The organism is Micromonospora maritima (genome assembly GCF_902825405.1).
Taxonomy (GTDB): domain Bacteria; phylum Actinomycetota; class Actinomycetes; order Mycobacteriales; family Micromonosporaceae; genus Micromonospora; species Micromonospora maritima.
In genome coordinates this window covers 1-48063 of sequence record NZ_CADEAU010000004.1, presented here as the reverse complement: position 1 = coordinate 48063, position 48063 = coordinate 1, and the positions used below count along the sequence as shown (strand labels likewise).

Sequence of the window (48063 nt, the reverse complement as noted above, 5' to 3'; positions counted from 1 at the left end):
AGCCGTCGGCGGTCGCACCGGCCGGCTCGTCGGCCGGCCGACGCGGGGCCGGCGGCGCGGCCTCCGGCTCGGTCGGTCCGGCCCGGAGGAAGCCCTCCGCCCACCGTCCGACCTCCGCGAACACCTTCTCGCGTACGGCCGGACTGGACAGCGTGAGGTCGTGCAGCCCGCCGTCGAAGCGGGCCAGGGTGACGTGCCGCCCGAGGCGGGGCGCCCAGCGCACCATGTGCTCGACGTCGAGCACCGCGTCGGCGAGCGTGGCGTTGTCGTGCCACTTCGCGCCCCGGTAGCTGCGGGTGGAGCAGGCCAGCAGCACCGGCACCGGGATGTCGAGGCCGGCCCGCAGCCGGCGCTGGCCGGCCCGGATGGCGTTGATCCAGCCGGCCCGGACCGGGAATCCGGCGAGTGGCTTCCAGGCCAGGTCGTAGCGCCACTCGCCCCGGTGGTCGGCGTGCAGGCTCTCGCCGTACACCGTGCCCAGGCCGAACGGCAGGACGCGCTGCGGCGCCCGGCGGCCCAGGCGGGAGACGGCGGCCGCGAGGGGGCGGCGGACCAGCCAGGGGGCGTTGATGTCGAAGAAGGGGCTGTTGAGCACGATGCCGTCGACCAGGCCGGCGTCGCGCCGGGCGTCCGCCCACAACGAGATGATCAGGCCGCCGGTGGAGTGGCCCATGGCGAGCAGGGTGTCGTGCCCCTCCTCGGCCCGGATGATCTCGGCCGCGGCGTCCAGCTCGGGGAAGTAGTCGGCCAGGTCGTGGCAGAAGTTCGGGGTCTGGTGCGGGAGCAGGCTGCGGCCGTACTTGCGCAGGTCGAGCGCGTAGAAGTCCCACCCGCGTTCGGCGAAGAAGTCGGCCACGTGGGTCTGGAAGAAGTAGTCGACGAAGCCGTGCACGTAGAGCACGGCGCGGCCGGTCGGGCGGTCGGCCCGCCGGCGGACCAGGGTGGCGACCACCGGTCCCTCGTCGTCGGTGCCCAGGTCGATGGTCCGCCGCTCGTAGGGCGCTCCCAGCACGTCCGGTTCCACGACCGCGACGGTACGCCGCCTCGCTACCCGGCGGTAGCCCCCGCCCGCCGGCACCGTGCGGGCGGGGGCGTACGAGGCTCAGGCGGTCTCGGCGTCCTCGCGCGCGGCGGCCTGCACCGGGATGTCCTCGGGCTGGTCGACCGCGCGCAGGTGCTTGTTGCTGCGCGGCTCCTGCCGGGTCTTCGCGTCGTTGAGCTTGCGGCGCAGGTCGTCCCGGACGTCGTTGAGCGCGGCGTGCAGGTCCTCCTCGGTCGAGGTGGTGACGATCTTCTGCCGGCCGGCGACCCAGCACTCCAGGGTCACCTTCTGACCCCGGGCCTCGCGGTCCTTGACCGACACCTCCAGCTCGGTGGCGTCGGCGTGGAAGCCGGCGAGCCGGGCGTCAAGCGTCGCGAACTGCTCGGCGATCCAGTTGCGGTCGCCCTGGGAGAACCCGGCACCGACCCGCAGGCACTCGGCCACGGTCGCGGGGTTCGCCACGGCGCTCATCGCCCTGCCTCGCGGACGTCTCGGAGAAGCATCGGCGCTCCCTTTCTCTCGGTTGATCAAGTACTTACCCAGCCGGCGTGGTTCCGGAACGCCCTCCGCCGGTCACGTTCCGATCATGTGTCGCCGCAGGTCGCCGACCGTAGGGTCCGTGGTCCTAGCAGATCGGGACCTTGATCAGGGGGTTGTCCACAAGGCGGTCCGTCGTCCACAGGCCGTGCGGCGGCGGTGTCCCGGACCGGGCGGACCGGCCACGCTCTGCCGGACAAGCCGATCCCTGGAGGGGCGATGTTCGATACGTACGTCACGATCCTCACAGATCACTAACCGCTACCACCGGAACGCGACCTGAACTCGCTGGTCCTCCGGTTGCCGCCACGACGCCGCCGGCTGCACCACCACCCGCGACACCACGGCGCGCAGTGCCTTCCCCCGTTCAGCCGCCGTCATCTGCGGCCACAACCGCAGCAGCGTCTCCACCGCCCCCGCGGCCTCCACCGCCTCGCGCGGCTCCTCCGCCGGCCCCAGCCGGGACAACTCCGCCAACGCCGCCCGCTCCGTCTCCCGAAGCTCCGCCATCACCTGCCGGTACACCTCCTCCGGCAGAGGATCCATAGCGTTGTCCCGCGCCAACCGCACCATCCCCGCGCGGGCCTTCCGCAACTGCTGCTCCAACGCGTCCCGGTCCGCCCGACCCGCCGCCATCCGCGCCAGCCGCGCCGCCCGCGCCCCGTGATCCGTGCGCAGCTCGGCCACGTACGCGGTCACCTGCCGCAGCACCTCCGCCTCCACGCGCGCCAGCAACGGCCTGCCCACACCCGGGCAGGCGCCGCCCTTCACGTCCCCGCGGCCCTGCCCACACACCAGCCGCTCACCCTGCCGCTGCAACGCGTGCCCCTGCGGGCACACTGCCAAGCCCACCAGCGACCACGTCGGGGCCAGGTGCCGGGGCGGCGTGCCCGCGTCGGCGGCCAGGCGCCGCTGCACCCGCTGCCACGTCATCTCATCCACCAGCGGCTCGTGCACGCCGGGCAGGACTTCGCCGTCGGTGACGACCTTCCCCAGGTACGCCGGGTTGCGGAACAGCTTCTTCACGTTCGCCGAGTGCATCGCCCGGCCACGAACCGCGGCCAGGTAGCGGGTGATGTCGCCGATCGGCTCCCCGGCGGCGTACCGGCGGAACGCCTCTGTCACGGCCGGGCCGAGCAGCGGGTCCGGCACCATCTGCTTGTCGACCCGCGCGTACCCGAGGGGGCGGCCGTGGTGCTGGCCGCGCTCGGCACGCCGGGCGATCGTGTTCGACCAGCTCCGGCCGATCTCCCGCGCCCGGTACTGCGCGATGTTCAGCATGTTGATCAGCATCATCTCGCCCGAGGGCGTGGACGTGTCGATGTGCTCTGTGGCGGAGATGATCCGCACGCCCGATGTGGCGAGTTCCCGCAGCACCAGCAGCGACTCCAGCACGTCCCGGCCGAAGCGGGACACGTCGTAGACGGCGAGCGCGTCAAGGTGCCCTGCGCGGGCCATGCGTCGGATGCGGTCGATGCCCTCGCGGGCGAAGTCGGTGCCGGAGCGGTCGATGTCTTCGACGACGGCGACTTCGGTCATGCCGGTGGTGGCGCGGCGCATCGCGGCGACCTGCACCTGAGGGCTGTGGAAGTCGTCGCCGCCGCGCCCCATCAGCGCGGATACACGCACGTAGAGCACAACACGGCCGGACCCGGTGGGCGCGGCCCGGGGTCGGCGGGGCATCAGCTGGTGGCGCGGTCCTGGTTGCGGCCGGCGCCGCGCTCTTGCTGCTCGGCGAGCTGCGCCAGGTAGCGCAGGGTGGCGCGGATGGTGTTCTTCTCGGGCTCGCTGACGTTCGGGTCGGTGAGCCTTCGCATGATGACCTTCAGGTCGGGGTCGAGGGGGACGTCGCGGGTGGGTCGGGCTGTGGGGGTGGCGTTCGGTCGTAGGCCGGCGGCGGCGAGGGCTTCGTCGGCGTCCAGGCCGAACAGGTCGGCGAAGCGGGCGACGACTTCGGCGTCTTCGGGGCGGCTCTTGCCGGACTCCCACCGGATGACGGTGCCGCGGTCGACTTCGAGGCGGCGGGCGAGTTCCGCCTTGCTCATGCCGATGTGCTCGCGGGTGGCGGTCACGTACGTGGCCCAGTTGCCACGCTCGGGTGTTGGAGTGTTGCCCACGTGCACACGGTAGAGCACTCCGTGGGACGTATCCGCAGGTCGTGAGGGGTCTGGGTGCGTGGTGCGGCGCTCTTGCCGCAGTCTGAGTTGCCGTCTCGACCAGACACGGACGGCCTTTTCTCCACGTTGCATGGCTGCAACGGTAGGGGACTTTAGGGCTCGTCTCAAATCATCCGAACAGATGATGTGTTGCACCCTTGCAACACCGCGCGGTGCGGGCGTACGGTCTGTTGCATGAGCGCCGCAGAGCAACGTAGCGACAGTGCAACACCTCCGGCGGTCCGGATGCGCGCCGACGTCTTCGACAAGCTCGCCGAGACCCACGGTGCCACGAACGACGCCGAGCGGGCCCGCCTCGTCGGGATCGAGCGCACCACCCTCTACCGGATCCGCGAGGGCAAGGTCGTCCCGAAGTTGGAGACGGCCATGCAGATCGCGCAGCGGCTCGACGTCACCGTCGAGGACCTGTTCGAGGTGACGGCATGACGCACCCGCCGTCCGGTCCGCACACCCCGTCTCCGCCCTCCGGGCCGCGCGGCGAGGTGGCCCCGCTCGACGCCGACTCTGACGCCGGCCGCGAGGCAGCCGAGGCGCTGACGCAGGCCCTCGCCGAAATCCAGGTCGCCATCTGGCAGCGCGCCGACGCCGCCACCCCGGCGGCCGACGCCGCCTGAACCACCCCGGCGCCCACCCGGGCCCGGAAAGCCGAAGCCCCCCGCATCCCGGCAAGGACAAAGCGGAGGGCCGACCCGAAAGAAGGTACCCCGATGGACGGGACCAGCAACACCGAGCAGCTTCCCGAGCCGCTCGCCTACGCCCTCGACGAGATCCTCACCGCCGTCAACGGCGTCGACCCGATCGAGCGGGACGCCGACTACGACGACTGCTCCGAGCAGGAGCTGCGCATCCACCGGGAGCTGAACAAGCTCCGCAACCTGATCACCGAGATCCGGGTCCGCAACGACATCCCGGTGGTGACCGAGTGACCGCCCCGACGATGCGGCCGGCGCACGTCACCCAGCCGGAGATGACCGCCGCCCAGATCCGCGCGGAGCGGACCGTCCTCGCGCACCTCGTCGCCGCGCTCCCCACGATGACCGACACCGAGCTGGACGCGACCGCCGCCGAGCACGCCTACGAGACCGGCCACTACCCGGCCGAGGCCCGTGCGCTGATCACCGCCGAGTACGACCGGCGGGCGGCGCTGGCGCACGCGGAGCTGGTCGCGTCGATGGCCCCGAACGTCCGCTGGACCGCCACCGGAGGTGCGAAGTGAGCTGCATCCGCTGCAAGACCACCGAAGCCGCACCGGGCACGTGCTGCTCCTCGCACGACAAGAAGCTGTGCCACCTGTGCTACCGGCGCACGCACTTCGTGGAGGTGTGCGTCGAGGGGTGCCGTGACTGCGCCGCCGAGAGCCTGCCGGTGAAGCTGCGCGACTTGGCGGTGGCCCGATGACCGTCGACCTCGGCGACTTCGCCTCCCGCACCCAGTGGGTCCACCCCGCCCCCACCGCCGGCCCCGGCGACCCGAAGATCCCGACCGGCCCGTGGGCGCCCACCGTCACCGACAAGCCCACCGTCGACGAGCTGATCGCCCACTCCCGGGACGTCGTCGCCGACGTGTACGCGACCATCGCCCGTCACCGCAGGGTGGTCAGGGGCACCGACCGCGACGACCTCGGGCAGGTGGCCTGATGACCGCCGTGCCGATGCCGCGCGCACTGCGCCGCCAACCGAAGCCCCGCAACCACAGCGCCTACACCTGCCCCACCTGCGACGCCCCGCCGTTCGCCGACCACACCGGCGACTGCGCCCGCACCACCACCGACGGCAACGCCTACCGGGGCGTGCTCATCGGCGTCGCCCTCGTGATCCCCGGCTGGCTGCTGGCCGCCATCGCCCTGATCTGGAGCTGAACGACATGACCACCGACATCGACGCCATCCGCAAGCTGGCCGACGCCGCCACCGACGGACCCTGGCGAACCTGGACCGTCGACCCGCGCCCCAGGTTCCAGGTCGGACCGACCTCGCCGTTCCGGCCGGTCGCGGAGGTGTACGAGCGCGACGAGCACGGCAACGACTCGACGTTCATCGCCGCCGCCCGGACCTTCGTCCCGCAGCTCTGCGACGAGATCGAGCAGCTCACGGCCTACAACCGCGCTGTCAAGGGAGCCAACGAAGATCTCCGCGCCCGGGTCGCCGAACTCACCGCCGACGCCGCCCGCGCCGACCGCCTCGACCAGGAACTCGCCACCCTCCGCGACGACAACGCCGACCTCAACCGCCGGCTCCGCGCCGCCAACGCCGAGATCGCCAGCCACAACAAGGCCGTCACCCACTGGGCCGAGCAGGTCGAGCAGCTGAAGAAGCAGCTGGCCGTCGCCCAGGGCGCCCTCGCCGTCATCCACGCCAACGAACTCGACGACATCGAGGACGGCTTCTGATGCCCGCCCACATCCTCGCCGTCACCGTCATCCCCGCCGCCCTCTGCCTGACCATCGCGATCGCACTGCGCGGCCAGGGCGGACGCCGCACCACCGGCATGGTCCGCCCCGACGCCCCCTACATGAACCCCCTCACCCCCCGGGAGCGGGCCGCGATCCGCCACTACGCCCTGCTCGACCTGAAGGGCCGCACCCTGTACGTGAACACCGTCAACAGCGAGGTGACCCAGTGACCACCTCCACCCTCGCCCGCCCCGGCCGCCGACCCGGCGCCCTCGTCCCCGTCGCCCTCGACCCCCGCCCCTGCGTCGTCAACCCGCCGCAGTGGTGGGACGTCGGCAACGACGGCAACGCCGCCGCCATGTGGCTGTGCAAGAAGCGCTGCCCCCTCGCCGGCACCTGCACCCCCGAGTCCGGCGTCATCCGCCAGGGCATCGCCTGGGGCGGCAGCCAGTACGCCAAGACACCCACCGCGCTGAAGGTCTGCCCCCACTGCAAGCACCCGAAGGTCCGGCACAGCAACCGCGGCGCCACCACCTGCAAGTGCGACGACACCGGACGCACCCGCGAGCAAGTCATCCAGGCCTGGATGAGTGCCGGCGGCGACACCCGACCCATCGCCCACATCGCCCCCGAGATCGGCATGAGCTACCACGCCCTGCGCGACGCCCTGCGCCGCGCCCGCAAGGCCGGGGACCGCCGCGTCCCCCTGCTCAAGCAGGAGGCGGCGTGAACACGCAGGAACTCGTCACCGCCGCCCAGAACGGCAACCCCGACGCCTTCGCCGAACTGTGGCGGATGTACCGACCCGAGATCGCCCGCATGATCTACCGCCGCACCAGCGACCCCGACCTCACCGACGACCTCACCAGCGAAGTGTTCCTCCGCGCCTGGCGCCGCCTACCCACCTTCACCTGGCGGGGAAACGGCTTCGCCGGATGGCTCACCACCATCGCCCGCAACCTCGTCATCGACCACTACATCACCGCCGCGCGCCGACCCGTCAACAGCCAGCCCATCGACGACACCGACCACTGGCACCCGCCCGCCACCGACCGGCGCACCAACCCCGAAGCCGTCGCCGAACAGGCCGACCTCGCCGAAGCCCTCGACCGCGCCATCGCCCGCCTCACCCCCTACCAGCAGCAGGTCATCCGCCTTCGCTTCGGCGCCGGGCTTCCCCTCGCCGACACCGCCAAGCACCTGAAGCGCCGGGCCGTCGCCGTCCAGTCGGCACAGTTCCTCGCCACCCGCGCCCTCGCCGCCGACAGCGACCTCGCCGGGCAGGTGGCGGCGTGAAGAAGCGAACCGACCTGCCGCTGGGCTGCGACCGCTGCGGCGTGCGCCGGCAACTCCACGACGACCCCACGCACGGCTGGCTGGAGCCGTCCATGCGGACCGTCCTGCGGCGGGCCAAGGCACTGAAGGGACCGACCAAGTGAGCGACCCGTTCGACACCCCCAACGCCGCGGCGCCCGCCGCCGGCGGCGTGCAGCCGGACCCCAAGCGGGACCGGTGGGGCCGCTACCTGCTCCCCGACCCCGGCGAGCCCGGCGCCACCAGCACCCTCCCGTGGACCCGCGCCACCACCTTCGCCAAGTCCATCAGCGACACCTTCGGCCTCACCAAGTGGCAGCTGCGGATGGCGCTCAAGGGCATCACCATGCGGCCCGACCTGTACGCCCGCGCCTCCGCCGCCACCATCGACGACAAGCAGGTACTCGACCAGGTCGCCGAGGCGGCGAAGGAAGCCGCAGCGTCCAGCTCCGGCGCCAACCTCGGCTCCGCCCTCCACCAGTTCTCCGAGCGCCTCGACCGCGGCGAGCAGGTGCACGTCCCGCCGCCGTGGGACGCCGACATCGCCGCCTACCAGAAGGCGCTGACCGACCACGCCATCGACGTGGACGCCGACCTCATCGAACGGATCATCGTCGTCCGGCAGCACCACGTCGCCGGCACCCTCGACCGGATCTACAAGAGCCGGCGCTGGCGGCTCCCGCGCATCGGCGACCTGAAGACCGGCAAGGACCTCACCCACGGCTGGATGGAGATCGCCGTCCAGCTCGCCCTCTACGCCAACGCCGACGCCATGTGGAACGGCCTCACCGACCGCTACGAGCCCATGCCCGAGGTCGACCGGGAGGTCGGCGTCGTCATCCACCTGCCGGTCGGGAAGGCCACCGCCACCGTCTACGAGGTCGACCTGACCGCCGGCTGGGAGATCGCCCAGGTGTGCGCCGACGTGCGCGAACTGCGCACCCGACGCAACCTCGCCAAGCCCGCCGCCATCGCCACGCCCACGGTCGACGCCCTGCTCGAGCAAATCGAACAGGCCGCCACCGACAACGCGCTCACCGCCCTCTGGCAGCAGGCCACCGGACGCGGCGAGTGGACCGACATGCACACCGCCGCCGCGAAGGCCCGGAAGGCGGCCCTGACCTCATGACCACCCCGGACCTGTTCGACACCCCCACCACGACACCGGGCTGCCCCCGATGCCGGGCGGAGGTCCTGCGGGTCCTCGACACCGAACTGGACATCCACGTTGACCTCGACCCCACGCCGATCCCCGCACTCGGCCCGTTCCCCGCCGACCGGACCGTGTTCGAACTCCACCCCACAGCCGGCTGGCACAACCCGAGCAGCCCGCGCCGGCGGGGCTACCCGATCCACCTCATCCACACGTGCGCGACCACGACCACGAAAGCGAGCAAGCCATGACCGACCTCTTCGACGCCCCCGCCACCAGCACCGGCGGCGCCATCACCGACTTCGACGGCGCCCTCCTGCTCGTCACCCCGACCGAGATCCGGGAGAACGTCCCGACCAAGAACGGCCCGTCCGACGCCACCGTCGCCGACGTCCAGGTCGTCGACGGCCCGCAGGCCGGCACCGAGCTGAAGAGCATCTTGGTCTTCCAGAAGATCCTCCAGAAGCAGCTCCGCCCGAAGGTCGGCACCGGCCGCATGGTCCTCGGCCGCCTCGGCAAGGGCACCGCCACCCCCGGCAAGACCGCGCCGTGGATCCTCGGCGACCCCACCGACCAGGACAAGCAGGCCGCCCGCGACCACCTGGCCAAGGTCGCCCCGCCGTTCTGATCCGGCCCGCCGGAGTCCCGCACCAACCCCACCGGCTGGTGCGGGGCCCCGACAGACCGGCACCACCCAAGACCGCAACGACACCCGGACACGGATAGCGAGGGGGCAACCCGTGAACACCCAGAACCACCCGCCGATCGAGCAGCAGCTCGACCAGGCGCTGCGCACCCTCGACCTCGACACGTTCCACCGGCTCGGCGAGCAGGCCGACCGGGACGACGCCGCCCGCGAGGCCCGGCTCAACGCACCCGAAGCGCTCGCCAACGCCGCCCGCTGGTACGCGTCCCAGGGCATCCCCGTCTTCCCGCTCATGCCCGGAGAGAAGAAGCCCTTCCCCGGCAGCCGCGGGTTCAAGGACGCCACCACGAACGCCGAGCAGGTGCGCCGCTGGTGGACCGCGCACCCGCAGGCCAACATCGGCATCCCCACCGGCGGGCTGTTCGACGTCATCGACATCGACGGCGAGCAGGGCGCCATCTCCTACCGGGAGCTCCGCGACACCGACGTCATCCCCCGCATCTACGGCAAGGCCACCACCGGCCGGCCCTGCTCCCGGCACCTGTACATCGCCGCCACCGGCGACGGCAACAGCGCCGGCGTGTGGCCCGGCATCGACTTCCGCGGGAAGGGCGGCTACGTCGTCGCCCCGCCCTCGCGCACCGAACGCCGCTACGACTGGGAGCAGCCCCTCGACCTCGCTGGCCTGAAGGCGGCGGCCCAGTGACCGAGTCGTTCCTCGCCAAAGCCAAGGCCGCCCGCGAACAGCGGGAACGGCCACTCCGCGCCGTTCCCGACCAGCCCACCGGCGACGCGTTCGACGCGCCCATCCCGGTCGGCACCGGAGGCGGCGCCGGCTACGCGCAGACCGCCCTCACCAACGAGATCGACCGGGTCCGCACCGCCGTCAAAGGCACCCGCAACGACGCCCTCAACCGCGCCGCGTTCTCCCTCGGCCAACTCGTCGCCGGCGGCGAACTCACCGAAACCGAAGTCCGCGACGCCCTCACCGACGCCGCCCGCGCCGCCGGACTCGACGACCGGGAAACCGCCGCCACCATCGCCTCCGGCCTCGGCAAGGGGCAACTCAACCCCCGGCAGGCGCCGCGGGTGCAGATCCTGCGCGGCATCTACTCCAGCGTCGAGCAGGCCACCGAACGGTTCGAAGACCCCGAGCCGCTCGAAGGGGTGCTGGAGCCGGCGCCGCCGTTCCCGGTCGACGCCCTCCCGGCCGGGGTGGGGGAGTTCGTCCACGCCCTGTCGGCCACCACCCAAACCCCGCCGGACCTCGCCGCCATGATGTCCATGAGCGCCCTGTCCGTCGCCGCCGCCAACCGGTGCTGGGTGTCCGGCGGCGGCAGCTGGGTCGAAGCGCTCATCCTCTGGACGATTACCGCGCTGCCCCCGGCGTCCCGCAAGAGCCCCGTCGTCGGCGCCATCGCCGAACCGTTCCACCGCCTCGAACTGGAGGCGCTCACCGAACACCAGCAGTCCCACGGCGCCAAGGCCGACCTGCTGGAAGCCGCCGAGTCCCGCCGGTCCACCCTCGTCGGGAAGCTCGGCAAGGTCGAATCCGCCGTCGAGCGCGCCAAGCTCGAAGCCGAACTCGACGCCGTCCGCGGCGAGATCGCCGACCTCACCGTCGCGCCGCCCCGCGAGTACCTCGTCAACGACTTCACCCCCGAAGCCCTCGCGCTGGTGCTCAACGAGAACGGCGGCACCATCGGCGTCCTCGACGACGAAGGCGGCGTGTTCGGCGCCATCACCGGCCGGTACACCAACGGCACCCCCCAGCTCGACCTGGTCCTCACCGCCTACGACGGGAAGAAGCCCTACAAGCAGAGCCGCGTCGGCCGGCGGAAGGTCCACATCCCGTGGCCGGCCGTCGCCATCGGCCTCGCCGTCCAGCCGTCGGTGCTGCGCGACACCACCCAGACGCCCGTCCTGCGCGACCGCGGACTCATGGGCCGCTTCGCGTACTGCGTGCCCCACGACACCGTCGGCACCCGCGACAACCGCAACGTGCCCGACATGCCCGCCCACCTGGTCGGGCAGTGGGACAAGACCATCGAAGCGATCACCCGGATCCCGCTGTGCGGGCCCGACCAGCCCAAGCGGATCATCCAGCTCGCCGCGGACGCCTACGAGGCGCACCTGGACTACCGGGACATGATCGAACCTCGGCTGCACCAGGAGACCGGCGACCTCGCGTTCATGTCCGACTGGGCGGGCAAGCACGCCGGCCGGGTGCTGCGCATCGCCGGACTGTTCCACCTCGCCGCCGGCAACGACCCCGCCCACCCCATCGACTTCCACACCATGGCCGCCGCGATCGACGTCGCCGACTGGATGCTCGAACACGCCGTGCGCGTCTACGGCGGCTGGCGGGCAGCGGCCGGCGGCCGGGACATGACCGGCCCGCTGGCCGTCCTGCGGTGGATCCGCCGCGACGGCGTCGACCAGTTCACCCACCGCGACGCCCACCAGGCGCTGCGCGGGCAGGGCTGGGCGAACGCCGACGCGGTGCGTGACGCCCTCGTCGTGCTCGTCGAGATGGGGTGGCTGTCGAGCGTCGAGCGGCTCTACGCCGACGGCAAGCGGCGCAACCCCGGCGGCCTGTTCGTCGCCCACCCGACGCTCACGGAGAGTGCGCGATGACATCGGGCGTGGACATCCTCAACATCCCTGCCGACATCCTCAACATCTCCCCGACATCCTCAACATCTCGGGGGTGGGCGATTCCGCTACCTCGGACGACTCCCCTCGGGGGAGGTCTTGAGGATGTTGAGGATGTTGAGCCTAAAAAGTTTCTTAGAAGTACTTACTTACTCTGTGTAGTCGCTAGGGGCCTTTTTCTTCTACGCCCGGTCATGGGCGGACACAGCCCTACCCGTACACGCACATATCTAGGTCTCAACATCCTCAACATCCCCAAGACCTGGCACGCGACCTCACTCAGCGTGCAGATAGCGCGCGCCCTCACCCCGGAGAAGCCCATGACTCAGCCGCTGCCGCCGAGGGTGCTCGGCCTCGACCTCAGCCTCACCTGTACCGGCCTCGCCGGTGCCGACTGGACCGACACCATCAAGCCGCCGGCGAAGATGCGCGGCACCGCCCGCATGATGTTCATCCGCACCACGCTGCTCGACCGCTTCCTCAACGGCTACGACGTCGTCGCCGTCGAAGGCCCGTCGTACGGATCCCAGGCCGGACAGGCGGGGCACCACGAACGCGCCGGCCTGTGGTGGGTCATCCGCTGCGTCCTCGACGCCCGCGGCCACCAGGTGGCGGTGATCCCGCCTGCCTCGGTGAAGCGGTACGCCACCGGCAAGGGCAACGCCGACAAGGCCGCCATGATGCTCGCCGTCGCCCGCCGCTTCCCCTGGTTCGACGGCGGCGAAGACGAAGCCGACGCGCTGTGGCTCGCCGCGATGGCCGCCGACCACCTCGGCCACCCGATGTGCGACATGCCCGCCGCCAACCGGAAGGCCCTCGACGCCGTCCAGTGGCCCGAGCTGACCCTGGCAGCCGCGTGATGGGCGAGTGGATCTGCCCCGACTGCGGCGACGGGCGCTGCCACGACTGCATCACACCCCGCTGCGACCACGACTGCCCCCTCAACGACACCGACCCGGAGGAGACCCGGTGAGCCGCCTCGTCATGGCCGACCTCTTCTGCGGGGAGGGCGGAGCCGCCGCCGGCTACGTCGCCGCGGGCTTCGAAGTCCACGGGTTCGACATCGTCCACCCCGACCCCGAGAAGCGCGCCAAACTCGCCCCGGAGATGCGCCGCCGCTACCTCGCCTCCGGCGCCGCATCGTTCACCGTCGCCGACGCCAACACCGTCCCCCTCGCCGGCTTCGACGCCGTGCACAAGTCCCCGCCCTGCAAGGACCACACCGACCTCGCCGCCCAGTCCGGCGGCGACGGCACCGGGTGGATGCTCCCGCACGCCATCGACCGGGCCCGCGCCTCCGGCCTGCCCTACGTCATCGAGAACGTGGAAAGCCCCAGCGCCAAACAGCACATGGACGGCGCGTTCATGCTCTGCGGCTCGTCGTTCGGCCTCGGTGCCGCTGGCCGGATTCTCAAGCGGCACCGCCTGTTCCTCACGAACGTGCCGCTGCTCGCCCCGCCCTGCGTGTGCTCCGGCTGGCCCGTCGGCGGGGTGTACGGAACCGGCGGCGCCGGCCAGATGACCCGCGGCTACAAGTTCCACCCCGACGACGCCCGCCGCGCGATGGGCATCGGGTGGATGAGCCGCGCCGGACTCTCGCAGGCGATCCCGCCGGCGTACACGCGGTTCATCGGCGAGCAGATCCTCGACCACCTCGCCGCCCGCACCCGGACCGCCGCATGACCGCCCATGCACCCAGAAGCCGTGGTTTGAGGGCATCGATTGATCAAGGAGGGAAGCCGTGACGACCAACCCGAGCCTCGACTGCATCACCGGGCGGCATCTGTTCGCCGACGTCTTCGACGGTGAGGCGTGCGTAGGCGGCTGGTGCCTCTGGTGCGGCGGCGGCGCCTACGACGGTGAGCGGATCACCGACGACGGCCAGGCGGTCGGCTTCACCCCGACGTACCGGGTCCGGGTGCCGGATGGCTTTCACCGCCTCCTGTCCGACTGCCTCTGATCCGCGATAACTGACATTCCCACGAACCAGAAAGAGAGATCGACATGCTCGCCTCACCCCACCTCGAAGTCCGCGAGAACGTTCTCGACTACGTCACCGAGCGACTGGACCCGCACCTGCGCCAGCCGGGGGACGACCGCTCGTCTGGCCGCGACCTGTTGCTCGACGCCCACCCCGACGAACTGATCAACGCGCTGCACGCCGCCGGGCTGCTCGCTCTGCGGCACGAGCCGACCCTGCCGGGTTACTGGTGCTCGCGCTGCCGCGCGGCTCGCGACGACTGCAACGACCGGGCGTGCATCTGCTCCTGCCGGGACAAGCGGCCGTGAACGACCTGACGCCCGTCGACCGCGCGCCGGCAGCCCGGGACACCGAGTTGTCGGCCGCGGCCTGGGACCTCATCGACGAAGCCACCCCCGCCACCACCCGCCGCGCCTACCGCGAAGAATGGGCGCGCTTCACCCGCTGGTGCGAGCAGCAGCAGCGCACCCCGCTCCCCGCCACCGCGCAGACCCTCGCCGAGTACGCCGCGAACCTCGCCGGCCGCGACCTCGCCCCATCCAGCATCGGCAAAGCCATGGCCGCCATCACCAAAGCCCACCAGACCGCCGGGCACGGTGAGCCCGACCGGCGCGGCGCGCGGGAGGTGCTGCGCGGCTACCGCAAGCGGTACGCCCGCAACGGAGGCACCACCAAGCGGGCGCCCGCCCTCACCCTCACCGCGTTGCAGGCCATGATCGCCACCCTCGACCCCACCACGCTCATCGGCGTCCGCGACCGGGCGATCCTCGTCCTCGGCTTCGCCATGGGCGCCCGCCGCTCCGAGATCGCCGCCCTCAACCTCGCCGACCTCGAACCCCACCCCGAAGGGCTCCAGGTCACCGTCCGGCTGTCCAAGACCGACAAGGACGGGCGCGGCCGGATCGTCGCCGTCCCCTACGGGTCGAACATCGCCACCTGCCCCGTCCGGTCCGTCGAGCAGTGGCGCACCGCCCTTGCCCACCACGGCCGGGACACCGGCCCGCTGTTCCTGCGCATCGACCGGCACGGCCGGCTCGGACACGTCGCCACCGGCAAGGGCGACCCCGACGGGCGGATCACCGGCGAGACCGTCGCCGCGATCGTCCGCCGGGCCGCCGTCGCCGCCGGCCTCGACGCGGCCACGGCGTTCTCCGGGCACAGCCTGCGGCGAGGGTTCGCCACCGCCGCATACGCCGCCCCCGACGCTGACCTGGTGCGCATCGCTCGGCACGGCGGCTGGAAGGAGGGGAGCGCGGCGCTGTTCGGCTACCTCGAAGAGGTGGACCGGTGGCGGAAGAACCCCGCCGCCAGCATCGGCATGTGAACGACGGTGGGGTCGCAGCTCGCCCAAGCCGCGACCCCACCGGAGCAGCACACCCACCCAGGCGGCCAGCTCAACCACCGGCAAGCCTACAAGGGGGGACCACCATGGACCGCGACGCCACCATCACCACCATCACCGGCCTCGCCGAACAACTCTGCGACCCCGGCCAGCACGTCGAACGCATCCCGTACTGGGACGACAACCGCAACCGCAAGTTCCGCGAATGGCGGACCGTCCAGCCCGGTCTCCTCGCCCAACTCCACCAGGCCGCTGTGGAGCCCACCAGCGGCACCACCGAGCCCGGCCCGCGTACGGTGCCCCGCAGCCGACCCCCGCTCGCCCTCGAAGCGTTGAGCACCCACGCCGCGATCTGCACCCACGCCGCCCACTGGTGCACCTCCCTCAACCTCGACCTGCGCGACACCGTCGAAGCCAACATCCGCGCCCTCGTCGGCGCCGCACCCGGCCTCGACGACGACGACCTCCAACTGCTCGCCCGCGAACTGCGCACCTGGCGCCGCTGGGCAGCCGTCGCCACCGGCTGGATCGCCCCCCTCTACCAACCCCACGTGCCCTGCCCCGCCTGCCACACCACCGGCAAGCTACGCATCAACCTCACCGCCCAAGCCGCCCACTGCCGCGCCTGCCAAGCCACCTGGGCCGCCGACGACGGCAGCATCTTCGCCCTCGGCGAATACGTCACCAGCCGCACCGAACGCGTCACCGCGGCGTGAAACGCGAACCACCCACCCATCAGGTACGATGCGAAATCAGGAGAAGGACTATGCCCAGCCGGGTCGACACCCTCGCTCAGGTAGCCCTCCAGCGCGGCGACATCACCGCCGACCCCATCACCGGAGCCATTCACAAGGCCAACGGGGATCGGGCTGAACTCCTCGACAAGCGCACGGGCTACGGGCGCGTTCAGGTCTTCGCTAAGCCCCTCACCCTGGCCATGGCCCACCGCGTCATCTGGATCGCCGCACACGGCCTGATCCCCGACGGGCTACAGGTCAACCACATCAACCGGCGACGCTGGGACAACCGCATCGCCAACCTGGAGCTGGTCACCCCGAAGGGCAACAGCCGGCACTGGCGTGGCTACGGCTACGACCGCATCGGCGAGCAGCCTGACTCGGTGGACATCGACTGGCTCAACCGGATGGGCGGCGGTGAGAAGCCGCCCAAGCAGGTGTCGCCCTACCACAGCAACTCGAAGACGCGGGTTGGCCCGCAGCTCATGTGAATGCCAGCAGTACCACTGTCTCCGAAGCCCCGCCGTACCCCCCGTGTCGGCGGGGCTCCGCCATGTCCGGCCCATAGACCTCCTTGACCAGCAGGTCCACGATGGGCTCATGTTCAGAGTCCCCAGCGACCCCAACCGGCCCACCTTCGACCACACCTTCCAGGTCGGCTTCTTCCGCTGGCTGACCAGCAAGAAGCCCGAGCGCCTCGAATGGCAGCGCAGACGCAACGCCGCAGCCGGGGTGGCCCGGCAGAACCAGGTGGCCTGGGCTGCCGAGCAGGAACGCCGCCGCAACCCGCAGTAGCCCGACCCGCAGACGAAGCCCCACCGTGACCTCCCAGGCGGTGGGGCTTCACCATGCTCAGGGGGTGCACGGTGGCCCGGGCCAAGACCGCCGACCGCGGGTACGGCAGCGCGCACCAGAAGCTGCGCGAGCAGTGGCGACCCAAGGTCGAGGCCGGGCTCGTCGACTGCGCCCGATGCCAGCAGCCCATCGACCCGGACGGACCGTGGGACCTCGGGCACACCGACGACCGGACCGGCTACACCGGGCCCGAATGTCGACACTGCAACCGCGCTGCCGGTGGACGCAACGGAGCGGCGGTCACTAACGGTAAGCGCGTCGAGTTGCGGCACTCGCGCCGCTGGTGATCGGAACCCCGAAAAAATCCCGTGACCAGGGCAAATGACCCCCGCGCCAGTCGGGCTTTTCTCTCCCCGGCCACTCGGCGTCACGCTTCGCGTTTCAGGAGGTGCCGTGACGACGTCGTGTGAGGGTTGCGGCCGGAGCTTCGAGGCGAAGCGGTCGTCGGCGCGGTTCTGCGGTGCGACCTGCCGGAAGCGGGTGTCGCGGCGTCCGGCCGGCCTGCCGCCCGCGGAGCCGGTCGACGCCTCGTCCGGGGAGTCGGATCTCGTGACATCGGTGCGCCTGGAGTTGGTGGCGGCCCGCCGGTTGGACACGGTGCTCGGGCAGCAGGCGCTGGTGTTGGCGGCGCGTCTCGACGTGCCGGACACCGGGTCGGCGGTCGCGGCCTTGAACAAGGAGCTGCGGGCGACGATGGAGGCCGCGCTGAAGGGTGCTGAGGAGTCCGGGGACAGCGTGGATGAGCTGAAGGCCCGCCGTGAGCGCCGTCGCGGCGCCTGACCTGGTCCGCCCGGCTCACCTGTGGGTGCCTGACCGTCTGTCGTCGGCCGGGTCTGAGGCGATCGACCTGGCGCGGATGTGCGGGGTCGGGGTGGACCCGGAGCAGGAGCTGGCGATCGACGCGATCCTGTCGGAGCGCGCCGGCGGCCGGTGGGCGGCCCTCGAGGCGGCGATCATCCTCAGCAGGCAGAACGGGAAGACGATGAACGTCATCCTGCCGATCGTGCTGGCCGACCTGCTGCTGTTCGACGCGAAGTTGATCGCGTGGACGGCGCACCGGTTCGTCACGACGCAGGAGGCGTTCCGGGCGCTGCGGCAGATCGTCGAGACCACGTCGGAGTTCTCCCGCCGCCTGAAGCGCCTCTCCGCCGGCAACGGCGAGGAGGAGATCGAGTTCCACGGTGGTGCGCGGGTGAAGTTCCTGGCCCGCTCGAAGACCGGCGGCCGTGGCCTGTCCGGTGACCGGGTGGTCCTCGACGAGGCGTTCGCCCTGGAGCCGGAGCACATGGGCTCGCTGCTGCCGACGCTGTCGGCGCGGCCGAACCCGCAGGTCATCTACGGGTCGTCGGCGGGTCTGGTGAACTCGCAGATCCTGCGGGGGATCCGGGACCGCGGTCGGGCTGGCGGTGATCCGTCGCTGGTGTACGTGGAGTGGTCGGCGCCGGAGGGCGGCTGCGCGGAGGACGACTGCGACCACCGGCTGAGCGCGCAGGGCTGCGCGTTGGACGAGCCGGCCAACTGGCGGGCGGCGAACTTCGCCATCAGCCGGGGGCGGATCCGGGAGGAGTTCGTCGCGGCGGAGCGGCGGGCTCTGCCGCCGGAGGAGTTCGCGCGGGAGCGCCTCGGCTGGTGGGACGACCCGGTGGGGTTGTCGGCGGTGCCGTTGCAGTCGTGGGCGGACTGCCGGGATGAGGAGTCGGCGCCGGCGGGGCGTCCGGTGTTCGCGATCGACGTCGCCCCGGGCAGCCGGTCGGCGGCGATCGTGGCGGCGATGTACCGCCCGGACGGGCTGCCGCACCTGGAGGTGGTGGCGCACGCCCCGACCACCGACTGGGTGGTGTCGCGGTGCCTGGAGTTGCTGAAGCATCGACCGCTGGACTGGGTGCTGGACCCGGCGGGCCCGGCGGGTGCGCTGCTGCCGGAGTTGGGCGCGGTGGGCATCGAACCCCGGCAGCTGTCGACGCGGGACCTGGGGCAGGCGTGTGAGGCGTTCAGCTCGGCGGTGACCGCGAACGCGGTGCGGCACCTGGGTGACCCGGTGCTGGCGCGGGCTATCGCCGCCGCCGGTCGTCGGGACATCGGCGACGGGTTGTGGGCGTGGTCGCGGCGCAGGTCGAGCGCGGACATCTGCCCGCTGGTGGGGGCGACGGTCGCGCACTGGGGACTGTCTGTGGTGCCGCCGCCGAAAGCTCCGCCGCCGGCGCCGGTGAACGCCCCGGTTGAGGGCGGGCAGTGGGAGACCAACGAGCTGGCCACGGCCGGGTTCTGAAACGAGGAGGTGGTGAGCGGTGACCGCACCGGTGAACGAGATCGGCTACGCGGCGTCGTCGACCACCTCGTCGTGGTGGGCTGAGCTGGACGACGAACCGACGCCGGAGCTGCGGTGGCCGCTGTCGGTGAAGGTCTACGACGCGATGCGGTCCCAGGATTCGCAGGTGGCGTCGGTGCTGCGGGCCGTGACGCTGCCGGTGCGGCGCACGCCGTGGCGGATCGACCCGGCCGGGGCCCGGGACGAGGTGGTGCGGCTGGTCGCCGACGACCTGGGGCTGCCGGTGGTGGGTCAGAACCCGCAGCCGATGCCGCGGGTGCGTGACCGGTTCTCGTGGCCGGAGCATCTGCGGCTGGCGTTGCTGATGCTGCCGTTCGGGCACAGCTTCTTCGAGCAGGTGTACCGCATCGACGAGGCGGGCCGGGCCCGGCTGCGGAAGCTGGCACCGAGGCTGCCGCGCACGATCGAGCGGGTGGACGTCGCCGACGACGGCGGGCTGGTGTCGATCACGCAGTACAGCTCGAAGGTGGGCGCGCAGCAGCGGCCGATCCCGGTGGACCGCCTGGTCGCGTACGTGCATGACCGGGAGGGCGGCAACTGGCTGGGCAAGAGCCTGTTGCGGCCGGCGTACAAGCACTGGCTGATCAAGGATCGGCTGTTGCGGGTGCAGGCGCAGACGATCGAGCGCAACGGCATGGGCATCCCCCGGTACACCGGCGCCGACGGTGAGGACGACCTGTCCAAGGGCTTGGCGATGGCCAAGGCGTGGCGGGCGGGTGACTCGTCGGGTGCGGCGATCCCCCACGGCGCCGCGCTGGATCTGGTGGGTGTGTCGGGGTCGCTGCCGAACGCCGACCCGGCGATCCGCTACCACGACGAGCAGATCGCCCGTGCGGTGCTCGCGCACTTCCTGAACCTGGGCACGCAGACCGGCTCGTGGGCGTTGGGGACGACCTTCGCGGACTTCTTCACCCTGTCGCTTCAGACCCTCGCCCAGCAGGTCGCGGACGTGGCCACGCAGCACATCGTCGAGGACATCGTCGATGTGAACTTCGGGGAGTCGGAGCCGGCGCCGCGGGTGGTGTTCGACGAGATCGGTTCGCGGCAGGCGGCGACGGCGGCGGCGTTGAAGCTGCTCATCGACTCGGGGGCAATCTTCCCGGATCGAGCGACGGAGGAGTTCCTGCGTCAGCAGTACGGGCTGCCTCCGAAGGCGGCGACTTCCCCGGCGCCGGGCCAGCCGCCGGTCAACGTTCCTCCTGGTGAATCGGGTGATGCGTGATGTCCAAGCAGATGCTGCCGGAGTTGCCGGCCCGCCTGGAGCGGATGCGTGCCCGGCCGGCGGCGAAGACCGGCGACTGGTTCCGCATCGAGGCGAAGGCCGACAGTCGGGCCGCCGAGGTGGCCATCTACGACGACATCGGCTGGGAAGGCACGACGGCCCGGCAGTTCGCCCACGACGTGCGGGCTCTGGACGTGGACGAGATCACGCTGCGGCTGAACAGCAAGGGCGGCGACGCCTGGGACGGCGTGGCCATCTACAACGCCCTGAAGGACCACCCGGCGCAGGTGACCGTGGTGGTGGACGGGGTGGCCGCGTCGGCGGCGTCGGTGATCGCGCAGGCCGGTGACCGGATCGTCATGAACCGCGGCAGCCAGATGATGATCCACGACGCGAGTGGGTTGGCGCTCGGCGACGCCGCGGACATGCGGGAGATGGCCGACGTCCTCGACAAGGTTTCCGACTCCCTGGCCGGGATCTACGCGGCCCGGGCGGGCGGGACGGTCGCGCAGTGGCGGGCCACGATGCGCGGCACCCAGTGGTACACGGCCGAGGAGGCGGTGGACGCGGGGCTGGCGGATGAGCTGGCCGGCGCTGCGCGACCGAAGGTGACGGCAGCGGAGGCGGCACGGCGGATCCACGCCGCGGCGCAGAAGACCCCCACCGCCAGCTTGGTGGTGGTTCCGGATGAGGAAAGGAGCCGGCCTGTGGACCCGGCAAAGATCCGAGAGGCGCTGGGTCTGTCGGCCGACGCCTCCGACAGCGACGTGCGGGTGGCCCTGGAGTCCGCCGGTGTCGTCGCGAAGACCAACCCGCCCACCGAGCCGGCCCCGCAGCCCGAGCCCGACCCCGAGCCGGCCCCCGCGCCGGACCCGGAGCCGAAGGCCGAGGGCAAGGTGCTGGTGTCGCAGAACGTCCTGGAGGAGCTGCGCATCGCCGCGCAGGCCGGGCAGGAGGCCCGCGCGCAGCAGCTGCGGGAGCAGCGGGACAACACGATCCGGGCGGCCGTCGCCGAGGGGAAGATCTCCCCGGCGCGGCGTGAGCACTGGGTGCAGGCCTGGGACAAGGACCCGGAGGGCACCAAGGCGGACCTGGACTCGCTGCCGGCGAACCGGGTGCCGGTGAACGCGCTCGGCTACGACGCCGACGCCCCGAAGTCGGTCGACCCGGCCGACTCCCCCGACTACTGGTTCGCGGGCGCCTCGGCCCGCGTGGAGGGCTGACCCGTGGCCAACGAAGCCATTCCGTTCTACGAGCCCGGACGGCGCATCACCTGCCACGCGACCGCCGGTGTGACCGGCAAGCGGTTCGTGAACATCTCGGCGAACCGGCAGTCGGACGGCAACTTCTCCGTCGCGCACGCCACCGCCGCCGGCGCCGCCTTCGGTGTCGCCGCCTACGACGCGGCGACGGGCGAGAAGGTCGGGGTCCTGCGGGGCTCCGGCTTCGTCGTGCCCGTGACCGCCGGCGGCACCATCGCCGCGGGCGCCCGGGTGGAGGTCGGCTCGAACGGGCAGGCCGTCACGATCGCTTCCGGCATCGCCGTGGGGATCGCCATGACCGGCGCGACCTCCGGCAACGACGCGATCATCGCGCTTCTCTGAGGAAGGAGGGACCAGTCACATGCCCACGCAGCAGATTGCGTACCCGCTGGCCGCTCCGACGCTCAGCGGCAACGTGCTCACCGTCGACACCGCGCTGTCGCAGCCGACGCGGATCACCCGTCGGATCATGGACCTGACGCTCCAGCGGTTCATCGTCGATCGGATCTTCAACACGAACGCCGGTTCGGTGTCGGGTGGGGCGGTCATCTACGACCAGGCCACCACGAACGAGCTGTACACCGACCGGGACGTCGAGCGGGTCGGCCCGGGCGACGAGTTCCCGGTGGTCGGGTCGCAGCGGCCGGTGCCGAAGGTCGCCCTGGTCGAGAAGTGGGGTGGGAAGTTCTTCGTCACCGACGAGGCCCGCGACCGCAACGACGTGGCGTTCTTCAACAACCAGGTCACGCAGCTGGCGAACACCATCGTGAAGAAGGTGAACACCCGGGCGATCGAGACCCTGGAGGCGGCGATTTCGTCGTTCGGTGGGGCGCTGACGTTCACCGGCCACAACTGGTCGACGGTCGTCACCGGCGGTTCCAGCCAGACGAACAACTCGGGCTGGCCGGCGGCGGACTTCGCGAACGCGCAGTACCTGGCCGACACCGACGAGCTGGGCGTCACCTACGACCTGTGGATCGTGAACCCGAAGCAGCGGATGGACCTGGCGATCACGTACGGGTCGGCGCTGAACGAGGTCCTCGACTCGCTCGACATCGAGGTGTACCCGTCGAACCGGGTGCCGAACGGCACCGCGTACGCGGTGGCCCGCGGGCAGGTCGGTGAGCTGCGGGTCGAGCAGGGTCTGGGCAGCGAGACGTGGCGGGAGCAGGCCACCCAGCGCACGTGGGTGCAGTCCTCGGTCCGGCCGGTCATGTACGTCACGAACCCGTACAGCATCCGCAAGATCACCGGACTCAACGGCTGAGGGGGGCGGAGGCATGGCGGAGCACGTCATCAAGCACGGCAGCTTCTGGTACACCGACGCCGACGGGCTGCACCGGACCGCGCTGCGCGGCGACCGGGTGGAGCTGACCAACGAGGCGGACGTGAAGCGGGGCGAGGCGCACGGCGCGTTCGCGTCGAAGGACGACCTGGCGGACGGGTCGCCGTTCGCGGCGTTCCTGGCCGCCCGGGACGCCCGGTTCGGTTCGGCGTCGGTGATGCTGGACCCGGCCGAGGTGGAGGGCCGCACGTCGCCGGCGGGTTCGGCGGACCCGGCGATCCAGTCGGGCATGGTCGCTCCGGCGGGCGGCGACGGCGGCAGCTCCGGTTCGGGTTCGGGCCGGGGTCGGCGCGGCCGTTCCGAGGGCTGATCTGCGGTGGCTGATCTGTTCGACCTCGGGGACCTGCCGTCCTGGTTGCAGGTTCCCGAGGTCGACCTGGAGACGGCGACGCGGATCCGGCGGGCGGTGTCGGGCTGGTTGCGGGACGCGACCGGGCTGACGGTGTGGCCGGATCCGGTGCCGGACGACCTATGGGCGTGGGCAGTCGAGCTGGCGGCCATGGTCTACAACAACCCGACGTCGGCGAACGCGGAGACGGTCGGGGCGACGAGTGTGCAGTTCGGGGATCGGGCGCGTCGGGCGGAGATCCTGGCGGCGGCGCGGCGGGCGTACAGCGTGGCCGGTCAGCCGCAGTTCAGCTTCCCGGAGCCTGACTGGTCGTGGACGAGCAGCACGGTGAGGGGCTGAGATGGCGAACGGGTACTTCACCGGCCTGGCCGAGGGTCTGATGGACGGGTCGATCGATCTGGACACGGCGGTCATCAAGGTGGCGCTCGTGCGCGGCTACACGTTCTCCGCGGCGCACAAGTTCGTCTCGGACGTGACCACGGCCGGCGCGACGATCAACGGCACGTCGGCGGCGCTGGCGAACAAGACAGTGACCGGCGGGGTGTTCGACGCCGACGACACGACGATCAGCGCGACGGCGAACGCCACGAACCACGGGCTGCTGCTGTTCCAGTCGAGCGCGGTGACGGGCGGCGCGGATGTGGCGGCGTCGGCGCAGCGGGTGATCGCCTGGTACGACACCGGGACCGGTCTGCCGATCCAGCCGGGCACGGGCACGGTCACGGTGACCTGGCCGGCGGCGAACCCGAAGATCCTGAAGGTGGGCTGACCGGGAGGTCGTCGTGGCGGTCTCCTACGTCGGTGCCACCTCAGGTAACACCGGGTCCGCTACGAGCACGTCTTTCGCGACGTCCCTGCCTGCGGGTTGGGCGGCGGGCGACGTCGCGGTGCTGGTCGGGCACGTGTCGGGCGGCACGCTGAACATGTCCACCCCGGCCGGGTGGACGGCGCTGCCCGGTTCGTGGCCGGTGACGGAGGGCTCCGCGAGCCGCATGTACGGCTGGTCGCGGGTGTTGCAGGCGGGGGACAGCGCGCCGACGATCAGCAACAACGGGTCGGTGACGGGCGGCTGGGAGATCGTCGTCTTCCGGGATGCGTCGTCGGTGGCTCAGGCCGCCACGGCGACCGCGTCAGGCACGTCGGTGACGTTGCCGACGCTGTCGGGTGTGGGTGCCGGGTCGGCGTTGGCGGCGGTGGCGCATGTGCGGGTGGCGTCGGGGACGATCCCGACGAACCTGTCGCCGAACGCCGCGTACACCGAGGTGGTCGATCAGGCGACGTCGCGGGTGACCAGTTCGGCGAACGTGCGGATGGGTGCCGCGTACCGGCTGATTGGTTCGGCTGGCGCGTACGGCGGTGAGGGTGTCGGCTCGGATGTGACCGGGTCGATGATCGGCGTGCTGGTGGAGTTGGCGGCGGCGTCGGTGGACGCGACGGTCGCCCCCGACGGTATGTCGGCGCCGGTGGCTGTCGGTGCGCCTGGGGTGGACGGCACCCTGGTCACCGCACCGGGCGGCGTGGCGGTCCCGACCTCGGTTGGCTCACCGGCCGTGGACGGTTCTCTGAGCGTCTCCCCGGGCGGGGTGTCTGCTCCGGTGGCGTTGGGGTCTCCTGGCGTCTCCTGGGCGCTCTCAGTGGCCCCTGACGGCGTGTCTGTTTCGGCTGCTGTGGGAGCGCCGGCGGCCGGTTGGTCGGCTGTGTCGGCGCCGGATGGCCTGTCGGTGGCGGTGGTGACCGGCGGGCCGGCGGTGGGCTGGTCAGGGGCGGTCGCCCCCGATGGTGTGTCTGCGCCGGTGGTGCTGGGTGATCCGGTGCTGCTCGGCGCGATCCTCAACCCGGCCGGTGTGGTGGTGCCTGTCGAGGTGGGTGTCCCGGCCGTGGTGTGGGCCGGTGAGGTGTCCCCGGACGGGCTCGACGTACCGGTGTTCGTCGGCGCGGCCGGTGTGTCGATGCCGGGCCTGAGGGTGCCACGCCCCGACGCCGGGGCGGTGGCCCGGCCTGCGGCTGTGCTGGCGCGACCCTCCGGAGGTGTGGTGACGAGACCGTGAGGAGGGGGTCGTGGTGATCCTGCACGACCAGGTCACACGGTTGCGGGCGCCGCTGGCGGAAGGCCCGTACGGCAACGAGGAACGCGACTGGGACAACCCGGAGCAGGCGACGTGGCCGGCGGAAGTGCAGCCGGTCTCCAGCACTGAGGACGTGGTCAACCAGCAGCAGACCGTCACCCGGTGGCGGCTCATCGTCGGCCCGTCCGCCGACCTGGTCGCGACGGACCGGGTGGTGTGGGACGGCGCCACCTACGAGATCGACGGCGACGTGGAGCGGTGGAAACGCCGCAACGTGCTGCACCACCTGGAGGCGGTGCTGATGCGCGTCGAGCAGGGGGCCTGACATGCCGCTACCTGACGTCGACCAGGCGCTCGTCGACTACCTGAACTCCCACCCGACCCTCGTCCCGCTGCACGGGGGTCGGGTGGGGACCAAACTCGCCGCGGGCACCAGCCCGGCGGTGAGGATCAGCAGCCTCGGCGGTACCCAGCCGTGGCCGTGGGAGGGCTTCCCCGAGTACCAGGTGGAGTGGTGGGGCGGCACCGAATCGCAGACCAAGGCGCTGGCCCGAGCGGGCGAGGCGGCGCTGTGGGGGTTCCTCGGCCCCATCGTGGGCGGTCGGGTCACCGGCCTGTCCATCCCGGTTTCCATGCTCTGGTCCCCGGACGACACGTCCGCCAGGCCCAGGGTGATCACCCAGGCAAGTTTCAACGTCTTCCCGGAGGCATCGTGAGCGAGTTCGTCGCGACCAGCGACATCGAGTTCGGCGAGCCGGGCCGCGGCGTCTACGCCTTCCGCAAGGGGCAGACGGTACCGGCCGACCTCGTCGAGTCCAACGGCTGGCAGGACTACGTGTCCGGAGCCGGTACCAAGGCCGCCCAGCAGGCGACCGCCGACGTGACCGGTGATTCTTCGCCGGCGAAGGCCACCACGGTCGCCAAGAGCAGCAAGGAGGGCTGAGCCATGGCCACCAACACGATCGCCCCCGGGCAGATCAAGACCGGGCCGGGCATCATCCGGTACGCGCCGCTCGGCACGACGATCCCGACGTTCACCGCCGCCACCAGCAAGATCACGGGGACGTGGACGAACTGGCTGGACGTCGGCGCGACCGACGAGGGCATGACGTACACCGAGTCGACGGACACCTCCGACATCACCGTCGCCGAGAGCCTCTACCCGGTGCGGACCGTCACCACCGGGAAGACCGGCCGGGTGGCGTTCACCATGAACCACCTGTCGGACCTGAACTGGAAGCTCGCCATGAACGGCGGCACGATCACCACCTCCGGCACAGGCGCGACGAAGCTGAACACGTACGTCCCGCCGCTGGTCGGCGCCGAGGTGCGGGTGATGCTGGCGTTCCAGTCGCTGGAGGACGACGAGGTCATCGTCTGGCCGCAGGTGTTCAACGTCGGCTCGGTCGAGGTGGCGCGCGGCACGTACGAGACGAAGGCGGGCCTGCCGTGTGAGTTCGCGGTGGAGCTGCCCGACCCGGCGGTGCTGACCACCCCGTACAAGCGGTGGACGTCCGGCCCGCTCGCGCAGGGGGTGTGACGGATGGCGCACCTCGGCACGTTCGGTGCCGCGCAGCGGGAGGCGCGCGCCTACACCGACCCGGACACGTTCGAGTTCTGCGGCGAGCGGTTCGAGGTCAAGGGCGAGATCCCGCCGATGCTGATGCTTCAGCTCGGCGCGGCGGCCAGCGAGAAGATCGAGCAGACGGAAGGCATGGCGGCCCTGTGGGAGGCCGTGCGCTGCTCCCTGACGGTGCCGGAGCGGGAGGTCGACGGGGAGACCCGGCCGGCGGACCCGTCGGAGTTCCAGCGGTTCTACCGGCTCGCCGTGAGCCACTCGGTGCCGTTGGAAGAACTGATCCGGCTCGCGATGGCCCTGTTCGAGTTGCAGGGTGGACGCCCTACCGAGCAGCGGCCCGCCTCTGCTGGTGGGCCGCTGCCAACTTCGACGCCTTCGAGGTCCTCGTCCTCCGTACCCCCGGTCTGGCCGGGCATGACCCCGGTCGACCAGGTGTTGGCTGGCTGAACCGGCTGTCGTCGCGGCTGCTGCTGAATCTGGTGTTCGTGCACCTGCGGGAGCAGCAGGAGCACGGGGAGAAGTGCACGGCCGACCGGTGCGCGGACGGGTGCGGGTTCCTCGGGTTGGACCGGTGGCTGTCCGCGCCGCTGACCGCCGCCGACCGGGCGGAGGAGGAGCGGCTGCGGGCGCGGGAGCAGGCGATCCGGGCGGGTGACATCTGAATCAGGGGGTGGCGGCGATGCTGGCTGACCGTGGGCGCATGCGCCCCGAGGTCCTCGCCGCCATCTCCCAGATTCCGGAGGTGGCGAAGCAGGTCCGGCAGGTCGCGAACGCGATCCGGCGGGACGCCCGCCGCCTGGCGCCGAAGGAGACCGGGACGCTGCGCCGCAACATCCAGGTGGAGCGGGTGTACGACCGGCAGGCGCGGTCGGTGACGTTCCTTGTCGGCTGGGGTCCGGCGGCCTGGTACGGGTGGCTGGTCGAGGCCGGCGGTGAGGACCACGACCCGAAGCCGCATCTGGTGCCGGCGGCGGTGAAGAACGGCGCGGTCGCGCCGCGGGGCGGGGGTAGGTCGTGACCGTCCTGCGGACCGCGTACGTCGAGGTGATGCCGAAGACCGACCGGTTCGAGCCGGAGCTGAACAAGCGGATCCGGCGTATCGACGCGTCGTCGGCTGCTGCGGCGGCCGGTGAGGAGGCCGGGGAGTCGTTCGGCCGGCGGATGGCCACCGCGGTGACGGCGGCGTTCGCGGCGGCGGGTATCGGCACGGCGCTTTCGGGGGCGATCAGCGGGGCGCTGGATGTGGGTGCGGCCAACGACCGGCTCCGCGCGCAGTTGAACCTGACCGCTGCGGATTCGGCGAAGCTGGGCAAGGCCGCCGGTGAGCTGTACGCGAAGAACTACGGCGACAGCATGGGCACCGTCAACGACGCCATCGCGAAGGTGGTACAGGCGGTGCCGTCGCTGCGCAACGCGTCGGTGCCGGTGCTGAAGGACATCGCCGCCGGCGCGCTGGACATCGCGCGGGTGTTCGACCAGGACGTCGGTGGGGTCACCGCCGCGGTGTCGTCGATGCTGCGCGCCGGGCTGGCCCCGAACGCGCAGGCCGCGCTGGACATCATCACCAAGGGCTTGCAGTCGGGCGCCGACAAGGGCGGCGACCTGCTCGACACGTTCACCGAGTACAGCGTGCAGTTCCGCAAGCTCGGGTTGGATGGGCCGGCGGCGCTGGGGGTCATCAACCAGCTGCTGGCCGGCGGTGCCCGCAACAGCGACTTGGCCGCGGATGCGATCAAGGAATTCTCGATCCGGGCCATCGACGGCAGCAAGTCGACCAAGGAGGCGTTCAAGGCCCTGGGCATGGACGCCAAGGGCATGGCGGTCGACCTCGCGGCGGGCGGGCCGGCGGCGAAGGCCGCGTTCGGGCTGGTCGTGTCGGAGCTGAACAAGACCAAGGACCCGCTGGAGCGAAACCGTATCGGTGTGGCCCTGTTCGGCACGCAGTGGGAAGACCTCGGCGACGCGTTCAAGCGGCTGGACGTCTCGGCGGCCACCGACGGCCTTGGGAAGGTCGCCGGTGCCACGAAGGGCATCGCAGACCAGTCCGACCAGTCGCGGATCCAGGGGTTCATCCGCAGCCTCCAGTCCGGGTTCGTGAACGTCATCGGTGGTGAGGTGCTGCCGCGGGCCACGGACCTGGTCGACAAGCTGCGCAGCAACGAGGACTTCATGGGCCGGGTGGCTGGCGCCGGGGACCGGGTGAAGGGTGCGCTGGAGCGGCTCGGTGGGGCGACGCTGGCGGTGGTGGGCTGGTTCCGGGAGCACGAGACGGTCGCGAAGGCCCTGGCGGCGACGATGGGTGGTTTGCTGCTGGTGACGCAGGCCCACGCCGCTGTGCTGGCGGTGCAGGCCGCCGGTGGGCTGGTCGCGTGGATCACGCAGATCCGGATCGTGTCGGCGGTGACGAAGGCGTGGGCTGCCGTTCAGTGGATCATCAACGCGGCGTTGGCGGCGAACCCGATCGGTCTGATCATCATCGGGTTGGTGGCGCTCGGCGCCGCGCTGGTGGTGGCCTACCAGAAGTCGGAGACGTTCCGGAACATCGTGCAGGGCGCCTGGAAGGGCATCCAGGTGGCGGTGTCGTACGCCTGGAACAGCATCATCAAGCCGGCCGTGTCGGCGCTGGTCTGGTACTTCAAGAACGTCGTCACCCCGTACGTGATGTTCCTGTGGAACAACGTGTTCAAGCCGGCCTGGGCGGGAATCTCGTGGGCGGTCAAGGCCGCCTGGGTGGTCATCCAGATCGCGTTGGCGGCGCTGCGCATGTACCTGACCACCGTGGTGTTCCCGGTGATCCGGTTCCTGTACAACAACGTGGTCAAGCCGGTGTTCGCCGCGGTGGTGGGCAGCATCTCGGACGCGTGGAACAAGCGGATCAAGCCGGTGTTCTCGGCGCTCGGTTCGTTCATCTCCAAGACCGTCGCGCCGGCGTTCCGCACCGGGGTCGGTGCTATCGCCGCCGCCTGGAACAAGGTGAAGGAGGCGGCGTCGGCGCCGGTGCGCTTCGTCGTCGACCAGGTGCTCAACAAGGGCATCATCGGGTCGATCAACTGGCTGGCCAGCAAGGTCGGTGTGAAGGACCGCATCCCGGAGATCCGCTGGGGCGGCGGCGGTAGTAGCCCGTCGAAGTCGGCCCGCACGGGCACCGGCCGGGACAACGCCGACCACCTCGGCGACGGCTACGGCGACGGCCGGGGCGTCGGCGACGGGTTCGGGTCGCTGCTCGCCGGGCCGGGCAAGTGGTTGACGAACCGGCTGGGGTTGGGGCGCATCGCCGCCCGGTTCGGTCGGAACCCGCTGGCGGCGACGGTGACCGGCGCGGCGGGCCGGATGAAGGACCTGGCGCTGGAGAAGGTGCAGCGGCTGGTCGGTGAGTTCTTCGGCTCCGGTGGCGGCGGGTCTGTCGGGGCGGGTGGGCTGCGGTCGGGGATCCTCGCCGTGCTGGGGTCGCTGCGGTCCCGGTTCGGGAACGTGCCGCTGATCTCCGGGCTGCGGCCTGGGGCGACGACGCTCACGGGCAACACGTCGTATCACGCGTCGGGGCGGGCCGTCGACATCGCGCCGGTGCGGGCGTGGGCGGAGTACATCCACGCCACGTTCGGTTCGCGGGTGCGCGAGCTGATCACGCCGTGGCAGGACCTGAACCTGCTCAACGGCCGCCCGCACACCTACACGGGAGCGGTGTGGCAGCAGCACAACTTCGCGGGCGGGAACGCGCACATCCACGCGGCGATGGACGACGGCGGGCTGCGGGTGCTGCGCCCGGGCTACAACATCGTGCCGAACTTCACAGGCCGCCGTGAGCCGATCTTCGGTGCGCCGAACGGTGAGGCGAGGTTGCGACTGCACCCGGCCGACCTCGACGTCCTCGCCGGCAGCGGCGGGGAGACGCACATCCACCTGCACAACGAGCGGGCGACGGTGGCCTCGGTGGAGGCCGTCTTGCACAGGCAGGCACTGCAAGCCAGGGCAGGGAGGAGGCGCTAAATGCCGCTTCTGGTCCCCCCGGTGGTGGTGGTCGAGCCGGACACCCCGCCCAGGGTCATCACCACGGACACCGACACCCGGATCCCCCGCTACTCGTGGATCACCCCCGACGGGCGGGAGATCCCGCTGGACGCGCCAAGCCTGGGCTGGTTCACCCCTCGTGGGCGGGCCGGGCTCGGCGCGGCGCCGGTGGAGTTGGTCAGCGACCCGCACCCGCGTGGCGGGGTGCGGGTGCGGCACATTCAGCCGCAGGCCCGCCCGATCACGTGGCCGCTGTTCATGTCGGCGAACTCGCACCTGGAGCTGGTCGCCATGTACCGGATGCTCGCGTCGGCGTTCACCTCGACGCGGCGTCTCGGGCCGGGCACGTTGCGGGTGATGCGCCCCGACGGCACCGCACGTGAGATCCGCGCCTACTACGACGGCGGGTTCACCGGGGAGCCGGGCTGGGGGTTCCTGCACGAGCAGGTGGTGCTGTCGCTGTTCTGTGAGGACCCGTACTGGCGGTCGACGCAGCCGGTGTCCCTGCCGTATCAGCAGGCCACCGGCGCGTCGTACCTGAACCCGTACATGACGGTCAGCCCGTCGAGTGTTCTCGGTGCGACGACGGCGACGAACGCCGGTGACGTGGAGGCGTGGCCGGTGTGGTCGATCACCGGCCCGGCGACGGCGATCACGGCGACGAACAACACCACCGGCAGGGCGTTCACCCTGACGGCGACGCTCACGGCCGGCCAGACCGCCACGATCACCACGGAGACGGCGCAGGTCCGAGGCCCGGCGGGTGAGAACTGGACCGGGAACCTCAACTGGCCCGGCGCCGTGATGTGGGGTTTGCAGCCAGGCAGCAACGACGTGACGTTCGCGGTGACCGGGGCAACCTCGGCGACCCGGGTGGTTCTGTCCTACGTCCCTCGATACGAAACGGCGTAGCGGATGCCTCTGATGACACCGGACGGGATCGCGATTCTGGTCACCGACCGGAACCTGAACCTGGTCGGGGACCCGATCACCAACTGGACCAGCCTGGATGTGACGTTGCGGTTCAACGAGCCGGCCAGCGGGTCGTTCACCGCCCCGGCGTCGGATGCCCTGCACGCCCAGGTCGCGGGCACGGAGGTGGACGGGCTGCGCCGGGTGGTCGTGATCCGCGACGGGGTGATCTTCTGCGCGGGTCCGATCGAGCAGCCGGGCGCGGAGGAGTGGTCGGTCGACGGGCAGAACTCCGGGCCGGGCACGATCACAGTGCGGTTCGCCGACGACCTCGCGCGCCTCGCCGCCCGGATCACCTACCCGACACCGTCGGCGGCGGCGACAGCGCAGACAGCGTCGGCGCGGTGGACGGCCACCGACGAGGCCGGCGACATCATCCGCTCTCTGGTGAATCTCAACGCTGGCCCGGGCGCGTTGACCGCGAGGCGGATCCCGCAGCTGGCGCTCGGCGCCGGCGCTGGGCTCGGCTCGGTGGTCAAGTTCGGGACCCGGTTCGAGCCGCTCAACGACGCGCTGCGCGCCGCGGCCCTCGCCGGTGGTGGGTTGGGGTTCCGCACCCGGCAGTCCGGATCGCAGATCCTGTTCGACGTCTACCAGCCGCAGAACCTGGCCGGGACGGTGCGGTTCTCCCGCGGCCTGGGCAACCTGCGCGCCTACACCTACGAGCCGGCCCTGCCGACCGCCACCGTGGCGGTCGTCGGCGGGAAGGACGTCGGCACGTCGCGGGTGATCGTGGAGCGCACCGACACGGCGGCGGTGACCCACTACGAGCGGATGGAAACGTTCGTCGACCAGCGGCAGTCAGACGACACCACCAGCAGCACAACGGAGCTGGATCAGGCCGGTGATGCGGCGCTGGTCACGGAGGCGGCGACCGCCCGGTTGTCGTCGGTGACCGTCGACACCACGGACCAGCGGTACGGCGTGCACTACCAGCTCGGCGACCGGGTGTCGATCGAGCTGGGGTTCGGGGTGGAGGTCGCCGACGTCGTCCGGTCGGTGCATTTGCAGGTGACCCCGGAGGCGGGGGAGACGGTTACGGCGCTGGTCGGCACCCAGGAAGCGTCGGCTGATCCGTTGTGGCTGCGTACCACCCGTGATCTGGCCCGCAGGCTCGACCGATTGGAGACCATCTGATGGCGGAGTCCTACGCCCCGAATCCGGGGGTGACGCAGCGGCAGCACGAGCTGATCCTCGGCCGTGGCACGGCCACGGGGGTGCACGGGCATCCGGACGACTCGTCGGTGGTGTACGCCAACGGCACGGGCACGCGGCAGGTGTTCGTGCGGGCGAGCAAGTCGGCGGTGGTGGAGGGCTACTTCTGGCAGAACGACGCGTCGGAGTTCTCGAAGACCCTCGCCGCGAACACGTCCGGCAGCACGCGGATCGACCTGGTGGTGTTGCGGCTGAACCGGTCGGACTACTCGGTGTCGGTGCAGGTGGTGCAGGGCACCCCGGGGGCCGGTGCGCCGGCGACGACGAACGCGACGGGCACGTCGGGTTGGTGGGAGTTGCCGCTGGCTGAGGTGACGGTGGTCAACAACGCCACCACCCTCGCGTCGACGGATGTGGTGCGCCGCTGCTGGTACCTCGGCGAAGACGGCATGATCTTGTGCAAGGCGGCGACGATGCCCCCGCCCAGCCCAGGTCGGGTGGTGTTCCGCACCGACACCGGCCAGTACCTGCTGTCGAACGGCACGGGCTGGAGCGCCACGGCCGAGGATTCGGGGCTGCTGTCGCTGTCGCTGTCGTCGGGTTGGACGGCGGCGCTGAACCGGGTACAGCGGCGCAACGGCACCGTCGTGATGGCGGTGAACGTGACCCGCAGCACGTCGATCCCGGCGGGCGCGTCGGTGAAGGTGGGGCAGCTGCCGGCGGGCTGCTATCCGACGTTCGACGTGCCGGGGCAGGCGTTCTACGGATCCGCGTCGGGTGAGTCGGTGCGCTTGAAGGCGACGACCGCCGGCGGGGTGTACATCGAGGCGCCGCTGGGTCGGGGCGTCACTGACAGCCGGGCCCTCGACGGCTCGTTGACCTTCCACGCCGCCTCCTGAGAGGGATTCGATTCGCATGGCTCGGTACTGGTTCGCCGGCGGGATCGCCGATTGGACGTTCACCACGCAGGACGGGGTGGACGGCAACGACGGCATGGCGCAGATCGTCGGCGCCGTGCAGGTGGCGTTCTACAACGCGGAGACCGGCGGCACGCAGGTCACCGATCTGCTCGACGGCAGCGGCGTCGCGGCGACGACGATCACGTCGTCGGACGGGTCGGACGGTCGGGCGCCGGGGACGATCCCGCCGTTCCAGGGCCCGGACGGGGTGACGGAGCTGTGGGCGTCGGCGGGTGGTGGGCCGCGGGCGTTGGTGCAGGCGCGTCTGGCCGGGACGCTGTCGGCGGTGGCCACCTTGGCGCAGGACACGGCGGACGACTTCGCGGCGTTCGCGGCGTCGCCGCCGCAGGCGTTGATGCCGACGTGGTCGCAGGACACGGCCACGGTCGGTACGGGCGTGTACCGGATCTACAACCCGACGGGGAAGACGCTGACGTTGCGGGGTGTGGTGGCGTCGGTGGGTGGTTCCACGCCGGCCGGTAGCTCGCTGATCGTGACGTTGAAGGTGGATGGGGTGGAGGCGTTCACCTCCGGGAACCGTCCGACGATCGCGACCGGGCAGCGGTCCTCGGGTGTGGCCTCGACGTTCGCGGTGTCGGCGTGGGGGCCGACGTCGTATCTGACGGTGGATGTGATCCAGGTGGGTTCGACGACCGCCGGTAGCAAGCTGACCGTGCAGGCCCTGGCCTACTGACGGATCAGGTCAGCCACCCGAATTCCAGGTAGCCGTTGAGCCACCGCTCGAGCGGGAGGCTGTGGATCTGCCCGACCGGCAGCCAGTCCTCGTTCTGCGGATTGCCCTGGTGCATGACCTGGAAGGTCACCTTCCCATCGTGCACCAGCAGCACCCGGAACAGGCTGCCGTGTTCCACGCCTCGCCACACCTGCCCGACTGCGGGCGCTGGGTCCTTCACCAGGTCATTCACGGCCACAACTCTATAGCCCGGGAGGCACACGCCCATGATGCTCGGCTGGTGCCCCGGCACCCTGTCCGTCGAAGCCATGCTCGCCCGCTACCCCGGCACCGAAGCCGTGCGGGTGTTCCGCAGCAGCACGCAAACCCTGCCGTCCTGGTCGGGCACGGTCCTCGGCCCGATCGTCGCCGCCGGCGCCGTCCCCCACCTGTCGTTCAAGATTTGGGACCTCGCCGCCGTCACCACCTGGCTCAACGCGATGCCGTCCGGGCAGCGGCTGATCCTCACCTACTGGCACGAACCCGAGCAGCAGACGAGCGGGGACCCGCTGCCGGCGGTGTTCCGGTCCCGCTGGCTGGAGCTGGTGCAAACCCTCGAATCGCACCCCGCCCGCTCCCGGATCACCCTCGCGCCGGTGTTCACCCACTACTGGTGGGAGCACAACGCCAACCCGGCGGCGACGTGGTGGCCGGCGGACGCCGCGTACGGCATCGACGCGATCGGCTTCGACGTCTACAACGAGTCGTCCAGCTCGTACCGGGATCCGGCGGACATGCTGAAACTGTGCCGGGACATGTCCGCGCAGGTCGGCAAGCCCTACCTGATCGCCGAGTGGGGCGCCGAACGGGTGTCCACCGACCCCGGCGGCACCGGTTGCGCGGACTGGATGCGCTCGTTCGTGCAGGTGCTGCACGCCGACGACGCGCTCACCGGCACCTGGTTCCACGTCGGCGGGGACGACATCATCGCCCAGAACCGCGTCGTCGAGGAGGAAACCCTCGCCGCGCTGATCGCCGCAGAGAACGCGCCGCCGCCGGTCACGGGCGGGATCAGCTTCGTTCCGCCGGCCGGTCAGACCCTCAACGCGACGTCGATCACCAGCCTGTCCGTGGCCAAGCCGTCCGGGACGGTCAACGGGGACTTCCTGGTCGGGTTCATGGGGTGGATCGGGTCGACGGTCACTACCACCGACCCCGCCCTGACGCTGCTCGGCACGCAAACCGACACGAGCAACCTGACCAGCAAGGCGTACACCCGCACTGCGGCGTCGGAGCCGTCCACGTACGCGTGGACGTTGTCGTCGGCGCGGAAGAACGCCGGATGGGTCGGCGCCTACCGGGGCCTGCACACCAGCACACCGCTCGCCGCGTGGGCGTCGGCGGCCAGCTCCACCGATGGGACGGTGCACACGGCGCCGTCGGTGGCGGTCCCCGACGGCGGGGTCCTGCTCACCATGGTGATGAGCCGGCACGCGAACACCGGCACCCCCACCACCTGGTCCAGCTCCGGGGGTGACACCAAGCGGTGGGACGCCGCGAGCAACGCGGCCGGCGGGCAGGACATCACCGTCGCCGTGTTCGAGTCCGCCCCGCTGGCGGCCGGCACCTACGGCCGGACGTTGACGGCGAACCAGACGCAGACCGAGGTGACCGTCTGGTCGGTGGCGTTGGCACCGGCACCGTCGGCTCCGGCGGTGTCACCGGACGCGCGGCCGGGCGTCCCCATCTTCTAGGAGGCCACGGTGCCGCTGATGGCGAGGGAGATCCGCATGTGGAGCAAGGGCCAGCCGTGGCGGACGGTCCGCTCGCTGGATCGGCTGAACGAGCAGATCCGGGCGACCTACCCGAGGGCGGTGCCGCCGGCCACGTCGGCGGCGTCGTGGGGGTCGATCGCCGACAGCGCCCACTCCTCGACCTCCGACCACTACCCGCACTTCTACAGCGCGCTCGGCGCCACCGCGGTCGTCTGCGCGAGGGACTTCCCCCACGCCCCCAACCTCGGCCTCGACGCGCACAAGGTCGCCGAGCAGCTCCGGGCCAGCAGGGACCCGCGGATCGGCTACATCATCTCCAACCGGCGGATCACCGGCCCCAACTACGGGTGGCGGTGGTCCTCGTACAGCGGCTCCGACCCGCACGACACGCACATCCACGTCAGCACCGTGCACACCGCCGCCGCCGACAGCGGCGCCGACTGGCAGATCGGCCCCGCCCCGGCAGAAGGGATCACGCAGATGTTCTGCAAGTACGGCGACCGGGGCGAGAACGTCCGCGCCCTCCAGTACGCCCTCCACAACATCGGGTTCACCCCGGGAACCATCGACGGGGCGTACGGCGACGGGACCGCCGCCGCGCTGAAGAAGGCCGAGGCGTCCCTCGGCGTCGTGTCGGACGGACGGGTCTACGACGCCGACTCGTACATCCGGGTGCAGGTGCTGTTCATCAGGCGGTTCGCGGGCGCGACGCCCGGGCCGAAGGGCGATCCGGGCCCGCAGGGTCCGGCTGGTCCGCAGGGGCCGAAGGGTGACCGGGGTGAGCCCGGCCCGGCCGGCGGCGCCACCGTCGATCAGGTTGCCAGCGAACTCGCCGCCCGTCTGGTCCGGTAGTGCGCCCGGTTCAGATCACCACCGGCCGGCACCCGTTCGAGGTGGCCGTGCTCATCGCCGCCCTCGCCTGCGGGATCGCGCTGCTGGCCACCGAGTACCGGCCCCCCTCGGTCGTGTCCGCCATGCCGACGATCGTGCAGGCCGGCTGGGAGGTCGGGCTGATCGTCGCCGGTGTCGTCGGCCTGGTCGGCGTCACCTGGAAAGGGCAGCTCAGCACGGCCCTGGGTGTGGAGCTGCTCGGCGTCGCTGTCCTCGGCTCCGTCACCACCATGTACGCCATCGCGCTCGCCGTCATCGCCGGCCTGTCCGCCACCGCCGCCGGCGCGTTCGTGGGGGGTGTGGCGGTGGGTGCGTGGTGGCGGGTCGGTCAGATCGGCCGGGACCTCATGCGGGTTGCCCGGGCCGCCGAGTCGGGGGTGATGGCAGACGTGCCGCTACTGGTGGAGCGTGACCGGTGATGTGGGCGGCAGATGCGCCGCCGTCGGGGCCGGCGTGGACGTCGATCCTCGTCACGGTGGTGGGGGTGCTCGGTGGGGGCGGGGGCCTGGCCGCGCTGATCGGTCTGCTGCTGCAACGCAGAAAGTTCCGGGCCGACGCCGCCGACGTGCTCACCGACACCGCGCTCACCCTGTTGGAGCCGTTGAAGCTGCGGGTGCGGGAGCTGGAGACCGAGGTCCGCACCACGAAGGACAACCTCGGTGAGCTGTCCGACAGCGTGGCCGGGTTGACGGCCACCCTGCGCCGGTGGCGGGCGGCGATCCTGCACCCCGACGCGAAGGTCGAGCAGCTGCGGAAGATGGTCACCACCGAACCGGTGGGCGCCGGATCCCGCAAACCCGACTAGTAGGCGTCGGGCCGGCGGATCCGCCACTGCCCGTCCTGCTCACCGTCGGCGTAGATCCGCCCCAACTCCGCCCGCGCAGGCTCCTCGCCGTCGAACACGGCCACCTGCGACGGCTCATGCGCGGGCGAGTTCAGGCGCACCTCCCACCGGCCGCTGCCGTCCCGGTGCTCAAACAACCTGACCAGCGCCAACGGCAACCACGGGTCGGACGGCCCGTACAACCAGCCCGCCTCGCGGAGCTGCGACATCCCAGCCACAACCGGCGACGCTACCGTGCCCGCCGGCCCGACACGTATCCCCCAGGAGACCTGATGGAGAAGTACGGCAAGGCCTTCGCCTCCCTGGCGGGCGCCGTCCTCGTCGCCCTCTACGCCGCCCTCGGCGGCGACAACCACATCGACCCGGAGGAGTGGGTGCAGATCGGCATCGCCGCCGCCACCGCCGCCGGCGTCTACCTCGTCCCCATCGCCCCGGAGTACCGGTGGGGCAAGACCGCCGTCGCGGTCGTCCTCGCCGTCCTCCAGGCCCTCGCCACCACCGTGCTCGGCGGCCTCGACTCGGGGGAGTGGATCGTGCTGGTGCTGGCAGGGCTGACCGCCGCCGGGGTGGCGTTCGCGCCGGCCGTGTCGGACAACGGCATCGGGTCGAAGACCCCGGTGACCGCCGACTGACCCCCACGCTGCACAGAAGCGGGCCCCGCCTCCAACCGGAGACGGGGCCCGCTTCTGCATGTCCGGGTCAGTTCACCAGACCGACCTCAGCGCACGTGCCCGTGAACGTCAGCGCGGCGGCTGCCGCGTTCGCCTCCATCACCGCCTCGTCGCTGGCCCCCTGAGCGGCCTGCGCGTCACTCACCCGCTCCCTGAACGCCGCCCCCGCCCGCACGAGCTTCTCCTCGCTGGACTGCTGCGCCTCGTAGGCGGCTGCCGCCATCTCGTCGAGGGTGTTCCCGCCGGCATCGAGGGCGTCCGCGGCCCGCTTGCACGCCTTCACCGCGTACACGTCCGGGCCGCTCGCCGACGGGGACGCCGCCGCAGTGGTGGCGGGCGGGCTGCTGGTGGGCGCGGCGGCCGGCTCACGGTCGCTGGAGCAGCCGGACGCAGCGAAGGCGACCAGGACGGCCGCGGTGAGGGTGCGGGAACGGGTCATGGCCGGCACGGTAGCGAACGGGCGCACAGACAGCGGCCCCGCTGGAGCGATTGCGCTCTGGCGGGGCCGCTTTCGTGCTGTCTGGGGGTCAGGCTGAGCGGGGGCCGAACTTCCGGTTGAGGGTGGCCCGGTTGAACCTCGGCGGTGTTTCCTCGCCGCACAGGTCGGTGTCGAGCACCTTCGCGTCGCGGGCCGCCTTGATGGCCTGCCACGCCTCCTCTTCGGCCACCTCGGCGGCGCGGGCCTTCTCCACGGCGACGTTCAGGAGTCGTTGCTGCTCGTCGTCGTAGACGGTCTTGGGGCGAACCACGGCGGTCACGCTATCAGCTCCTTGTCTCAGTTGACACATGCCCTGCGGTGGGGTTAGCGTCTCATCAGAAACACGAACACGCAAGCGAGACCGAGGAGGCCACCCAGATGAGCAGCCCCGACCACGCGTTCGACGGCCGGTTCACCCGGGAGTGCAAGGAGGTCACGGAGGTGGCGCCCGGTCGGCTCGGCCAGTGCGGGCTGCCACGGGAGGCGCACGGCAGCGAGCGCCCGAAGGGCAAGTAGCCACGAAAGCGGCCCCCGGCTGGCGACCCTACCGCTGGCCGGGGGCCTTGATCAGACCGCTAGGAGGTCCGACCCATGGACATCATCACCTACTGCATCGAGGAGCGGATCGTCGACGCTCGCACCGCCCCCGACTGCGAGGGCCTGATGAACGTCGACTTGACCGCCAAGCCCATCCACACCGCCGAGGGCACGGACGGCGGATGGCGCGTTCTCCGCGCCGCGATCCGCACCAACCCCGACCGGTACCGCTCCGGCTCCGGCTTCCGTCTCGTGCTGGTCGCGCAGGGTGGTGACCGGTGATGCTCGCCCTCATCGTCACCGCCCTGATCCTCGCGCTGGGCATGCTCGGCCCCGCCGACGGGCTCACCGCCCGCATCAACCGGGCCGTGTTCCGCATCGTCGGCGCCGCGACCCCCCTCGCCGTGGGTGCGCTGCTGACCAACCTCGGCGTGATCGGCGGTGTGTCGTGAGCCTGATCCACCGCCTGCGTCCCGCGCCGCCGCAGACCGCCGCCGACCGCATCGCCCAGGCCGCCCGCGCCATCGAGGTCGTCGACCAGCAGCTGTACCAGATCGTGCGACTGCTCGACCGGCCCACCCAGCCCACCAACGACGTCGAGGACCACGCGCTGCGCACGCTGCGCCGCTCGGCCCTGACCGCCCGCATCGCTCTCCGGAGGTCGATCCGATGAACGCCCGCACCATCGCCGCCCACGTCGTGTGCGCCGGTCTGACCACCGCCGTGTGGGAGGTCGCCGTGAACTTGCCCGCCGGGGAGCCGGGGCTGCTGTTGCAGGCCGCCGGTGTCGCCCCGTTCCTGGTCGCCGGGGTGTCCCTGCTGGTGGGTGCGGACGCGTCCGCGCCGTCGCAGGCCGCCGGGCAGGTGCCGCAGCAGCAGCGCCGGACGCAGCCCGCCCGGAAGGAGCTGGCCCGATGACCCTCTGGACCTGCAAGGCGTGCGGCGTGCTCGTCATCCCGGACGGCACCACGCCGCAGGCGCTGACGAAGGCCATGAAGGAGCACGTCAAGACCTGCACGAAGGCGGCCCGCTGATGTGCACGATCAACGGCAAGTGCGGCTGCAACGGCGGCACCGGCACGTTCCTCGCCGCCCTGTCCTGGCAGATGCTGCTGTGGCTGCTGAAGACCGCCGCCCGCGCCGTGCAGCTCGCCCTGGTGCTGCTGATCCTCGCCGGGAAGTGGGCGACGCCCCGTGCGTGGCGGCTGGCCCGCCGCGGCTACCGCACCGCCCGACACCGGTGGATGCTCCGCCCCGTGGTGCCCGCCCGGCGCCCGGCGGGTGAGCTGCCGCAGCACACGTCCGACATGACCCTCGCCGACCTCCGCATCAAGGAGCCCGCGAACCGATGATCACCTTCCGACGCGCTCCGGCGGACCCGGAGCTGGAGAGAGCCCGGGCCGAGGCCGCCCGGGAGCAGGCCCGCGCCGACCTGGAGCGCGTCCGCGTAGAGGCGCAGATCCAGCGCGAGCGGCAGGCCGCCGACGCCGAGTTCACCCGGCAGCAGGCCATCGCCGACGAGCAGGAGAAGCGCCGCCGCGACCTGGCCCGCCGCGCCGAGCAGGCCGAGCGACGCGACCGGCGTCGGGCATCGCGGGCCGAGTTCACGGCGAAGCTGCGCCCGGTGCTCCCGCTGCTGCTCATCAACGGCGGTGCCGCCTACGCGCAGGCCGCCTACGCCTACGAACACATCGCCCCCGAGGCGTGGAACGCGGCGTCGAAGCTGACGTTCGCGGTCGCGTTCGCCATCGCCATGGAGTCGGTGGCGGTGTACGTGCAGTGGCACGCCCACGACGCGCTGCTGCTGAAGGCACACGCCACCGCCGCTTCGCTGCGCCGCGCGTCGTGGACGATCGCCGCCGTGGTGGCCGCCATCAACTACGCGCACTTCGCCGGCGAGGGCATGGCGCCGACGGCGGCGGCGGTGGCGTTCGCGTTGCTGTCGCTGCTGTCGCCGTGGCTGTGGGGTCTGCACACCCGGCGGGCCCAGCACGTGCAGCTGCTGGCCGAGGACGCCGACCTGATCGACGAGGGTGGGGTGGAGTTCTCCCCGCAGCGGCGTCGGGCGTTCCCGGTGCGGGCGTGGCTGGCGAAGCGGTGGAGCATCGACCACTACGAGCGTGACCCGCGGCGGGCGTGGGAGGGCTACAACCGGGACCGCCGGCGCAAGCTGGCCGAGCGACGGGCGGATCGTCCGGCGCCGGGCCGGGTGCGGGCGGCGGTGAGGCTGCTCGCCGGTCGGCCGCTGGTCGGCCAGATGACGGTCGACGAGCAGGCCGCCATCGACAACGCGCTGGCCGACACCCGCCGGGCGACGGAGCGGGTGCGCGCTCTGGCGGCGACGATGCCGCTCGACCTTCCGCCGGTCGCCATCGCGGCGCCGCCGGCGCGTCACGGTGACGACCTGGAGGCGCTCGTCGTGGCGACCTCCGAACCCGCCACCCGACCCGACACGCCGGCCGCCGTCAACCCGCCATCGCCCCGACAGCCTGACCCGACACCGGCTGCCATCGTGGCGCACCCGACACCCGACACCGAGCCCGACAGGGCGCCCGACAGGCAGCCCGCCACCGTGGCCGCCACCGCACCCGCCACGCGCATCACCCGACGGGTCGCCACCCGCCCCGACACCAAGACCCGACAGACCACCGCCGAGCGGGTCGCCGCGCTGCGCGCCAAGCACCCCGACATGACGCAGGAGCAGGTCGCCAAGAAGCTCGGCGTCAGCGAGCGCACCGTGCAGCGGCACTGGCCCAAGCCCGCCAGCCAGGAGAACTGACCACCATGACCGACCACATCCCGCACCCCCGGCACCCGGACGACGACGACCACGAGACCGTCGACATCACCCCCGCCCCCGAAGGCCCGCCCGTCGACCAGCCTGAACGCAAGCCCGTGTTCGCTGCCATCGTCGGCAAGCCCGCCGAGCGGCGCCCGATCGTGCCCGCAGGCCTGCGCAAGGGAAACCTCGCCCCCACCGTCAAGCAGACCGCCGGCCGGGCCGGGCACGTCGCCGCCTACCACGCGGTACGCACCCCGCTCTGGTACGTCCCCCTCGCCCTCCTGTGGGCGTGCTGGGGTGCCATCCGCCTCGTCGGGAAGCTCCTCAAGTGGTGGCTCGTCCTCGAACAGGAACCGCTACGCCAGGAGGCTGCCACCCGCAACGACCCCGACGCGTGGATGAAGTTGCACCGCGAGGCGAAGGCGACACGCCTGTACCGCGGTGTCGTCCTCGGCGCAGGCGCCACCGGCGTGCTCGTTGGCGGCGTGGTGCTGGCGGTGTCGCCCGGCTGGTACAGCGGCGTCGTCGCGGCGGTTGTCGTGCCGCTGCTGGCGCGGTACGGGCGGCCCGCCGACAAGCCGATCGTCAGCCCCGCTGTCGTGAAGCCGCAGTACCGGCGGCTCACCGCCGAGCTGGTCCGCTCGGCGATCCTGTCGTGCGGCATCGCCGGACTGAAGGAGCCCGAGCAGATCACGTTCCCGCAGGAAATCCACCGCGACGGGCCCGGCCAGCTCGCCGTCGTCGACCTGCCGCCCGGCGTGGACGCTGTCGACGTCATCGAGCGCCGCTCCCGGCTCGCGTCCGGGCTGCGGGTGCCGGTCGACCAGGTGTGGCCGGAGACCATGCCGAAGGCCCACCCGGGCCGGCTCGCCATCTGGCAGGGCTACCAGCCCGCCAGTGCGATGAAGCAGCCGCCGTGGCCGCTGCTCAAGGGTGCCAAGGTGGACATCTTCAAGCCGTTCCCGTTCGCAGCCGACCCGCGGCTGCGTCCGATCAACGGGTCGCTGATGTACCGCAACTGGCTGTTCGGGGCCATGCCCGGTGCCGGGAAGACGTTCTCTCTGCGCCTGCCGCTGCTCGCCGCCTCCCTCGACCCGACAGCCGAGCTGATCGGCTACGAACTGAAGGGCACCGGCGACCTCGACATGCTGGAGCCCATCTGCACGAAGTTCGGGTCCGGCGCCGACGACGACACCGTTGAAGAGGCGCTGGAGATGCTGCGCTGGCTGCGCACTGAATGCGTCCGCCGCGGCGCCGTCATCAAGCGGATGGCCCGCGCCGGGAAGGCTCCCGAGAACAAGGTCACCCGCGAGCTGGCCAGCATGCCTGACCTGGGCCTTCACCCGGTTGTCGCGTTCATCGACGAGTGCCAGGAGCTGTTCGCGCACGGCGAGTTCGGCAAGGAGGCCGGCGACCTGGCCGAGAAGGTCATCAAGCTGGGCCGGGCGCTCGGCATCATCCTGCTGCTGGCCACCCAGCGTCCCGACAAGGACTCCCTGCCCAAGGGCGTGTCCGCGAACGCCGGCGTGCGGTTCTGCCTGCGGGTCACCGGCCAGGTCGAGAACGACATGGTGCTGGGCACCAGCATGTACAAGCAGGGCATCCGCGCCACGATGTTCGGTGACGAGGACTACGGCTGGGGCTGGCTGGTGGGCCTCGGCAAGCCGGTGTCGTGCCGCACGTACAAGGTCGACGGGCCGGCGGCGAAGCGCATCGTCGAGCACGCCATCCGGCACCGGCAGGGCGCCGGCACCATGCCTGACCTGGACGAACCCGCCCCGAAGGTGAAGGCGTACAACCTGCTGGCCGACATCCGCGCCGTCTGGCCGGGCAGCGAGGAGGCCCTGTGGTCGGAGCTGATCGTCGACCGGCTCCAGCGGTTGCGTCCGGAAATCTACGGCGACTGGACGGTCACTACGCTGGGCGCCGCGCTGAAGGCCACCGGCGTGAAGACGGTCAGCATCCACCGCAAGCTCGACGGGATGTGGACCGGCAACCCGCACCCGGAGGGCCGCGGGTGGACGAAGTACGGGGTGCGGCTGGACACCCTCCAGGCCGCTCTCGACGCCGGCGCGAAGCCCCGCGAGATCGCGGACTGATAGCGGGCGGGCGCGCTATCGATAGCGCGCCCGCTAGCGCCCTAAAGGCGCTGTGACCTGCGGGATTGCGGATAGCACGCCCGCAGGCCCGACCCCTCGAAACCGCCCTGGGAGGGCCTGTGAGAGACCTGATCGCCTCGGCACCTGGGTGGGTGTTGGCCACCCTCGCGGTGGTCGTCTTCATCGCCGTCAAGGTGGCGTCCTGGCGCTGGCGGCCGTGGGCGCCGTGCTGGTGTTGCAAGGGCACCGGGAACCACTACCGCGACGACGGCAAGGTGTTCCGCGACTGCTGGTGGTGCCGGCGCTCGCCCGGCCGCCGGCTCCGGATTGGGCGCCGCGTGTGGAACCGGTTCGCCCGGGTCCGCAAGGCGGCGTCCTGACCTCGCACGCGCGTTGGGCCCTGGTCGTCGCACCGGGGCCTTACGCTTGCCCGGGATCTACTCAACGCCCGATGACGATCTACTCAGACGATCTGGCGGATGGTGCGAAACCAACCCTCGAGTAGCTGCCACAAAAACGGACACATCAACCGTGATCATGCTGACCGTACGGACACGCGCGATCACCAGAGGGTGCGAATCCCGCCCACCTATACGACGATGTACAGCTCACGGCCAGGCACGCGACACTCCTTGCCTGACGACAACCACGGCGACCGGTTGAGCAGCCAGCCAGTCACCCACACAAGTCCCACCGATCAGACCGGGAAGATCACCACCGTGGGGGGAGGTGACGACATGACCCGAACGACGATCCGCCGCTGGCTCATGGCCGCCGCCTTCACCACCGTCGGCATCGCCGGCCTCGCCGCCTACGACGCCACCACCAACACCGCCCGCGCGGACGACAAGCCGGCGGCCGTGGCCGAGCGCCCGGGGGGTGTGCTCGACCGCGGTCTGCCCGGCAAGCCCGTCCGCAAGGCGCTCGACGCGGTGGTCGACGCCGCGCCGGTCAAGGTCGAAGCACCGAAGCCGAAGCCCGAGCCGGAGCCGGCGAAGGACGAGCCTGCCGACAAGCCCACCCCGCCGCCGGCGGAGCCGGACCCGGAGCCGAGCAGCAAGCCTGAGCCGAAGCCCGAGCCGACCCGCGAACCCGACCCGGAGCCCGAGCCGTCGAAGCCCGCCGACCCGCAGCCCGAGCCGACCACGCCGGTCGAGGACCGCGACACCGACCAGGCCGAGCCGACCCCGGAGCCCGCCGACACCCCGGCGCCCGAGCCGACCACCCCCGCCGAGCCGACGACGCCGACAACACCGTTGTGCGACGTCCCGCTCGTTGACGGCATCTGCCAGGCGGTCGAAGACGTCGTCGAGGTGGTCGACGAGGTTGTGCCGCCCGTCGAGGTCGACCTCGGCACGGAGCCGACCCCGGCGCCGACCGAACCGGCACCCGCCCTCGAGGTGAAGACGCCGGTCGTCGACATCGTCGTCACCCTCCCCGCCACCAACCCGGCCACCCTGCCCGGCGCCGACGACGACACCGCCCAACCCCCCACCGGCCAGCCCTACACCACCCCCGCGGCACCCACCCCGACGCCGGTCGCGCTGCCCATCCCCATCGGCCCCACCATCGCCGAAGCCGTCGACCAGCCGACAGAGGCCACCGTCGGCGAGATGCCCGGCGCCGCCCTCGAGAACCTGCCGCCACCCGACTGCACCGACCCCGCCGACCAGGGCGCGGAGACGCACGTCGACTACCGGACCGTGCTCGAACGGCACCGGCTCACCAAACGCGGCCTCCGCGGCGGCGTGAAGTCGGCGCCCGGATGCCCGAAACCCGGCCAGCACGACAACGGCAGCGCCTGCACCGACGCCACCACCACCAGCAACACCGGCCAGCAGCACGGGCAGCCGCTCGGCGACGTCACGTCGATGCTCGCCCAGCCGACGCTCGACCAGCTGCACCACCTGCGCGCCCGATCCCACCTGCCCGCCTCACGGCACACCGCGATCGAGCCCGGCCCCGCCTGAGCCCGCCCCCTGCCCACCACCCCGACCGGTGGGCACCGCGCCGGCACCCGACCGCAACCCGGGCCCCGGCAGGAGGCAGGGCGGAACCCGCAACACCCGCCTCCGATCCCCGTCCCAAGCACAACTCGATCGGAGTGAACAACCCATGTGCGGCACCCGAGACGCGTCCACCAGCACCGACGACCGCGACAGCGTGCGCGGCATCCCGTTCATCGTCATCTCCGCCGGCGCCATCAGCGCTGCACTCATCGCGTACGTTCTCGACACCACCACCCCGATAGACATCAACCGGGGCGCCTACGCCATCGCCGTATCCGTGTTCACTGTCGGGGCCTGCGGCTGGATGACCCGCTGCGCCGAGGGCAGACTCCGGCGTTTCATCACCGCCGAACTCGACCGGAAAGCCGACCAGATCGCCGAGCGCATCGAGAAGACCGTCCGCGATACCCCGCCGAGCGTCACCTACCTGCCCGGCCGGGCCCGCACCGAACAGCCCCGGATGGTCGCCGTCGGCGGGGAACACGACACGGTGCCCCTGCCCACCGGCGTCGACCCCGACACCCTCGCCGCCCTGCGCAGCATCAAACGCAAGCTCAACGGGGGCGAGCAGCAAGGCCGCAGCCAGCACAACTAGCCTCGTGGGGGACGGCGAGCCTGATGGGTGTTCGCCATCCCCCACGATCGTCGGCAATGTGCTGACCGCGCCGGAATGGCGCCGGACGACCCAGAGCGGAACACTGGTGGCCAACTTCAAGGTCGCCTCGACCGCCCGCCGGCTCGACCGCGACAGCGGCCGCTGGGTCGACGGCAACAGCCTGCGCGTACGGGTCAACTGCTGGCGTCGGCTGGCCGAGGGGGTGGCCGCGTCGGTGGCGGTCGGGGACCCGGTGATCGTCGCCGGCCGCCTCTACACCCGGGACTGGACCGACGAGGCCGGCACCCACCGCACGCTCTACGAGCTGGAGGCGGTCGCGGTCGGGCACGACCTGTCCCGGGGCCGGGCACGCTTCCTGCGCAACCAGCCCCGCGCCGCCACCAGCTCGGTCGAGGACGCGGACGCGGAGCAGCGGGTGCACGGCGAGGCGACCGAACCGGTGCCCGACGCGCAGGCCCCGGCCACGTTCGACGACCGGCCGTTCGACGACGACTTCCCGCCGCCGGAGTTCGGGACGACGCGGGTCGGGCTCGCCGGCCGGGTCGAGCGGTCCGGGGAGCCCCACCCGTCCGGCGAGCGCCCCGACGCCGCCGGCGGGCTCGACGGCGCGGGT

At 71.6% G+C, this 48063-nt stretch carries 73 protein-coding genes; 65 read left to right on the top strand and 8 right to left on the bottom strand.

What is annotated here, in order from left to right; genetic code table 11:
* From HUW36_RS01360 to HUW36_RS01345, 4 genes are all read right to left on the bottom strand, one after another.
* Positions 1–1024 (bottom strand): alpha/beta hydrolase (locus tag HUW36_RS01360; protein WP_174526389.1); only part of this gene is annotated, 1024 nt, incomplete at its 3' end.
* Positions 1025–1102: 78 nt separating this feature from the next.
* Entirely contained in the window at positions 1103–1513 is a 411-nt protein-coding gene (locus HUW36_RS01355) for an HPF/RaiA family ribosome-associated protein (RefSeq protein ID WP_174526388.1), read from the bottom strand.
* Between the two features lie 327 nt (positions 1514–1840).
* Positions 1841–3208 (bottom strand): recombinase family protein, encoded by a 1368-nt coding sequence (locus HUW36_RS01350; protein WP_174526387.1) that lies wholly within the window; start codon positions 3206–3208, stop codon positions 1841–1843.
* A gap of 53 nt (positions 3209–3261) precedes the next feature.
* Entirely contained in the window at positions 3262–3828 is a 567-nt protein-coding gene (locus HUW36_RS01345; RefSeq protein ID WP_246247777.1) for a helix-turn-helix transcriptional regulator, read from the bottom strand.
* Positions 3829–3930: 102 nt separating this feature from the next.
* Between HUW36_RS01345 and HUW36_RS01340 the strand changes: the two genes are divergently transcribed.
* From HUW36_RS01340 to HUW36_RS01105, 48 genes are all read left to right on the top strand, one after another.
* Positions 3931–4182 carry a helix-turn-helix transcriptional regulator gene (locus HUW36_RS01340; RefSeq protein WP_217428747.1) on the top strand — a complete coding sequence of 84 codons (252 nt, stop codon included), beginning with the start codon at positions 3931–3933 and terminating at the stop codon, positions 4180–4182.
* Positions 4179–4370, top strand: coding sequence for a hypothetical protein (locus tag HUW36_RS01335; RefSeq protein ID WP_174526385.1), 192 nt, complete (start codon positions 4179–4181; stop codon positions 4368–4370). The genes HUW36_RS01340 and HUW36_RS01335 overlap by 4 nt, the downstream gene beginning before the upstream one ends.
* A gap of 93 nt (positions 4371–4463) precedes the next feature.
* The gene (locus tag HUW36_RS01330; protein ID WP_174526384.1) at positions 4464–4682 is read left to right on the top strand and encodes a hypothetical protein; all 219 of its coding nucleotides are present in this window, start codon (positions 4464–4466) and stop codon (positions 4680–4682) included.
* Positions 4679–4972: a hypothetical protein gene (locus HUW36_RS01325; protein WP_174526383.1), complete on the top strand. Its 294-nt coding sequence runs from the start codon at positions 4679–4681 to the stop codon at positions 4970–4972. Before HUW36_RS01330 ends, HUW36_RS01325 begins: the two co-directional genes overlap by 4 nt.
* Positions 4969–5154 carry a hypothetical protein gene (locus HUW36_RS01320; protein ID WP_174526382.1) on the top strand — a complete coding sequence of 62 codons (186 nt, stop codon included), beginning with the start codon at positions 4969–4971 and terminating at the stop codon, positions 5152–5154. The genes HUW36_RS01325 and HUW36_RS01320 overlap by 4 nt, the downstream gene beginning before the upstream one ends.
* The gene (locus tag HUW36_RS01315; RefSeq protein ID WP_174526381.1) at positions 5151–5393 is read left to right on the top strand and encodes a hypothetical protein; all 243 of its coding nucleotides are present in this window, start codon (positions 5151–5153) and stop codon (positions 5391–5393) included. The genes HUW36_RS01320 and HUW36_RS01315 overlap by 4 nt, the downstream gene beginning before the upstream one ends.
* The gene (locus HUW36_RS01310; protein WP_174526380.1) at positions 5393–5614 is read left to right on the top strand and encodes a hypothetical protein; all 222 of its coding nucleotides are present in this window, start codon (positions 5393–5395) and stop codon (positions 5612–5614) included. Before HUW36_RS01315 ends, HUW36_RS01310 begins: the two co-directional genes overlap by 1 nt.
* Positions 5615–5619: 5 nt before the next feature.
* On the top strand, positions 5620–6144 hold the full coding sequence (locus HUW36_RS01305; RefSeq protein ID WP_174526379.1) for a hypothetical protein: 525 nt from the start codon (positions 5620–5622) through the stop codon (positions 6142–6144).
* Entirely contained in the window at positions 6144–6377 is a 234-nt protein-coding gene (locus HUW36_RS01300) for a hypothetical protein (RefSeq protein ID WP_174526378.1), read from the top strand. The genes HUW36_RS01305 and HUW36_RS01300 overlap by 1 nt, the downstream gene beginning before the upstream one ends.
* Positions 6374–6877, top strand: a complete 504-nt coding sequence (locus HUW36_RS01295) for a hypothetical protein (RefSeq protein WP_174526377.1) — start codon at positions 6374–6376, stop codon at positions 6875–6877. Before HUW36_RS01300 ends, HUW36_RS01295 begins: the two co-directional genes overlap by 4 nt.
* Positions 6874–7443: an RNA polymerase sigma factor gene (locus HUW36_RS01290; RefSeq protein WP_174526376.1), complete on the top strand. Its 570-nt coding sequence runs from the start codon at positions 6874–6876 to the stop codon at positions 7441–7443. The genes HUW36_RS01295 and HUW36_RS01290 overlap by 4 nt, the downstream gene beginning before the upstream one ends.
* The gene (locus HUW36_RS01285) at positions 7440–7586 is read left to right on the top strand and encodes a hypothetical protein (RefSeq protein ID WP_174526375.1); all 147 of its coding nucleotides are present in this window, start codon (positions 7440–7442) and stop codon (positions 7584–7586) included. The genes HUW36_RS01290 and HUW36_RS01285 overlap by 4 nt, the downstream gene beginning before the upstream one ends.
* On the top strand, positions 7583–8590 hold the full coding sequence (locus HUW36_RS01280; protein ID WP_174526374.1) for a hypothetical protein: 1008 nt from the start codon (positions 7583–7585) through the stop codon (positions 8588–8590). The genes HUW36_RS01285 and HUW36_RS01280 overlap by 4 nt, the downstream gene beginning before the upstream one ends.
* Complete coding sequence (locus tag HUW36_RS01275) at positions 8587–8865, top strand: hypothetical protein (RefSeq protein ID WP_174526373.1); 279 nt, start codon at positions 8587–8589, stop codon at positions 8863–8865. Before HUW36_RS01280 ends, HUW36_RS01275 begins: the two co-directional genes overlap by 4 nt.
* Positions 8862–9242: a hypothetical protein gene (locus HUW36_RS01270; protein WP_174526372.1), complete on the top strand. Its 381-nt coding sequence runs from the start codon at positions 8862–8864 to the stop codon at positions 9240–9242. Before HUW36_RS01275 ends, HUW36_RS01270 begins: the two co-directional genes overlap by 4 nt.
* A gap of 112 nt (positions 9243–9354) precedes the next feature.
* On the top strand, positions 9355–9966 hold the full coding sequence (locus HUW36_RS01265; protein ID WP_217428746.1) for a bifunctional DNA primase/polymerase: 612 nt from the start codon (positions 9355–9357) through the stop codon (positions 9964–9966).
* Complete coding sequence (locus HUW36_RS01260) at positions 9963–11897, top strand: YfjI family protein (RefSeq protein WP_174526371.1); 1935 nt, start codon at positions 9963–9965, stop codon at positions 11895–11897. Before HUW36_RS01265 ends, HUW36_RS01260 begins: the two co-directional genes overlap by 4 nt.
* Positions 11898–12109: 212 nt before the next feature.
* The gene (locus HUW36_RS01255; RefSeq protein ID WP_174526370.1) at positions 12110–12775 is read left to right on the top strand and encodes a crossover junction endodeoxyribonuclease RuvC; all 666 of its coding nucleotides are present in this window, start codon (positions 12110–12112) and stop codon (positions 12773–12775) included.
* 109 nt (positions 12776–12884) lie between these two features.
* A complete protein-coding gene (locus HUW36_RS01250; protein WP_174526369.1) occupies positions 12885–13598 on the top strand; it encodes a hypothetical protein in 714 nt (237 codons plus the stop codon).
* A 58-nt stretch (positions 13599–13656) separates the two neighbouring features.
* Positions 13657–13875: a hypothetical protein gene (locus tag HUW36_RS01245; RefSeq protein WP_174526368.1), complete on the top strand. Its 219-nt coding sequence runs from the start codon at positions 13657–13659 to the stop codon at positions 13873–13875.
* Between the two features lie 44 nt (positions 13876–13919).
* Positions 13920–14204, top strand: coding sequence for a hypothetical protein (locus tag HUW36_RS01240; protein ID WP_174526367.1), 285 nt, complete (start codon positions 13920–13922; stop codon positions 14202–14204).
* Entirely contained in the window at positions 14201–15220 is a 1020-nt protein-coding gene (locus tag HUW36_RS01235; protein ID WP_217428745.1) for a tyrosine-type recombinase/integrase, read from the top strand. Before HUW36_RS01240 ends, HUW36_RS01235 begins: the two co-directional genes overlap by 4 nt.
* Positions 15221–15324: 104 nt before the next feature.
* Entirely contained in the window at positions 15325–15954 is a 630-nt protein-coding gene (locus HUW36_RS01230) for a DUF7341 domain-containing protein (RefSeq protein WP_174526365.1), read from the top strand.
* Between the two features lie 50 nt (positions 15955–16004).
* Positions 16005–16466 carry an HNH endonuclease signature motif containing protein gene (locus HUW36_RS01225; protein WP_174526364.1) on the top strand — a complete coding sequence of 154 codons (462 nt, stop codon included), beginning with the start codon at positions 16005–16007 and terminating at the stop codon, positions 16464–16466.
* A 109-nt stretch (positions 16467–16575) separates the two neighbouring features.
* The gene (locus HUW36_RS01220) at positions 16576–16770 is read left to right on the top strand and encodes a hypothetical protein (RefSeq protein ID WP_174526363.1); all 195 of its coding nucleotides are present in this window, start codon (positions 16576–16578) and stop codon (positions 16768–16770) included.
* A 53-nt stretch (positions 16771–16823) separates the two neighbouring features.
* Positions 16824–17117 (top strand): hypothetical protein, encoded by a 294-nt coding sequence (locus HUW36_RS01215; RefSeq protein WP_174526362.1) that lies wholly within the window; start codon positions 16824–16826, stop codon positions 17115–17117.
* Positions 17118–17223: 106 nt separating this feature from the next.
* Positions 17224–17610, top strand: coding sequence for a hypothetical protein (locus HUW36_RS01210; protein ID WP_174526361.1), 387 nt, complete (start codon positions 17224–17226; stop codon positions 17608–17610).
* A 25-nt stretch (positions 17611–17635) separates the two neighbouring features.
* Positions 17636–19099, top strand: a complete 1464-nt coding sequence (locus HUW36_RS01205; protein WP_174526360.1) for a hypothetical protein — start codon at positions 17636–17638, stop codon at positions 19097–19099.
* A 19-nt stretch (positions 19100–19118) separates the two neighbouring features.
* Positions 19119–20381: a phage portal protein family protein gene (locus HUW36_RS01200; protein WP_174526359.1), complete on the top strand. Its 1263-nt coding sequence runs from the start codon at positions 19119–19121 to the stop codon at positions 20379–20381.
* Entirely contained in the window at positions 20381–21604 is a 1224-nt protein-coding gene (locus HUW36_RS01195; protein ID WP_174526358.1) for a head maturation protease, ClpP-related, read from the top strand. The genes HUW36_RS01200 and HUW36_RS01195 overlap by 1 nt, the downstream gene beginning before the upstream one ends.
* 3 nt (positions 21605–21607) lie before the next feature.
* Entirely contained in the window at positions 21608–21985 is a 378-nt protein-coding gene (locus HUW36_RS01190; protein ID WP_174526357.1) for a DUF2190 family protein, read from the top strand.
* Between the two features lie 19 nt (positions 21986–22004).
* A complete protein-coding gene (locus tag HUW36_RS01185; protein WP_174526356.1) occupies positions 22005–22910 on the top strand; it encodes a major capsid protein in 906 nt (301 codons plus the stop codon).
* Positions 22911–22923: 13 nt separating this feature from the next.
* Positions 22924–23298, top strand: coding sequence for a hypothetical protein (locus HUW36_RS01180; protein WP_174526355.1), 375 nt, complete (start codon positions 22924–22926; stop codon positions 23296–23298).
* 6 nt (positions 23299–23304) lie between these two features.
* Complete coding sequence (locus HUW36_RS01175; protein WP_174526354.1) at positions 23305–23676, top strand: hypothetical protein; 372 nt, start codon at positions 23305–23307, stop codon at positions 23674–23676.
* Position 23677: 1 nt separating this feature from the next.
* On the top strand, positions 23678–24106 hold the full coding sequence (locus HUW36_RS01170) for a hypothetical protein (protein ID WP_174526353.1): 429 nt from the start codon (positions 23678–23680) through the stop codon (positions 24104–24106).
* A gap of 118 nt (positions 24107–24224) precedes the next feature.
* Positions 24225–25385 (top strand): hypothetical protein, encoded by a 1161-nt coding sequence (locus HUW36_RS01165; protein WP_174526352.1) that lies wholly within the window; start codon positions 24225–24227, stop codon positions 25383–25385.
* 10 nt (positions 25386–25395) lie between these two features.
* A complete protein-coding gene (locus HUW36_RS01160; protein WP_174526351.1) occupies positions 25396–25728 on the top strand; it encodes a phage head completion protein in 333 nt (110 codons plus the stop codon).
* 1 nt (position 25729) lies between these two features.
* Positions 25730–26119, top strand: a complete 390-nt coding sequence (locus HUW36_RS01155; RefSeq protein ID WP_174526350.1) for a hypothetical protein — start codon at positions 25730–25732, stop codon at positions 26117–26119.
* The gene (locus tag HUW36_RS01150) at positions 26116–26346 is read left to right on the top strand and encodes a hypothetical protein (RefSeq protein ID WP_174526349.1); all 231 of its coding nucleotides are present in this window, start codon (positions 26116–26118) and stop codon (positions 26344–26346) included. Before HUW36_RS01155 ends, HUW36_RS01150 begins: the two co-directional genes overlap by 4 nt.
* 3 nt (positions 26347–26349) lie before the next feature.
* Entirely contained in the window at positions 26350–26943 is a 594-nt protein-coding gene (locus tag HUW36_RS01145; protein WP_174526348.1) for a phage tail tube protein, read from the top strand.
* Between the two features lie 3 nt (positions 26944–26946).
* Positions 26947–27429, top strand: coding sequence for a hypothetical protein (locus tag HUW36_RS01140; RefSeq protein ID WP_174526347.1), 483 nt, complete (start codon positions 26947–26949; stop codon positions 27427–27429).
* A 32-nt stretch (positions 27430–27461) separates the two neighbouring features.
* On the top strand, positions 27462–27644 hold the full coding sequence (locus tag HUW36_RS01135) for a hypothetical protein (RefSeq protein ID WP_174526346.1): 183 nt from the start codon (positions 27462–27464) through the stop codon (positions 27642–27644).
* Between the two features lie 38 nt (positions 27645–27682).
* The gene (locus HUW36_RS01130) at positions 27683–28000 is read left to right on the top strand and encodes an HK97-gp10 family putative phage morphogenesis protein (RefSeq protein ID WP_174526345.1); all 318 of its coding nucleotides are present in this window, start codon (positions 27683–27685) and stop codon (positions 27998–28000) included.
* On the top strand, positions 27997–30969 hold the full coding sequence (locus HUW36_RS01125) for a phage tail tape measure protein (RefSeq protein ID WP_174526344.1): 2973 nt from the start codon (positions 27997–27999) through the stop codon (positions 30967–30969). The genes HUW36_RS01130 and HUW36_RS01125 overlap by 4 nt, the downstream gene beginning before the upstream one ends.
* Entirely contained in the window at positions 30970–31902 is a 933-nt protein-coding gene (locus HUW36_RS01120) for a phage distal tail protein (protein WP_174526343.1), read from the top strand. It abuts the gene before it with no gap.
* A 3-nt stretch (positions 31903–31905) separates the two neighbouring features.
* Complete coding sequence (locus HUW36_RS01115; protein WP_217428744.1) at positions 31906–33099, top strand: Gp37-like protein; 1194 nt, start codon at positions 31906–31908, stop codon at positions 33097–33099.
* 107 nt (positions 33100–33206) lie between these two features.
* Positions 33207–34016: a hypothetical protein gene (locus HUW36_RS01110; protein WP_174526342.1), complete on the top strand. Its 810-nt coding sequence runs from the start codon at positions 33207–33209 to the stop codon at positions 34014–34016.
* Positions 34017–34032: 16 nt separating this feature from the next.
* Positions 34033–34770: a hypothetical protein gene (locus tag HUW36_RS01105; RefSeq protein ID WP_174526341.1), complete on the top strand. Its 738-nt coding sequence runs from the start codon at positions 34033–34035 to the stop codon at positions 34768–34770.
* A 4-nt stretch (positions 34771–34774) separates the two neighbouring features.
* Here the strand turns inward: HUW36_RS01105 and HUW36_RS01100 are convergent, their stop codons facing one another.
* Positions 34775–35002 carry a hypothetical protein gene (locus HUW36_RS01100; RefSeq protein WP_174526340.1) on the bottom strand — a complete coding sequence of 76 codons (228 nt, stop codon included), beginning with the start codon at positions 35000–35002 and terminating at the stop codon, positions 34775–34777.
* Between the two features lie 34 nt (positions 35003–35036).
* On the opposite strand from HUW36_RS01100, the gene HUW36_RS01095 reads away from it, so the two are divergent.
* From HUW36_RS01095 to HUW36_RS01080, 4 genes are read left to right on the top strand one after another with little or no spacing between them, the layout of a single operon-like run.
* The gene (locus HUW36_RS01095; RefSeq protein ID WP_174526339.1) at positions 35037–36503 is read left to right on the top strand and encodes a glycoside hydrolase family 26 protein; all 1467 of its coding nucleotides are present in this window, start codon (positions 35037–35039) and stop codon (positions 36501–36503) included.
* Between the two features lie 18 nt (positions 36504–36521).
* A complete protein-coding gene (locus HUW36_RS01090) occupies positions 36522–37376 on the top strand; it encodes a peptidoglycan-binding protein (protein WP_174526338.1) in 855 nt (284 codons plus the stop codon).
* A complete protein-coding gene (locus HUW36_RS01085) occupies positions 37376–37834 on the top strand; it encodes a hypothetical protein (protein WP_174526337.1) in 459 nt (152 codons plus the stop codon). The genes HUW36_RS01090 and HUW36_RS01085 overlap by 1 nt, the downstream gene beginning before the upstream one ends.
* The gene (locus tag HUW36_RS01080) at positions 37834–38220 is read left to right on the top strand and encodes a hypothetical protein (protein WP_174526336.1); all 387 of its coding nucleotides are present in this window, start codon (positions 37834–37836) and stop codon (positions 38218–38220) included. Before HUW36_RS01085 ends, HUW36_RS01080 begins: the two co-directional genes overlap by 1 nt.
* Here HUW36_RS01080 and HUW36_RS01075 read toward each other — a convergent pair.
* Positions 38217–38477 (bottom strand): hypothetical protein, encoded by a 261-nt coding sequence (locus HUW36_RS01075; RefSeq protein ID WP_174526335.1) that lies wholly within the window; start codon positions 38475–38477, stop codon positions 38217–38219. The genes HUW36_RS01080 and HUW36_RS01075 overlap by 4 nt on opposite strands.
* Positions 38478–38531: 54 nt before the next feature.
* On the opposite strand from HUW36_RS01075, the gene HUW36_RS01070 reads away from it, so the two are divergent.
* A complete protein-coding gene (locus HUW36_RS01070; protein ID WP_174526334.1) occupies positions 38532–38891 on the top strand; it encodes a hypothetical protein in 360 nt (119 codons plus the stop codon).
* 67 nt (positions 38892–38958) lie between these two features.
* Here HUW36_RS01070 and HUW36_RS01065 read toward each other — a convergent pair whose 3' ends face one another.
* On the bottom strand, positions 38959–39369 hold the full coding sequence (locus tag HUW36_RS01065) for a hypothetical protein (protein WP_174526333.1): 411 nt from the start codon (positions 39367–39369) through the stop codon (positions 38959–38961).
* An 88-nt stretch (positions 39370–39457) separates the two neighbouring features.
* The gene (locus HUW36_RS01060; RefSeq protein ID WP_174526332.1) at positions 39458–39688 is read right to left on the bottom strand and encodes a hypothetical protein; all 231 of its coding nucleotides are present in this window, start codon (positions 39686–39688) and stop codon (positions 39458–39460) included.
* 98 nt (positions 39689–39786) lie between these two features.
* Between HUW36_RS01060 and HUW36_RS01055 the strand changes: the two genes are divergently transcribed.
* From HUW36_RS01055 to ssb, 12 genes are all read left to right on the top strand, one after another.
* Complete coding sequence (locus tag HUW36_RS01055) at positions 39787–39924, top strand: hypothetical protein (RefSeq protein WP_174526331.1); 138 nt, start codon at positions 39787–39789, stop codon at positions 39922–39924.
* A gap of 75 nt (positions 39925–39999) precedes the next feature.
* Positions 40000–40227, top strand: a complete 228-nt coding sequence (locus HUW36_RS01050; protein WP_174526330.1) for a hypothetical protein — start codon at positions 40000–40002, stop codon at positions 40225–40227.
* Positions 40224–40397, top strand: a complete 174-nt coding sequence (locus HUW36_RS01045) for a hypothetical protein (RefSeq protein WP_174526329.1) — start codon at positions 40224–40226, stop codon at positions 40395–40397. Before HUW36_RS01050 ends, HUW36_RS01045 begins: the two co-directional genes overlap by 4 nt.
* A complete protein-coding gene (locus HUW36_RS01040) occupies positions 40394–40618 on the top strand; it encodes a hypothetical protein (RefSeq protein ID WP_174526328.1) in 225 nt (74 codons plus the stop codon). Before HUW36_RS01045 ends, HUW36_RS01040 begins: the two co-directional genes overlap by 4 nt.
* The gene (locus tag HUW36_RS01035; protein WP_174526327.1) at positions 40615–40863 is read left to right on the top strand and encodes a hypothetical protein; all 249 of its coding nucleotides are present in this window, start codon (positions 40615–40617) and stop codon (positions 40861–40863) included. Before HUW36_RS01040 ends, HUW36_RS01035 begins: the two co-directional genes overlap by 4 nt.
* 115 nt (positions 40864–40978) lie before the next feature.
* Positions 40979–41296: a hypothetical protein gene (locus HUW36_RS01030; protein WP_174526326.1), complete on the top strand. Its 318-nt coding sequence runs from the start codon at positions 40979–40981 to the stop codon at positions 41294–41296.
* Entirely contained in the window at positions 41293–42723 is a 1431-nt protein-coding gene (locus HUW36_RS34260) for a hypothetical protein (protein WP_246247775.1), read from the top strand. Before HUW36_RS01030 ends, HUW36_RS34260 begins: the two co-directional genes overlap by 4 nt.
* 5 nt (positions 42724–42728) lie before the next feature.
* Complete coding sequence (locus HUW36_RS01020; protein ID WP_174526325.1) at positions 42729–44825, top strand: P-loop NTPase family protein; 2097 nt, start codon at positions 42729–42731, stop codon at positions 44823–44825.
* A gap of 119 nt (positions 44826–44944) precedes the next feature.
* Positions 44945–45205 (top strand): hypothetical protein, encoded by a 261-nt coding sequence (locus HUW36_RS01015; protein ID WP_174526324.1) that lies wholly within the window; start codon positions 44945–44947, stop codon positions 45203–45205.
* Between the two features lie 357 nt (positions 45206–45562).
* The gene (locus HUW36_RS01010) at positions 45563–46795 is read left to right on the top strand and encodes a hypothetical protein (RefSeq protein WP_174526323.1); all 1233 of its coding nucleotides are present in this window, start codon (positions 45563–45565) and stop codon (positions 46793–46795) included.
* Between the two features lie 193 nt (positions 46796–46988).
* Positions 46989–47429, top strand: coding sequence for a hypothetical protein (locus tag HUW36_RS01005; RefSeq protein WP_174526322.1), 441 nt, complete (start codon positions 46989–46991; stop codon positions 47427–47429).
* A 4-nt stretch (positions 47430–47433) separates the two neighbouring features.
* The coding region (gene ssb, locus HUW36_RS01000; protein ID WP_246247773.1) for a single-stranded DNA-binding protein at positions 47434–48063 on the top strand (630 nt) is incomplete at its 3' end.

What these genes read in the sequence shown, in the direction of transcription:
- HUW36_RS01355 (WP_174526388.1), bottom strand. Translation starts at nt 1,513, where the DNA reads ATGAGCGCCGTGGCGAACCCCGCGACCGTGGCCGAGTGCCTGCGGGTC.
- HUW36_RS01345 (WP_246247777.1), bottom strand. Translation starts at nt 3,828, where the DNA reads ATGCAACGTGGAGAAAAGGCCGTCCGTGTCTGGTCGAGACGGCAACTC.
- HUW36_RS01340 (WP_217428747.1), top strand. Translation starts at nt 3,931, where the DNA reads ATGAGCGCCGCAGAGCAACGTAGCGACAGTGCAACACCTCCGGCGGTC.
- HUW36_RS01335 (WP_174526385.1), top strand. Translation starts at nt 4,179, where the DNA reads ATGACGCACCCGCCGTCCGGTCCGCACACCCCGTCTCCGCCCTCCGGG.
- HUW36_RS01330 (WP_174526384.1), top strand. Translation starts at nt 4,464, where the DNA reads ATGGACGGGACCAGCAACACCGAGCAGCTTCCCGAGCCGCTCGCCTAC.
- HUW36_RS01315 (WP_174526381.1), top strand. Translation starts at nt 5,151, where the DNA reads ATGACCGTCGACCTCGGCGACTTCGCCTCCCGCACCCAGTGGGTCCAC.
- HUW36_RS01310 (WP_174526380.1), top strand. Translation starts at nt 5,393, where the DNA reads ATGACCGCCGTGCCGATGCCGCGCGCACTGCGCCGCCAACCGAAGCCC.
- HUW36_RS01305 (WP_174526379.1), top strand. Translation starts at nt 5,620, where the DNA reads ATGACCACCGACATCGACGCCATCCGCAAGCTGGCCGACGCCGCCACC.
- HUW36_RS01300 (WP_174526378.1), top strand. Translation starts at nt 6,144, where the DNA reads ATGCCCGCCCACATCCTCGCCGTCACCGTCATCCCCGCCGCCCTCTGC.
- HUW36_RS01275 (WP_174526373.1), top strand. Translation starts at nt 8,587, where the DNA reads ATGACCACCCCGGACCTGTTCGACACCCCCACCACGACACCGGGCTGC.
- HUW36_RS01270 (WP_174526372.1), top strand. Translation starts at nt 8,862, where the DNA reads ATGACCGACCTCTTCGACGCCCCCGCCACCAGCACCGGCGGCGCCATC.
- HUW36_RS01255 (WP_174526370.1), top strand. Translation starts at nt 12,110, where the DNA reads ATGGGCGGACACAGCCCTACCCGTACACGCACATATCTAGGTCTCAAC.
- HUW36_RS01240 (WP_174526367.1), top strand. Translation starts at nt 13,920, where the DNA reads ATGCTCGCCTCACCCCACCTCGAAGTCCGCGAGAACGTTCTCGACTAC.
- HUW36_RS01230 (WP_174526365.1), top strand. Translation starts at nt 15,325, where the DNA reads ATGGACCGCGACGCCACCATCACCACCATCACCGGCCTCGCCGAACAA.
- HUW36_RS01225 (WP_174526364.1), top strand. Translation starts at nt 16,005, where the DNA reads ATGCCCAGCCGGGTCGACACCCTCGCTCAGGTAGCCCTCCAGCGCGGC.
- HUW36_RS01220 (WP_174526363.1), top strand. Translation starts at nt 16,576, where the DNA reads ATGTTCAGAGTCCCCAGCGACCCCAACCGGCCCACCTTCGACCACACC.
- HUW36_RS01215 (WP_174526362.1), top strand. Translation starts at nt 16,824, where the DNA reads ATGCTCAGGGGGTGCACGGTGGCCCGGGCCAAGACCGCCGACCGCGGG.
- HUW36_RS01195 (WP_174526358.1), top strand. Translation starts at nt 20,381, where the DNA reads ATGTCCAAGCAGATGCTGCCGGAGTTGCCGGCCCGCCTGGAGCGGATG.
- HUW36_RS01185 (WP_174526356.1), top strand. Translation starts at nt 22,005, where the DNA reads ATGCCCACGCAGCAGATTGCGTACCCGCTGGCCGCTCCGACGCTCAGC.
- HUW36_RS01180 (WP_174526355.1), top strand. Translation starts at nt 22,924, where the DNA reads ATGGCGGAGCACGTCATCAAGCACGGCAGCTTCTGGTACACCGACGCC.
- HUW36_RS01170 (WP_174526353.1), top strand. Translation starts at nt 23,678, where the DNA reads ATGGCGAACGGGTACTTCACCGGCCTGGCCGAGGGTCTGATGGACGGG.
- HUW36_RS01155 (WP_174526350.1), top strand. Translation starts at nt 25,730, where the DNA reads ATGCCGCTACCTGACGTCGACCAGGCGCTCGTCGACTACCTGAACTCC.
- HUW36_RS01145 (WP_174526348.1), top strand. Translation starts at nt 26,350, where the DNA reads ATGGCCACCAACACGATCGCCCCCGGGCAGATCAAGACCGGGCCGGGC.
- HUW36_RS01140 (WP_174526347.1), top strand. Translation starts at nt 26,947, where the DNA reads ATGGCGCACCTCGGCACGTTCGGTGCCGCGCAGCGGGAGGCGCGCGCC.
- HUW36_RS01130 (WP_174526345.1), top strand. Translation starts at nt 27,683, where the DNA reads ATGCGCCCCGAGGTCCTCGCCGCCATCTCCCAGATTCCGGAGGTGGCG.
- HUW36_RS01120 (WP_174526343.1), top strand. Translation starts at nt 30,970, where the DNA reads ATGCCGCTTCTGGTCCCCCCGGTGGTGGTGGTCGAGCCGGACACCCCG.
- HUW36_RS01115 (WP_217428744.1), top strand. Translation starts at nt 31,906, where the DNA reads ATGCCTCTGATGACACCGGACGGGATCGCGATTCTGGTCACCGACCGG.
- HUW36_RS01105 (WP_174526341.1), top strand. Translation starts at nt 34,033, where the DNA reads ATGGCTCGGTACTGGTTCGCCGGCGGGATCGCCGATTGGACGTTCACC.
- HUW36_RS01095 (WP_174526339.1), top strand. Translation starts at nt 35,037, where the DNA reads ATGATGCTCGGCTGGTGCCCCGGCACCCTGTCCGTCGAAGCCATGCTC.
- HUW36_RS01090 (WP_174526338.1), top strand. Translation starts at nt 36,522, where the DNA reads ATGGCGAGGGAGATCCGCATGTGGAGCAAGGGCCAGCCGTGGCGGACG.
- HUW36_RS01080 (WP_174526336.1), top strand. Translation starts at nt 37,834, where the DNA reads ATGTGGGCGGCAGATGCGCCGCCGTCGGGGCCGGCGTGGACGTCGATC.
- HUW36_RS01070 (WP_174526334.1), top strand. Translation starts at nt 38,532, where the DNA reads ATGGAGAAGTACGGCAAGGCCTTCGCCTCCCTGGCGGGCGCCGTCCTC.
- HUW36_RS01065 (WP_174526333.1), bottom strand. Translation starts at nt 39,369, where the DNA reads ATGACCCGTTCCCGCACCCTCACCGCGGCCGTCCTGGTCGCCTTCGCT.
- HUW36_RS01055 (WP_174526331.1), top strand. Translation starts at nt 39,787, where the DNA reads ATGAGCAGCCCCGACCACGCGTTCGACGGCCGGTTCACCCGGGAGTGC.
- HUW36_RS01050 (WP_174526330.1), top strand. Translation starts at nt 40,000, where the DNA reads ATGGACATCATCACCTACTGCATCGAGGAGCGGATCGTCGACGCTCGC.
- HUW36_RS01035 (WP_174526327.1), top strand. Translation starts at nt 40,615, where the DNA reads ATGAACGCCCGCACCATCGCCGCCCACGTCGTGTGCGCCGGTCTGACC.
- HUW36_RS01030 (WP_174526326.1), top strand. Translation starts at nt 40,979, where the DNA reads ATGTGCACGATCAACGGCAAGTGCGGCTGCAACGGCGGCACCGGCACG.
- HUW36_RS34260 (WP_246247775.1), top strand. Translation starts at nt 41,293, where the DNA reads ATGATCACCTTCCGACGCGCTCCGGCGGACCCGGAGCTGGAGAGAGCC.
- HUW36_RS01020 (WP_174526325.1), top strand. Translation starts at nt 42,729, where the DNA reads ATGACCGACCACATCCCGCACCCCCGGCACCCGGACGACGACGACCAC.
- HUW36_RS01010 (WP_174526323.1), top strand. Translation starts at nt 45,563, where the DNA reads ATGACCCGAACGACGATCCGCCGCTGGCTCATGGCCGCCGCCTTCACC.